General features: G+C 40.8%; 29 protein-coding genes, 1 tRNA gene and 3 pseudogenes (1 of these 33 running past the window's edge). 5 read left to right on the forward strand and 28 right to left on the reverse strand.

Annotation, left to right across the window (positions count from 1 at the left end; genetic code table 11):
* Positions 1-941, reverse strand: the 5' portion of a protein-coding gene (locus GGQ60_RS13690; RefSeq protein WP_183765255.1) for a LacI family DNA-binding transcriptional regulator. The gene continues 73 nt to the left of window position 1, outside the view; 941 of the gene's 1014 nt are visible here — the first part of the coding sequence; the start codon lies at positions 939-941; its stop codon lies off the left edge, out of view.
* 292 nt (positions 942-1233) lie between these two features.
* Here GGQ60_RS13690 and GGQ60_RS13695 point away from each other — a divergent pair, with 292 nt between their 5' ends.
* The gene (locus GGQ60_RS13695; protein WP_183765257.1) at positions 1234-1593 is read left to right on the forward strand and encodes a response regulator; all 360 of its coding nucleotides are present in this window, start codon (positions 1234-1236) and stop codon (positions 1591-1593) included.
* A 617-nt stretch (positions 1594-2210) separates the two neighbouring features.
* Here the strand turns inward: GGQ60_RS13695 and GGQ60_RS13700 are convergent.
* The gene (locus GGQ60_RS13700; RefSeq protein ID WP_183765259.1) at positions 2211-2570 is read right to left on the reverse strand and encodes a DUF6717 family protein; all 360 of its coding nucleotides are present in this window, start codon (positions 2568-2570) and stop codon (positions 2211-2213) included.
* A gap of 65 nt (positions 2571-2635) precedes the next feature.
* On the opposite strand from GGQ60_RS13700, the gene dinB reads away from it, so the two are divergent.
* Positions 2636-3736: a DNA polymerase IV gene (dinB, locus tag GGQ60_RS13705; RefSeq protein WP_183765272.1), complete on the forward strand. Its 1101-nt coding sequence runs from the start codon at positions 2636-2638 to the stop codon at positions 3734-3736.
* A 501-nt stretch (positions 3737-4237) separates the two neighbouring features.
* On the opposite strand, the gene GGQ60_RS13710 is transcribed toward dinB, so the two are convergent.
* From GGQ60_RS13710 to GGQ60_RS13770, 14 genes and pseudogenes are all read right to left on the reverse strand, one after another.
* On the reverse strand, positions 4238-6712 hold the full coding sequence (locus tag GGQ60_RS13710; RefSeq protein WP_183767186.1) for a glutaminase family protein: 2475 nt from the start codon (positions 6710-6712) through the stop codon (positions 4238-4240).
* Between the two features lie 287 nt (positions 6713-6999).
* Complete coding sequence (locus GGQ60_RS13715) at positions 7000-7833, reverse strand: PKD domain-containing protein (RefSeq protein ID WP_183765275.1); 834 nt, start codon at positions 7831-7833, stop codon at positions 7000-7002.
* A 13-nt stretch (positions 7834-7846) separates the two neighbouring features.
* Positions 7847-9283, reverse strand: a complete 1437-nt coding sequence (locus tag GGQ60_RS13720; RefSeq protein WP_183765278.1) for a PA14 domain-containing protein — start codon at positions 9281-9283, stop codon at positions 7847-7849.
* 30 nt (positions 9284-9313) lie between these two features.
* On the reverse strand, positions 9314-11011 hold the full coding sequence (locus GGQ60_RS13725; RefSeq protein ID WP_183765281.1) for a DUF4983 domain-containing protein: 1698 nt from the start codon (positions 11009-11011) through the stop codon (positions 9314-9316).
* Positions 11012-11046: 35 nt separating this feature from the next.
* Complete coding sequence (locus GGQ60_RS13730; RefSeq protein ID WP_183765284.1) at positions 11047-12666, reverse strand: DUF5008 domain-containing protein; 1620 nt, start codon at positions 12664-12666, stop codon at positions 11047-11049.
* Between the two features lie 34 nt (positions 12667-12700).
* On the reverse strand, positions 12701-13441 hold the full coding sequence (locus tag GGQ60_RS13735; RefSeq protein ID WP_183765287.1) for a fasciclin domain-containing protein: 741 nt from the start codon (positions 13439-13441) through the stop codon (positions 12701-12703).
* A 16-nt stretch (positions 13442-13457) separates the two neighbouring features.
* Positions 13458-14978: a RagB/SusD family nutrient uptake outer membrane protein gene (locus GGQ60_RS13740; RefSeq protein WP_183765290.1), complete on the reverse strand. Its 1521-nt coding sequence runs from the start codon at positions 14976-14978 to the stop codon at positions 13458-13460.
* A gap of 11 nt (positions 14979-14989) precedes the next feature.
* Positions 14990-18136 (reverse strand): SusC/RagA family TonB-linked outer membrane protein, encoded by a 3147-nt coding sequence (locus GGQ60_RS13745; protein WP_183765293.1) that lies wholly within the window; start codon positions 18134-18136, stop codon positions 14990-14992.
* Positions 18137-18158: 22 nt separating this feature from the next.
* Positions 18159-19250 carry a DUF5007 domain-containing protein gene (locus GGQ60_RS13750; RefSeq protein ID WP_183765296.1) on the reverse strand — a complete coding sequence of 364 codons (1092 nt, stop codon included), beginning with the start codon at positions 19248-19250 and terminating at the stop codon, positions 18159-18161.
* Between the two features lie 36 nt (positions 19251-19286).
* Positions 19287-20396, reverse strand: coding sequence for a discoidin domain-containing protein (locus tag GGQ60_RS13755; RefSeq protein WP_229685117.1), 1110 nt, complete (start codon positions 20394-20396; stop codon positions 19287-19289).
* Positions 20397-20407: 11 nt separating this feature from the next.
* Positions 20408-21325, reverse strand: coding sequence for a RagB/SusD family nutrient uptake outer membrane protein (locus GGQ60_RS23175; protein ID WP_373284817.1), 918 nt, complete (start codon positions 21323-21325; stop codon positions 20408-20410).
* Between the two features lie 141 nt (positions 21326-21466).
* Positions 21467-22018, reverse strand: a pseudogene (locus tag GGQ60_RS23180) (hypothetical protein); the annotation flags it as partial.
* Entirely contained in the window at positions 21948-24962 is a 3015-nt protein-coding gene (locus GGQ60_RS13765; protein ID WP_183765302.1) for a SusC/RagA family TonB-linked outer membrane protein, read from the reverse strand. The gene GGQ60_RS13765 and the pseudogene GGQ60_RS23180, both read right to left, overlap by 71 nt.
* A gap of 734 nt (positions 24963-25696) precedes the next feature.
* Complete coding sequence (locus tag GGQ60_RS13770) at positions 25697-26755, reverse strand: SDR family oxidoreductase (RefSeq protein WP_183765305.1); 1059 nt, start codon at positions 26753-26755, stop codon at positions 25697-25699.
* 94 nt (positions 26756-26849) lie between these two features.
* On the opposite strand from GGQ60_RS13770, the gene GGQ60_RS13775 reads away from it, so the two are divergent.
* Positions 26850-27638 carry an AraC family ligand binding domain-containing protein gene (locus GGQ60_RS13775; protein ID WP_183765308.1) on the forward strand — a complete coding sequence of 263 codons (789 nt, stop codon included), beginning with the start codon at positions 26850-26852 and terminating at the stop codon, positions 27636-27638.
* A 238-nt stretch (positions 27639-27876) separates the two neighbouring features.
* On the opposite strand, the gene GGQ60_RS13780 is transcribed toward GGQ60_RS13775, so the two are convergent.
* Genes GGQ60_RS13780 through GGQ60_RS13790 form a run of 3 tightly spaced genes read right to left on the reverse strand, consistent with a single transcriptional unit; the run spans position 27877 to position 31400 of the window.
* Positions 27877-29631 carry a CocE/NonD family hydrolase gene (locus GGQ60_RS13780; protein WP_183765311.1) on the reverse strand — a complete coding sequence of 585 codons (1755 nt, stop codon included), beginning with the start codon at positions 29629-29631 and terminating at the stop codon, positions 27877-27879.
* Positions 29632-29649: 18 nt separating this feature from the next.
* The gene (locus tag GGQ60_RS13785; RefSeq protein ID WP_183765314.1) at positions 29650-30342 is read right to left on the reverse strand and encodes a LytR/AlgR family response regulator transcription factor; all 693 of its coding nucleotides are present in this window, start codon (positions 30340-30342) and stop codon (positions 29650-29652) included.
* The gene (locus GGQ60_RS13790; RefSeq protein WP_183765317.1) at positions 30339-31400 is read right to left on the reverse strand and encodes a sensor histidine kinase; all 1062 of its coding nucleotides are present in this window, start codon (positions 31398-31400) and stop codon (positions 30339-30341) included. Before GGQ60_RS13790 ends, GGQ60_RS13785 begins: the two co-directional genes overlap by 4 nt.
* 235 nt (positions 31401-31635) lie before the next feature.
* Between GGQ60_RS13790 and GGQ60_RS13795 the strand changes: the two genes are divergently transcribed.
* Positions 31636-32250, forward strand: coding sequence for a hypothetical protein (locus GGQ60_RS13795; protein WP_183765321.1), 615 nt, complete (start codon positions 31636-31638; stop codon positions 32248-32250).
* A 28-nt stretch (positions 32251-32278) separates the two neighbouring features.
* Here GGQ60_RS13795 and GGQ60_RS13800 read toward each other — a convergent pair whose 3' ends face one another.
* Positions 32279-33433, reverse strand: a complete 1155-nt coding sequence (locus GGQ60_RS13800) for an aspartyl protease family protein (RefSeq protein ID WP_183765324.1) — start codon at positions 33431-33433, stop codon at positions 32279-32281.
* A gap of 254 nt (positions 33434-33687) precedes the next feature.
* Here GGQ60_RS13800 and GGQ60_RS13805 point away from each other — a divergent pair, with 254 nt between their 5' ends.
* The gene (locus GGQ60_RS13805; protein ID WP_183765327.1) at positions 33688-34101 is read left to right on the forward strand and encodes a VOC family protein; all 414 of its coding nucleotides are present in this window, start codon (positions 33688-33690) and stop codon (positions 34099-34101) included.
* Positions 34102-34312: 211 nt separating this feature from the next.
* On the opposite strand, the gene GGQ60_RS13810 is transcribed toward GGQ60_RS13805, so the two are convergent.
* From GGQ60_RS13810 to GGQ60_RS13845, 8 genes and pseudogenes are all read right to left on the reverse strand, one after another.
* The gene (locus GGQ60_RS13810) at positions 34313-35329 is read right to left on the reverse strand and encodes an ABC transporter permease (protein WP_221235971.1); all 1017 of its coding nucleotides are present in this window, start codon (positions 35327-35329) and stop codon (positions 34313-34315) included.
* Positions 35280-36287 (reverse strand): ABC transporter ATP-binding protein, encoded by a 1008-nt coding sequence (locus GGQ60_RS13815; RefSeq protein ID WP_183765330.1) that lies wholly within the window; start codon positions 36285-36287, stop codon positions 35280-35282. The genes GGQ60_RS13810 and GGQ60_RS13815 overlap by 50 nt, the downstream gene beginning before the upstream one ends.
* A 35-nt stretch (positions 36288-36322) precedes the next feature.
* Positions 36323-37180 carry a COG1470 family protein gene (locus tag GGQ60_RS13820; protein WP_183765334.1) on the reverse strand — a complete coding sequence of 286 codons (858 nt, stop codon included), beginning with the start codon at positions 37178-37180 and terminating at the stop codon, positions 36323-36325.
* A 365-nt stretch (positions 37181-37545) separates the two neighbouring features.
* Positions 37546-37788 (reverse strand): annotated as a pseudogene (locus GGQ60_RS13825) (GIY-YIG nuclease family protein); the annotation flags it as partial.
* A 154-nt stretch (positions 37789-37942) separates the two neighbouring features.
* Positions 37943-38185, reverse strand: a pseudogene (locus GGQ60_RS13830) (GIY-YIG nuclease family protein); the annotation flags it as partial.
* 119 nt (positions 38186-38304) lie between these two features.
* A tRNA-Asn gene (locus GGQ60_RS13835) sits at positions 38305-38378 on the reverse strand.
* Positions 38379-38630: 252 nt separating this feature from the next.
* Positions 38631-38792, reverse strand: coding sequence for a hypothetical protein (locus GGQ60_RS13840; protein ID WP_183765338.1), 162 nt, complete (start codon positions 38790-38792; stop codon positions 38631-38633).
* 311 nt (positions 38793-39103) lie between these two features.
* Positions 39104-42355, reverse strand: coding sequence for a TonB-dependent receptor (locus GGQ60_RS13845; protein ID WP_183765341.1), 3252 nt, complete (start codon positions 42353-42355; stop codon positions 39104-39106).
* Between the last annotated feature and the right edge of the window lie 407 nt (positions 42356-42762).

The following is a 42762-nucleotide window of genomic DNA, read 5'->3' on the forward strand; positions in this document are numbered from 1 at the left end:
GCACGATCATCCAAAATAGTAAACAGTAATTTAGCCGCTTCTTCTCCGATTTCGGTAGCGGGCTGAGTGATGGTGGTGAGCGAAGGGTTTAGCAAAGGAGCAATTTCCAAACTGGAGAAACTGATCACTTTTAACGCTTTTGGTATGCTGATATTGAGATCGTAACAGGCATAATAAGTAGCGAAAGCCAAACGCTCTACAGAGGTAAAAATACCATCTGGCTTTAATTGCGTTAAAGCCTCTTTGATGATCACGCTATTTTCTTCATAACTGTTGCTGCAATCTACAATCAGGTTTTCTTCAAAGGGAACCTGGTGTTTAGCCAGTGCATCAAGATAGCCTTGCATACGGGTTTTACCTATTGATAAACTTTTATTCACCACAAGGTAAGCAATTCTGGTACAGCCCTGCTCTATTAAATGTTCTGTTGCCAGAAAACTGCTGTTATAATCGTTTGTAATTACCCTTGGCGTATCGATGTCTTCATAAATCCGGTCGAAAAACACCAATGGTAATCTTTTACTGCCAAATTTATTAAGGTAATTATGATCGTCGGCCTCTCCCGAAACCGACATGATAATGCCATCGGCCCTACCATTGTGCAGGTGGCGGATGAAAGTTACTTCCTTTTGATACTCATCATCCGTTACATAAATTAGAATATGGTACCCATTTTCACGGGCTACGCGTTCAATACCATGAATGGCCTGGGAGAAATAATTATTTGCCAGTTCGGGCACAATAACGGCAATGGTTTTGCTTTTCTGCTCTCTTAAATTACTGGCATAGTGGTTGGGCTGATAGTTCAATTCTTTCGCCTTAGCCAATATACGCGCCTTGGTAGCACTATTTATATCACTGTTATCTCTAAAAGCCCTCGAAATTGTAGAAGTAGATAAATTTAATGCTTCCGCTAATTTCTTAATATTAATGCTGTCCATTTTTGGCTGTTAAACCCAATTAGTTTGAATAAACGCCGTAAATATAAACTATAAATGTCCAAAATATTTGATAAGCTTAAAAATTGTACATTTCGTGTTCCAATGACACATCCAGAACCCGGCGCTGTAATCCGGCAGCAAAATAGTTTAACCGGCGTACCGGAATTTATTTAAATAAATATTCATTTTTTTTAAAACAAAAAGCATCTTTGCCGCATTAATAATTTATACGCTACCGACCATCTTCTCATTTACCGGTTGAAAAACAAACGATATGAAATAAAATTACAAAATGGGAAATAAGAAAATACTCATTGCTGACGACGACGAAGGAATTGTTGATGCTGTAACAATGATTCTGGAAGTGATGGGTTATGATGTTGAATTTACGTATGATGGTGGGGCGGTTATAGATGCAGTAAAAAACAAGCCGGATCTGATTATGCTGGATATCTGGATGAGTGGACATGATGGCAGGGATATCTGCAGGCAGCTTAAAAATGATCCTCAATATAAAGAAATCCCCATTTTAATGATCTCGGCAAGTAGAGACATCCGGCAATCTGCGCTGGATGCAGGTGCAAATGATTTTATGGAAAAACCATTTGAAATGGACTCGTTACTGAACAGGGTAGAAATTTTATTGGATTAGCGCACTACCACTTAGAAACTTTACTTCCAATTCATTTCAAGGTTTTTTGCATGATAATCCGCTTAATCATTTCCTGATTTTAAACACTAATCGATATTTGGAGCGCAGCACTTGTACACTACAGAGCGTTTGCTCCCGTTTTCCGCTTTTACGCTTTCCCGAAAGTTCGGGATGCCTCGTTGCTGCAGGGTAATGCTCCAACCGGGTCCAGGTTGGCCAAAACAGCATTTCATTTGTGAGGTTGCAGCGTGCACCAACCCTTGTTCATAAACCTGATTGAGCGGAATAGCCCGAATCCCGATTTAAGCATTCATAATTTTGTTTATCGGTATGCTTGCTTGTTCCACAGGTTTCATCGGGAGAGGACTATAAGCGAAAGCAGGACTGCAAACCGCCAAGAACCACAAACTGCTCATTTCCTGATTTGAAACACTAATCTATTTGGAGCGCAATGCTCGTGAAAAACAATAGTTATCTCATTGTTTTGCTGCAGGATAACGCTCAATGCCCTTGGTTAATAGATCCGGGAACGAGTTCTTCATAACGAAAAGCGCTTAAAATAGATTTGTTTTAAGCCGAGACACTAACCTTGAACCATTAATAACAGCACACTCACTTTAGTATTTATTAATTTCTTTAAAATAAATCTTTTCGGGCAGTTGTTTAAAAACAAACTCCGTTACATGGCAAAGCCAAATTTTGTGATTTTTAAATTCTTTCCTAAATGTTTCCAACAGGTAATCGCCACCACCGCCCAGATTTTCTTCCCGAGCGTACACCAGATCTAAAATTTCAGCATTTTCAATCGGCTCATCAGCCATTAATAATGTACATTCATTTTCGGCTGCGGCTATCCAGTTCAACAGTTCGTCAGCCCCTTCTACCATTTGTAAATCTTCAATGGCACCGCCCCATTCGGGTATATCGGCATACCATTCGTGTTTGGCATTTTTATAAAAACGAATTGCTCTCTCCATATTATGTAAAGAAAAAAAATCCAGCCCAATAATTCTGATAAAAATCGCGAAATTTAGATCATTGCATGTCTGATACAATTCCACCGGTTTTAAGAAAAATAATCCACATCGATATGGATGCATTTTATGCATCTGTAGAGCAACGCGATTTCCCCGAGTACCGCGGAAAACCCTTAGTGGTTGGGGGCAAACCGGATAGCCGTGGAGTGGTTTCTACAGCCAGTTATGAAGCCCGTCAGTATGGGATCCGTTCGGCAATGCCATCGAGTAAAGCCTACCAGCTTTGCCCAACGGCCATTTTCGTATATCCACGTTTTGATGCCTATACCGCGGTTTCGAAAGCAATCAGAGAAATTTTTAGCCGTTATACTGATCTGATCGAACCCCTTTCATTGGATGAAGCTTACCTGGATGTAACGATCGACAAACTCGGAATCGGATCGGCTATTGATATTGCACAATCAATTAAAGATGCAATTAAAAATGAGTTAAACTTAACCGCTTCGGCGGGCGTATCGATCAATAAATTTGTGGCTAAAGTAGCATCAGACATGAACAAACCTGATGGTTTAACTTTTATTGGTCCATCGAAGATTGAAGCTTTTATGGAAAAACTGCCGGTAGAAAAGTTCTTCGGGGTAGGCAAAGTTACCGCGGCCAAAATGAAGGCCATGCAGATTAATACCGGTGCAGATTTAAAAAAACTGACGGAAGCACAACTTATTGCCCAATTCGGAAAATCGGGGAGCTTTTATTATAAAATTGTACGTGGGATAGACGACCGGCCTGTTCGTGCAAATCGCGAAGCAAAATCGGTAGGTGCTGAAGATACTTTTTCTGAAGATACCAACGAAGATGCCGTAATGCATGATCTGCTGAAACAGATCAGTGAAACCGTGGCCAAACGTTTAGAAAAATACCAGCTAAGTGGAAAAACGGTTACCTTAAAAATCAAGTTTGCTGATTTTAAACTGATTACGCGCAGCCGCTCTTTCGCTACACCGATTAACAAAGCTGCAGTAATCTATGCTGAAGCCATTAAACTTTTGGAAGAGGCGGCAATCGGCACCACCCAGGTCAGGCTGTTGGGCATCACCTTATCGCGGTTTTATGATGATGTGGAGATAGAAAAACCAGAAAGCAATCAACTGGAGTTTGAGTTTTGATAGTTAAACATCAACATTGTTAGTCTGAGCCTGTCGAAGACCCTTACCAGTCGAAAAAACAAAAAATATTTGTCCTTCGACGGGCTACCATTGACAGATCCCATAGAAGAATCGTCTTTACAATAAATTATCTCTCAGGATGACAAAACTTTTTTGTTTTCGACTTAACTTAATCACATTGGGGTAACGCTACAACCAGGACTAAATGGCCAAAACAGTATTTCATGTTCGGGGTTCCGGGATGCAGAAACCATTGTTAATAAACCCGACAACAGCGGCAGCCTCCGATTTTTCATCGGAGCTATAGCGCATGGCGGGACTGAAAACCGCCAAGAACCAGAAGCCATTCATTTCCTAATTCTAACAAGTACTAAATAGCGCTTTTCCGCTTGTATACATCAAGCTTTTCATTCGTCTTTAAGAACACAATTGGATGGAAATAAAAAAGGTCCTGCAAATTAATGCAGAACCTTAGATTGTTAATTTAATGGACGTGAGTTATTATTTACCATTTAATTTATCGGCAAGCATTTTCATATAAAAACCACCCACTACACTCCTGGCTTTAAAATTATCTCGGATACCGGTATTCGAATCATAAAAATCGTTCAAAGGCACTCTTGATTCTGTTTCGACAGCGTGTTTATAAACCGGGTGCACCAAAGCTTCGAATTCTTTTTGGGTTGGCGCAAAAGTGGCTGTCCATAAAATCCAGTCGTTTTTGGTATAGGCTTTTCTGCTATCCAATGGAATACCGTACTTGTTCTGTTTGGTAAGGTAATATTTGGTTTCGGTATCGTAGATTTTCTGTGGAAACAGGTTCAGGTTTAATACTTTATCCCAAACCAGGTTATATTTCTGGCTCCAGGTATTCTTATTGTCAAAAGTTAGCGCATAATGATCGCCCGCATCGGCCATTTCTATCCATTTTGGCACCATACTCTCTGCAATAGCCCGGTATTTCTTAGCTACATCATCATAACCTAACGTTTGGGCTATTTGGGCATAAGAGGCGATGCCAACTATTGCTTTTACCGATAAGTTAGCGTTACGAGCCAGGTGACCGGCAAAATCATCGGTGCATAACTGTGTTTTTGGGTCCAAGCCCTCTTTGGTCAGATAATCAACCCAGGTGGTTAAGGTTTTCCAATGTGCTTTTGCGTAATTTGCATTTCCCTGTGCTTTGGCGATCGCAGCGGTTAAAATAATCATGTTACCTGACTCTTCAACCGGCATCGGCTCTCCATAAGTTTGTCCGTTGGCCAATGGATAGGTTCCCAGATCGTGTGCTGCCCAAGGGTGTGGATATTTTCCGCTTTCGCTGAAATAGAAAATTCCATTCAGCATACCCTTTAATAAATCAGGATTATAAATCAGGTAAAGCGGCGCAGAAGGATAAGTTACATCAACCGTATTGATAAACCCACCGCTATTGTTTTCTTTAGATAACCATAAAATTTCACCCTCTGGGCTCTTAACCAAAGTATGTGCAGCAATGCTCTGGCGATAGCCTAAAACACATAAATCAGCATATTCTTTACCGCCTGATTTTAAGGCATCGGCATATAAAGCCTGGTTGAAAGCTTCGCACTTCGCAATCACTTTTTTGTACTCATCAGCCGCCGCCGTTAATTGTGCCTCGATGGTTTCTTTACCTGAGGTATTCCACCATGGCCTTAAATTTTTATTAAAATATTGAACACTATAAATCTCATCATAACCCAGTTCAACATATTTTTCTACCGCAGCTTTACCCACCTGCCCGAAAGGAATAACGGTATTTAGGGCAAGCATTTTACCATTTTTAGCTGTCGAGGCCGAATTGCCTTTTCTAAAAGCGTCAGCCGCATCTTTTTCGGCCGTTACAAATTGAACTACATTACTGGTTTTTGGCGCGGCTACATAAAAATAACCCCAGTCTATACGCATATCGTCGCTCGCCTTTTGAAGAACCGGCTGTTCTACGGTACCCGTTTTTAATACCGATAATTTGGAGGTGCTGTATTTTGTGGTGGTTACCTCTTGCGTAGGACGATATACCGCAATGTTTGATGATGCACTCAGGTATACTTTTACCTGGTGTGTTTTGCCATCATTCGCCTTCGCCTGGTAGGAAACGTACGAAACCGGACGTGCAAACAAACCCAGGTCGTTCATTAATAATGGCGATGTAAAAGTTAATTTCAGGTCTATTTTACCACAGGTAAAGTTATAGATTGTTTGCGTGGCATTAATATCGACACTTTTTTGCTTGGCAACCTGTACTTTTTCAGCATTATCTTTAAGTTTATCAACCAAGCCAAAATCAAGAAAACGGCCACCGGCAGTATTCTTCAGGTGGATGGCCATTACATTTGATCCGGCTTTTAATGCACTTTTATCGCTATTGCTTAAAGCAATATATTTGAAATCATTCGTCCAGCCTTCTTTCGTATAGATTTTCTTTCCATTTAGGTAAACCTCGATATTATCGTCGTGATTGATCTTTAAAAACAACTCGTTTATTGATAAAGGATTATCGACGTTAAAGGTCCTCCTTACCCATATATCATTCGATTTCCATAAGGTTTTCACATTTTTAGCATCGTCCCCTATCGGTGCATAACCTGTTTGCCAGTTACCAGCTGCATAGTTTGCAGCTTTCCAATCGCCCTGAGGTTCAGTTTCTGTATATTTTATGTCGTAAGCTTTTTCATCGGATGCAGGCACAACGGTTTTATAGCTGGTGCTTTCTTTACCTAAAAAGCGATAAATGTTGCCATCAACATTTATCATCCCTAGAAGAGAATGATCGGCACCCGTCCAATGCTGGGTTGCAGACTCATTTAATTTATCGGTGGTAGACCAGATACTGAAATAGGTATTGTGCGTAATTAAGGGGTAAGCCGGAGCCTTCCGTTCTTGTGCTTTTAGCAAACTGCCTATAAACATGCAGCCCAATATGCCTAAGAATTTTAAAGTGTTGGTTTTGTTCATCATGTATGTGTGTGTTGAAATCTGATTTTTATATGTTGGTTAGATTTAACGCTAGTTAAACGTTTTACTAAAGTATAAAATATAATCTACTTTTGGCAAGCGTTGGCAAATTTTAATTGTCTAAACGACATTTAAAACATCGTTTTCAGCTATTTTAAGCATTTAATTTTTAGCAGCGCCTCGGTTTTGTAACCTCATCGTTATCTAAACCCGGCTTTTTCCAAACTAAAAATACATGAAGTGGTTAAGCTTCATGTATTCTTAAACTAATCTGGAGCGCCAATTACTTAAGGCTGTTTTTTATTGATGGTCCATTCGGAGAGCTGAAATACACGGCTCCCACGGTTTGCTTTGATATAAAGACGATAGAATTTATAGGCTACAAAGTTGTCAAAATAATACCTTTTGGTCACACGTCTTTCACCCGAATTGGCCCATGGGCAGGTGGTTACCGTATGTAAGTCGGTATATTGAATACCATCTATTGATCCCTGTAAAATCCAGTACCGGGGGTCTCTGTCTTCAGCATCGTTTCCTGAAGTTAAGGTATAGGCGCCAACTACCTGTGGTGTTGTCAGTTCGAAAGTACATCGCTGCGTACCATCAAAACCGGCCTGCAAAAATTTGGTGGTAATGTCTCCATCCACCAGTTTTTTTGATCCCTCAGCAGAATTGGGGCCGGCACCGGCTTCCAAGTTTACTGAGAAAATACCGCCAACCGTCTGCATATAATTTTCGCCGATTTTTGTAGGGTCGAAATTGGGATCAACAATATTTAAAATCACTTCTTTTGCAGCAGAATAACCCTGGCCATTCCTGGTGGTTAAGGTTACCTTATATTTCCCGGGGAAGCGGTAGGTATGTTTTGGATTGACCAAAACCGAAGTACTGTCATCTCCAAACTGCCACAATAAAGTTTTATAATTGGTAGAGGTACCCGTAAACTGGTACTCTAAAAATTTTACCGTATCTGGCCTTACATATGTAAAACCTGCGGTTGGTTTAGGTTCGTCCACTACTGGTACAACCTCTTCTGCATCTTTTTTACACTTTACAGTAGTAATGATAATAAGTATTAAAAGAGATAGGATACTGAATAATCTTTTTACGTTATTTTTCATATCTGATTAATATTTAAGGCGTTGGAAATAATTGAGATTTTGGAATTACCCTTTTTGATAAAATATTCGGAACTTCGATTTCCAGATAAGCTTGCTGCCCGCCTACATTTTCGCGGTGATGCGCTTCAATGGTATAACGTTTTCCGCGTTCCAGAAAAATGGTACCCTTCCGGGTATCTTTATCCCATTGGGTATTATAATCATCTACCAGAGCCACCCCATTTACATATAATCTTGAGCCATCATCCCAGCGGGTCTGATAAAAAGTATAAGTACCACGTACGGGTGCCAGGAATTCACCTTTCCATCTACTGGCAAAGTTATCCCTGCTTAATTGCGTTCCGGCTGCATTTTTGACGTTGTCCGGCCATCCATCTCCGCTAAAGTTAATGGTCTCATCTATCCTGGTTACAAATGGTGCGCGCCCGTCATCCGGATCTAACTGGGTATTGGTATAATATTTAGCGGTTAAACCAGTGCCGTTTCCTGTAATGTAAGAGTTATTATCCAAATTTACATTGGGGTCTACCACCACAATTAATTTGCTCTTGATCGGGTGAATGACGTGGTTGCTTGCCTCACTAATACTAAAGGCGAATGCAAATTTCTTATTGGCAACAATGTTGGCATCGAAAACCGGCCATGGGATCTGAAGCCGCACAACGGCACTCGAAGCGCCGGTTGCAAACCGAACCAAAGTATCAACGCTATAATCTTTAGCCGCCAGGTGTATGGCATCTGCAGGCAAAGTCCCTCTGCCAACCAGTGTAGCAATGGTGTCAATATTTTCTTTGATTTTAATATTAAAGGCCGTTGATGGTTGGTTTTCTAAATTTACAATAAGTGGAATGGTTACTCCGGCAGGCCCCACAATGTAATCGCCTTTATACACCACGTTGTAGGTTCCACCATCTTTTAAAGTCAAATAGTGCAGATCAGCAGGTTTTAACAGGTCGGATGTGTTAATGATAACCATGATGGTAGACTTGCCTGCGGCTATTTTATTTCCTTTACCAGGCGCCGAAAGTTTGAGGGCAAAAACAACTTTTTTACCATAATTGCGCTCCAATACCGATCTGCGAACAGTGGCCACACCTTCGCTTTGATCGGTTCCATAAGCCACATTAATCACATTGGGATATTCTACCCCCGCAGATGGCATCAGAATGGCGTTCGTAATGGTTCCGTTATTAATTAACTGGGTAACGGTATCATTATTTAAAGTTAAACCTACCTGAAAAGCTTCTTCTGCAACGCCTGTTAAAGAAATTTTAAAAGGAACTTTAACATATTCATTATCTATGGAAACATTTCCCGCAACGATGCCTTCGCCTGTTATGCTCCTGGTATTGGGATCGGGTAATGTTAAATCTTCTATTTGTGATTTATTGCATGAATAAACACCGATAATGGTTAAACTTATCAATGCGATATATATAATTTTTTTCATTTTATGCTGTTTAAATGATCATCAAATCTGTTACTGATCTAACCAAACGCGGCCATCGAGCCCCCAGGTTTGTTTATTAGCTATCTTTAACCAGTTTATAACCTGTGCCGGAATATCTGATGTTTGCGGCACAAATATGGCCAGCGTTTCTGGTGCCGGCGGGCAGATTAAATCGTTAAAATTTTCCCACGTATAGGTGCCCTGAAATTTAAAATCATGTGCCTGAGAACTGATATCTGCCATGATATTACCATTGCCATCTGTTGCAGGCCAGTACCCTACCAGAAAATTAAAATACGGGTGACTTTGGTCGATTGACGTTTGACAGGCATAGTTGCCGATCATTCCATCCGGAACAGAAAACTTGAAAAAGCGGATGTCGCTCACATATACATCAGGCGTGCCGTGGCCATTTCCATTTAAAAATCCCAATTTTAAGGGATTAGAATTGGCCAGCGAGCCTGAAGGGGTAATCTCGAGTTCGTTATTAAAGGTACCATTGGTATAAGTACGCACAAACCGCTGCCCGTTACGCACTTCTATTTTCGCTGTTAAATTGGTCCACTTGCCTTTGGCAAAACTTCCACCCCTGCATTGGCGGTAATCTCCGTCTTTGGTACCACGCCACTCAAAATACCAATAGTCTTCTTCTAAATAAATTACCCAGCCTACGCTCGGGTGGCCGCTAGACCATTCGTTACGTTTACCCAGAATACTCGGCCAGAAAAACTTGTCTTCGTTCTTTTTAACCTTAAGTTCTATGGTCACTTTTGTGGTATCATCTATATTGTAAACATCAGCGTCAGCGGCGTCAATTTGTGCCCTGATGTCTTGCCCTTTAAAACGGATGGTTTTGCCTAAATACCTGTTACCCGTAAATGGCTTGGTTAAAATTCGTTTGTTGTAGGTTGGCGCATAATAAATGACGAAAGCGTTTACTTTAGGCTGGCTAAAAATAGTTTGGTCGTCGGCGTTTGCGGGTAGGGTATATTGCCCGCCTGCGCTTGATGCAATAACCACCAGCCATTGTTCATTGTTATAATTAGGCCTTTTCTTTAGTGCAGCCAGGATTTCACCTACACTGGTATCAAATTTTTCGATCGCTGCTTTATAGGCCGGAAAAGAAACATCATATCCGGATGCTGCCCCTGCGGCATTAACCCCGGTAAAATGACCGACAATAACGGATGCAGTATCTGTGTTGATGTTGTTGATCAATCCAGCTTTAACCGCATCATCATCTGCCACCAGGTTACTTGCATCGGCTCCTGTGTTTAACGATTTAAAAACTGCTGAAGGGGTATAGGTCACAATTTTCGATTTTGCACTGGCCTCTTTAATCCTGTTGAAGATAATCGGGTAATTCTGCAGATTGTTGTTGGTTAATGCATCGGTAGTAACCTTATGTTTTTCCTTTTTTACCCCGGTTAACATATTTGCCCAATTGGTTGCATTTGCCGTTGCTTCAGGATCACTTAAACCTACCCAGGTGTAGATCGAATGCGGTAAAATGGCATCTATATTTGGCGTGTTGGCATCTAAAACCGATTGCCCCCTTGCGCCATCAACCACCAAATAAAGTACTTTTCGGTTTCCGTATTTAACCGTTGTGGTATCACTTGCATCCCTATCTCCAATGGTTCGTTCGAATTCTTTATTGCAGGAAAATATAGTTGTGGTGGTTATTGCAGCGATTAAGCCAATCAATAATTTATATTTTTTCATCATACTCATCTTAATTTATATCTGGTTAGCTGAATCTATTATTCGATGGTTACCCTAATTATGTTGTATAATGGTAAATTATCAAAACGGCTAAAACCACCGATCAGCAAGAGTGCTTTTTTACCATCTGCCGATTTGGTTTCGATGACATCAGATAAGCTGCCACTAAACGGACCTGTAGAATTGTATCCTTTTGCCAATGTTCCCGTGGGGGTTAAAACCATAAAACCATTCCTTGTAACACCATTGTATTTAATAAAATATCCGCTTACTACAATCAACCCATTACTGAGTTGCTTTGCAAAATTAGCTTGCCCACCTTCAAAGGCCATCGATGTGAATGATTCATCTAAGGTTCCGTTATCATTCAAAACGGCAACACCTACTGCTGCTTTACCATTGTAACGGGTAAAACTTCCGGTGATCACATATTTTTTTGTGGTTACATTATAAGTACAAGAATATATGGCATTATCGGCCCCTGTACCGGGTGTAAAAGTAGGATCAATGCTTCCGTCAGAATTTAGTCTCACAATGCGGTTGGCTTGCTGACCATCGAAAGTGGTAAAATTACCAAACACCACCAGTTTTTCCAGCTTCTCTGCCTCGGTATGCATGTAAGTATCCACAGGTCCGTTTGCACTTTCTTTCCCCTTATTGGTAGCGGTACTGAAACGGAATGTTTTATCGAGACTACCATCTAGATTAAAGCGCAAAATCTGGCGGATCTCTGTACTATCCAAGATTACCGTATCCCTTGATAAATCGTAATTAAACTTATCGTAAGTTCTTTTTACATAATACCTAAAATCGCCTGTGGCCAAAATTTTCCCCTGATGTGCATACACACGGTTAATAAAACCGTTGGTGCCTCCATTAAACCTCGGAAACCATTTCTGCGTTACGGTATCGGTAAGCGTTGGTTTCTTTTTTGTTTGAATTTTTATCGTATCAATTGCCCCGCTGGTGAACAAACTGGTAATATTGCTGATGTTTTCGGTACGCTGGTTAAATCCGCTAAAACCACCTGCTATAATAAAACGCCCACCAATTTCCAAGATCCTGGCTAAACTACCGTTGGCTCCTCTTCCGGTGCGGAAAGTGCGGTCGTATTCTCCGTCAAGCGAAGTTCTCGCAATCCTGTTGATGGGAACTACACCGCCCTTGTTATCAAAATTGGTGAAATTACCCACTACGATATTCCTTCCATCAATCATTTCATATACCTGACTTACGAAACCGTTGGTGCCAGCTATGGCTTTAAAAGTAGGATCAATCTTAATAAGTCCCGTTACGGTAAAAGTTGGCCCAATAAATAACTGATCACCAATGGCGATTGAGGTTACACCAGTACTACCGCTTTCTGGTACTTTAACCGTAATTTCGGTAGCAGTTACACTAACTACCTCAGCCTTTTCGCCATTAAACATAAAGGTTAATTGATTTTTATATTGATCAAAACCAGAGGCTTTGATCACTACAGATGTACCTACGATGCCTGCTGCGGGTACAGGTACATCAGTTTGTGAAATGGACACTCCTAACGGCGATTTAGCATCAGCATATGGATCGGGGATCACATCATCTGCCTTTTTACACCCTTGAAAGCTAAAAGCCATCAAAGTGATTATTGCGAATATTAATTTAATTTTTTTCATCGTTTAATTTCTTAAGGTAACACCAGATGTGATTTTATTTCGAAGAATCAGAAGGCGTTAGCCCACTGTAATACACATCATTAAAAAAATCACTCCGGTTAAATCCAAAGTAAGCTCCGCCAATCAAATCGTTAAAGGCCAAAGCATGTACCACACCGTTGGTGGGTTTTATATCAGATGATGATACCTTATTGATATACCAATTATCATTCGGTTTGGAGGCATCAGGAATGTAGGTTAAAACCAATTGGCGGTAACCAATGTATTTGATGTTATTGGCGGTACCGTAGGTTACTCCAATGTTTGAAATATTACCGCCAAGGGAATAATACAGGCCTCCCGGATAAACACTTTTAACATCAAAGTCTATCTGCTGATAATCTTTTAACCTGTTCACACCTTTAAACATGTACCGCTGCAGATATCTCTTCCAGATAAGCGGACTAATCTGATCCAATGTTTTAACGGTATCTTTTCCCGAATAAAAAAGGAAATTATTTAAACCATTGGTTCTGATTGTTCCGATTGTTCTTTTGATTACATCATCATCAGGCGCGAAAAAAGTAAAGTCTTCGTTAGAGAAGGTGCTTTCCATACCCGCCAGCTTTACGATTTTGGCTATGGTATCAAAAGGCACTTTTTTAGCCTGCAAATATTGGAGCATGTTCCCATTAAAGTTGGGATTGGCCAGGCCTCCATCACGATAATATTCGTCACGTTTACAAGCATTTAACACAAGCAATAAAGCAGCACAAGCAAAAATCAGCTTTTTCATATCTCTTTTATTATAATTAATTACCACCATTAACCCAGTAATCATTCAATTTCATAAATGGGTTGTTGTTTAGTGCATTTTGGTTAATTGGCCAGGTCCAGGCACCACGACTAAATTTATCGGATGTAAGCACGTTGTACGAATACTGACTGTTTAAAATCCGCTTCGTTCTAACCAAATCGAAGTAGTGATGCCCTTCGCCGATCAGCTCCCTTGAACGTTCGTAAAAGATAAATTCCTTCAGATCTCCGTTTGAAGGAGTGTATGGAGATGCACCAGCCCGGTTTCTAACCATATTGACCAGTTTTATGGCTTCGGCATCTTCATCGATATTAGCCAGCGCTTCTGCCGCCAGCAGGAGTTCTCCCCCATACCTGAAAATCATAAAAGTATTGTCAGGATTGGCATCTTCCTCGCCCACGATAAAAGAATTCTTGGCATATTTTAACATCATGAACTTGCCATTGTCGGCAAAAATATCTTCATTAAACCAGGTCGTGATCCTTTTGTCGCCCCCGTCCTGAAAAAGTTTCTGCATGTATTCTCCCCGGTAGTAAGCAAAACTTACGCGGTGGGTATATTCGGGTCTTTTATATGGGTAATGCAAAAACATATCGGCTATAGGTGCCACATTCAATACGGCATCGCCATAATTTATACTCTGATAAAATTCGAATAAACTTTCATCCGAACGGCCTTTGATCACTGTTGACCAATCTGAAAGGGGTAATAAGCGATAGGCATTGCTCGCCACCAGTTCCTTTCCCAAATCTGCCGTAGCCTGATAATACTTTCTGGCATTGGCTCCATCGAAACCTGCATTCCACATGTTCATCTCCATCATCAAAGCAATGATACTGCCTCTGCTTGCGCGAACACCTTTTAAAGCAGGATCGCTATAGGTAAATGGAATCTGATTTTTATAACCGTTTAAATCGGCAATACACTTATTTAATACGGATACAAAGTTTTCGCGGGGTAGTGATGTAGAGTGAAATGCATCGGTATAATACACCACATCGCCGTATAACCGTACCATGGTAAAATAACAAAGCGAGCGGATAAATGCAGCTTCGGCCTTAAACTGCCCTTTTTCTGCTTCGGTAATGCCGGGAACCCCTTCTTCTAATTTAGCGATCAGGATATTGGCGCCTTGAATTGCACGGTAATAACCGGTCCAATCTGTTATTCTGTCAAAATTGTAGTAATCCCAGGGTTGCCCTCTTCTGATCAGGTTTAACAGGTCGTTTCTACCCAGATATTCTACATATTCGCGAGAGGGGGCATTATCAGATTGGCTTTCGTGCAATACTTCGCCTGATCTGTATTCTCCAACCGCACCAACATAGTGTGTTTCGTTTATTTTGCTAAAAACAATCCTCGACAAATCATAAATATTGGCAACCACATCTTCTTTAGACTGGAAGTAGTTGTTCCCTGTTAATTTATCCAGAGGCTGCACATTTAAAAACTTTTTACATGAAGGCAAGCAAAAACATGCTGCAATAACCAAAGTGTAAATGATAACTTTTTTCATAATAAATATTTTTAGTTGCCTGTATTAAGTTCTAAATTCAAACCAATGTTATAGGTACGCGGCACAGGATAACCGTTGGAAATATCGCGGCCTAAAGCGGTTACGTTCTCCGGATTGGGACCGCTATACTTAGAAAAGGTGATCAAGTTATTGGTTGAAGCAAATATCCTTAAATTGGCCAGTCCAAATCTTTGGATCATCTTCTTATCGAACATATAAGAAAGTGTGAGGTTATTAATTTTCAGATAGGTGCCACTCTCCTGCCACAAGGTTTGATCGGCCCTTAATGGCTGAATGTTTCCATAACGGCTAAAATCATAAGGATAAGGGTATTTAGCTACATCGCCGGGTTTTTGCCAGATATTTAAATCGCCTAAGGGCACTACAGCATTTAGCGCATAAGGATCTCTCATAATAGCAATACGATCAGCAAGGGCATTATTTAAGATTGTTCTATCGGCGGTATAACTGGCATACACGTTTAAACCCCATTTTTTATACCTCATGGTAAGTGATAAACCACCTGTTAACAAGGGCTGTGAGTTTCCGGTAATTTCATAATCCCGGCCATCCAGAATATAATCGCCGTTTACATCTTTTAAAATCGGGTCTCCACCATAAAAGAAGGTGTTGTTCGTTTGATACCTTTTTCCGGTAACCGGATCTACCGGTACATCAGCATCTGTTTTGTATACGCCCTGGTTAATCCGCAAATAGTTTGACAGGGTATTTCTGCCTACGCGGAAAACATTATGCTGCAGGTAGCCAGACCCATCGAAGCGGATGTATTGCCCGTTATACTCTTCAGGCAATTTTAGCAGCACGTCGCGGTTATAGGCACCGTTTATCGAAAAAGACAGATCAAAATCCTTACTGGTAATGGCTTTTACAATTAAGTTAACCTCGGTACCATAGTTAGCGATACCTAAATCGTTACTCGACAGTTTGTTAAAACCTGTAGTATTTGATAAAACGCGATCGAACAACAGATTATCTACCTTTTTGAAATAACTGTCTACAACGATCGAGAATCTGTTCAGGAAGCCAATATCGAAACCGATGTTGTACTGACTTGTGGTGGTTGGTTTTAACGCCGGATTTGGAATTAAATCGTAATTGATACCAATGGTTTGTGTATTGTTGTAATTGCCATTGAGGTTATAAATACCGTAAATACTTTGAAGATTACCAGTAGGCACAATGTTTTGGCCCCACGTTAACCTTAAACTACCATAGTCTAGCCATTTCTGATCAATTAACCAGTTTTCTTTGTTAAAATTCCATCTTAAACCAACTGAAGAGTTTTTAGAATACGGATTTTCTAAACCACTTAAGGAGGTTCCGTCTAAACGGTAAGAGAATTCAGCCACATATTTTTTGTCGTAATCGTAAGAAAGTGATCCTGCAAAAGAAGCAATTGTAGCATTTTTATAGCTACTTAAAACCCCACCTCCCCTGGAGTAATAACCATCAAATCCAACTGGTCCCTGAAGCTGATCATTGGGGATTCTTTCCTGCCTGCTTATAGACGATTGGGCCCCTTGTTTATAAATTTCGTTAAAGGTATTGATGAAGAAATTGTGCTTTTCGCCTAATGTTTTAGCATAGGTAATGGCATTTCTGTTATACAGCTGGAAATTTCTTCCGTTATAATCATAAAGTTTGGCAAACGATCCGTTGGCCGCCGCCGGCGTAAATGTAGTTTCAGTATCTGATGTATAATCGTAACTTAAGGTAGAAGAGGCTGCCAAACCAGGTATAAACTCATAACGGGCATCGATATTTGCCCTTAAATTTCTGGAATTATTATCGTTCAGCGTTTGCAAAGCAGACAGAACCCCACCCGAAGCCTGGTAAAAAGACGGAGGAGGCAAGAGTGTTGACGCCTGACCGTTTGAAGCCACCCCCGATTGAAGCAGGCCGGCACCGTTACCTTTATTCTGCTTACCTACCGAACCATTAATGAAACCGAAAAACCTAAATTTATCGTTCGGTTTAAACTCCATGTTCATGTTTAAATTGTAACGATTGTAACCGGTGTTTTTAATTACGCCTTTTTCGGCATAATAACCCATATTGGCTTTGTAATTAAATTTTTGGTCGCCACCATCTAAAGCCAGGTTATGACTTTGGTTAAAGGTGGTTTGATAAAATACATCCTGCCAATCGGTAGAGTTATTGTAATAGGCATTTAAACTATCGGCAAGAAAAGGCGTATTGCTAATTCCCCTGATCTGGTTAATGTTTTCCGCGTTTAAAATAATCTGCTGGATTTTTAACTGGCGTTCTGAATTACCGCCTAATGTTTCACGTAGTTTGGGAGGCGCATTCACAAAAAAATTCGATACGTACTTAATACGTGGCACTTTAGAGTTACCTCTTTTAGTGGTGATGATGATTACCCCGTAAGCCCCTCTGGATCCGTACATGGAGGTTGCCTGCGCATCTTTCAGGATCTGGATATTTTCGATATCTTCCTGGGGGATCAACGAGAGCGGACTCACCCCGGGACCCTGTGTCTGAAAACCAAACTCTGCTGCTTTATCTGCATCTAAAGGCACACCATCGATAATATACAGTGGCGATGTTGGCTGTAAAAACGAATCGTTACCACTACCCGAGATACTTAAACTGGATAAACCACGGAGCTGTACAGATCCCCTAAAACCTGGGGCACCTGTGTTGTTCTGGATATTTAACCCCGGAACCTTACCCTGTAAAAGCGTTTCGATGTTTGATACCGGCACATCAGATACATCTTTACCGCTAAGTACCGTTACCGATCCGGCGGTTGTTTCTTTTGGCCTGTTCTGGTAAGCGACAATAATTACATCATTCAGGTCTTTACGGTCTTCGCTAATGGTAACCGTAATATTGGTCTGACCAGTGATTTTGGCCGATGCAGTATTGTATCCTAAAAATTTAAATAGAAGTGTTGCGCCAATAGGTACGTTAACCGAAAACTTTCCATCGCCATTGGTTTGCGTTAAGCCTTTATTGGTGCTTTGTAAAATAACAGATACACCTGGTACGCCCTGTTTTGTATCTTTATCAAGTACCCTGCCATTTACAATAATGTTTTTTTCTTGCGAATAGGCATTCGTACAACAGATTATACATACCAGAAGTAATGCATATAAAAGTATATTTCTTTTCATCGTAATTAACTTTATTGATCAACTATTCGTTAGCAAATTTTGGGTTCTCAGTTTTGAAATGAAAGACGATTTCCCAGTCGCCAGCCTTGTAAATAGCGAAATCGACACCGAAATTGGCTACTGTACGTGTACCTCCAAAACCAATCCGGGAGTAACTCAGTTCTGCCTTTGCCCTCGATCCGCCCTTGGCGTAGGATGTAGGGATTTCTACCAATGGAATTGGATAAGCAACATCGTATTGAACATATTTGTCGGTTTTTTGGATATTGAACCCATGGATCATCTTATCCCAAACCGTTTCATTGAAAAACTTCGGATCAATCGGTAAAGAATCTTTGCCCAGAACCACAATACGTAACGAATGGCCATTACCGCCTGAGGCAAGCGGCCGGATGTACACAACCGCATCTTTTTTATCATTATTGCTCACCAGGTTTAAATTGGAAGTAGCGCCAATCACATTATTCAGATAAGGCCGGATGTAATCTCTCAGTTTTTTATCTAACGGAAATTTCGGATCAGGAGCAGGCAAACCGGTGTAAGCATTAAAATCATTCGATGGTTCGTAAGGGCGCTCCCTGAAAGGCCTGATCTGAAAATCCCTGATCAGGCGCTCGCCACCCGAATTTTTAACTTTTACATCAAAAAAGCGGGTATCCTGCGAAAAATTGGTACTGTCTGACGGACGAGGCTTAAGTATCTGATTGGTTGCCGATGGCCACAAAATGAACTCACCGGAGGAGCGTATTTCGAAAATCGGATGTGTTTCGATTTTCCTTTTGGCCTCAATCTCTGCCAGGCTTTTTTCTAAACCGGTATAAGGGGCCGTCCATACATAAGTGGGCGCCGTTGTAAAAAGATCGTTCACCGGCCTTCCATCTCCAAACCGCACGTTTACAATTTCAAACGTAATCGGATTGGTTGAGTTATCGCTGTTAAAGCCGCCGATCAGGTTGGTTCTTCCGATTATGGGTTCCAGAATTTTATTGCTAAAATTTACATTGTTGCTGATATAATCTTTTTCATCAGGCAAATTGAAAATCTTTTTACAGCTGCTGCAAAAGGTTGCTGCAAGTAAAAGGAGCACCAAATATTTATATATGATCGATTTCATCGGGCTATTTATTTTTAGATTTTTATTTCCCATCACTTATTTCGTTTTGTTTATGGTAAATTCAGCCAACTGGAATGTGCCGCTGTTTCTGAGCTCGGTAATTACAATGCGGTAAAATTTGTAGGCAACTGTATTTGTACACCTGAATACCTTTTGCTGATACCTTTCTTCAAAAAAGAAGTTCGATCTTCTATCCAGTTCTACCCAGTTCGAGCCGTCCATCGAGCCTTCGTAAGTCCATGCTTTTGGGTCTCTTTCGTTGGCATCATTTGCAGATGTTAGGGTATATACCGACGAAACAGCCGGTGTTTTAAGTTCAAACCGCATCCATAGTTCGCCCTGTAAATCGGCCAGGAATTTAGTATGGTCATCACCATCAATTACTTTTCTCGAATTTTCCCCGCTGGTTATCCCTCCTCCATTTTCGCGGTTGGATGAGAATATGCCACCAATTTCGAGGTAAAGGTTTGGTGGTGGCGGTACAAAAGTTAACCGGGTAACAAACTCATTAAAACCGAATACGTGATCGGCACTGATTACATGCACAATGCCATTTTTGGTTCTGATGTTATTTGACGATGTGGTACTGGTTGCCCAGTTACGAACAAATTTGCTTTTTTTGGTGTTGTCGAAATTAATAATCTCCGGCCCGGCACCAACCTGCCCGGAAGCCGATATTTTGGTTACACTGGCATGCATGGGATAACCAATACGTACACTTTTTAAGTCTAAACCATCCTGAAGTTTTAATGAGTCGGTTGTTTTCTTGCCTCTTATAATGTAGTACGAGGTCATTGTATCCAACTGAACCGCATCAATATTGGCTAAAAAAAGCGGATCTTTATCTGATAGTTTCCTTAATGTATTTAAATTCCGTAAAGCCAATTGAAAGCTTGGATTGCTTACAGCAAACAGCGTAACATTGCTATCAGTTAATGTTTTTTTCAAACCCATCCTGTCAATCGCCACAATAAGTGAATCGAAAACACCCGGTTTGCTTTTTAAATAATCGTATGTATTACCGGCATAGGTTACATTCTGATCTGGTGCATCATAAAATCCTCCATTCTTTTTGCAGGCTGAATTGATTAGCGTTAGCAATGACAGGATTGCCAATGCGCCTTTATATTTTATTGAATTTTTCATATCCGTGATCATTAGCGCCAGTAAGCATTTTGGGTTAATAAACTATTTTGAGAGAGGAGCTTTCTGGATATTGGCCAATAGATGCCACCAGAATTAATGAGGTTCATGAATTTGGCGTCGTTCTGTTTAATCTTGTTATAACGGATCAGATCATACCACCTGGAGCCTTCGCCCAACAATTCGCGGTGGCGCTCCTCAAAGATCAATTTGATGACATCGCTGGTATTGATGGCATAGCCTTCATCGTATCTTCTCGACATTACCAATTGCAGTTCATTTATCGCTCCCTGTTGATCGCCCAGTACAGAAAGCGCTTCAGCTCTTAATAAAATAATATCTTCTAAGCGGGTAAAAACCAAGGCGCTGGTAAAATACCTGAAGTTTGGATCAGTGCCTCCGCCCTGAATTACTTTGATTTTACTGAAAATAGGATACTTACCATTGAGGTTGGTAAAATATCTTCCATCGTATTTGGCCTGTCCTAAAGTATCAACTGCAAACCGCTGATCTTTTGCGACATTGAAATATTTCAGTATCGAATCTTTCGGAAGATAGATATCCGGTACTGATTTAGTCATTACCGGTTCAGCTAAAGTTAACTCTTCAATATGGCCGGTTGATGAACCATCTACATGGCCATAATCGGAATTGAAACCGAACATCTGCCTGGTATTTTTATTGTAGAAAAATCCATTGGAGTTCGATAAATCGGTACTTCCTGTAAAACCGCCGGCACTTCTGCCATAATTATCTTCAACAAATTTGGCATATTTAGAAACGTTCGTATAATCGCCATTCCATGCGGCCAGATGAGCTAAAACTGCATATGCGGTAACTTTTGTAGCCAAAGCGCCACCCCATCTTCCTGAATTTTCGTTGTAATAATCTGTTGGCTGCTGCACGTCACCACCGCTGTAAATAAATGGCATATCAGCTGCTGCTTTGAGCATTTCCTGTTCGGCCCATGCCAAAATCCTGGCCTGGCTTTCGCGGGGTTTATTGGTAAATTTACCTTCGTCTGATGAGGTAATGAATGGCACATCACCCCATATCCTGACCATATAGAAATAGGCAAAAGCCCTTAAAAACCTGGCCTGCGCAATATCCACGGTCATGTTATTGCCTGTATAACGTTTATCGGTTTCTCTTACATGGGCAATGTTTTCCAAGAAAACATTAGCGCCGTTTACAATGGCGTAAAACCTTGTCCAGTCTGATAAGGCCTCCATTACAGGATAAGCCGCATTTAAATTATTGCCAATCACAGCCTTTAAATCCTGTCTTTTCGGACTTAAAAACTCTCCCGTTCTCACATCTCCATAAATCCAGTGACCATTGTTATCTGATAATGCAGCACGCGTTAAAGCGTATACGCCCAAAATTCCAGAGCGGGCATCCTCTACCGTATTCCAGGCATTTTTTTCGCCTACAACCCTGGTCGAATCGGTTTCCAAAGCTTTATTACAGCTCGAAAAGGCTATCACAGCAACCAGTAGTACGTAAAATATATTTTTCATCTTACTTGATGTTTTGTTCGTTCTTGTTTTCATCTTATAGCTCCATTTTAACACCAAGGGTGTATGTTCTTGGAATAGGTTGACCATAACCGGTATCAATACCATCGTAGCTAACCAGCTCGGGATCCTGGCCGGTGTAAGGCGTGATCGTGAAAATATTGCTTACTGCACCGTACACAAAGAATTTGTTGATTTTGATATTCCGCTTATTGAGCAAATTACCCAGTTCGTAACCCAGTGAAACCTGCCTTAATTTTAAGAATGAAGCATTCTCTAAAAAGAGATCCTGATCTTCACGGTAGGGAATTACTGTACTCCAGGGATTGTAGAGTGGATATTTTGAGTAATCGCCACGTTTCTCCCAGAAAGTAATTTCTTTAACAGAACTGATATCGGTATTACCTTCGCGGTTAACAAAATCAAAACGGTTGGCCATTTCCTGGTTAATCAGCTTTCTGCCCAGGTTAAAGTAGAAGCTGGTACCCAAACTCCAGTTGCCATACCTGAAATTGTTATCAAAACCACCCGAAAGGGTTGGTAAAGAGTGGCCTTTTAATACTTTGTCGTTATCATCGATGGTGTTATCTCCGTTTTGATCTTTCCAGCGCGGATCACCAGCCTTTAAAACAATTCCCTTATATTTTAACTTTTGCCCGTTAACCGTTGGCACATCTGCATCCGAAGTATAAATGCCATTGTTCTCCAACAACCAATATTGATCTACCGGTTGGCCAACTTTTAAGAACCTGTTGCCCACTACCAACTGATCCAATCCTCTTGGCAACGCTTTTAATTTGTTGGCATTGTGGTTAAAGTTTAGTGCCGAATTCCATGAGAATTTGCTTTTTGCGATAACCTGGGCACTTACGGTAAAATCGATCCCCATATTGTTAACAGACATGCCACTTTCGATAGCTTGTTTGTAGCCGTATTCGGCATAAGCCGGGATACCAATTAATTGGTTCTTATCGGTTTTACTATAAAGATCAACAGAAACGTGCAGACGGTTTTTTAACATGGCTACATCAGCACCGATATTAAGCTGGTCTGAATACGACCAAGGCACCCCATAACCCACCCAACCAAACTGGTAAGGGCGGGTTAATACGCCAAATGCATTATATCCCGGCACCGTTAAGTTACCGGTATAACCAACTGAAGCGGTATACTGCGGCCCCTGTGTATAATTGTCGTAGCTGAAAGTACGCCCCATTCTGCCCACACTTGCCCGTAATACCAAATCATCCACTAAGCTGTGATCTTTCAAAAATTCGTTTTTAAGATTCCAGGCTGCAGAAATCGTTGGCGAATAAAACCAACGGCTTGTGGGTTGCGCGTTTGAAGAGCCATCTAAACGTAATATGGCTGATAGGAAGTATTTATCGCTAAACGAATAATCAGCTTTTCCATAGAAAGACAATAAATTATCTTCAGTTTTATCTAAAAACCGGTAAGTTAATTCCCTTGGAAAGGCCACTGGTGTTAAATAACCTCCATTATCAGAACCATCGTCATTTTTGGGTTTAGAATCAAGCAAGTTGATTTTGATATAATCGTTAACCCCCTTATAAGCATAAGCATTACTATACTTGTAAATATCCCATTGCATGGTTTGCCCTAAAGCAAAATGAAAATCATGAACTTTATTCAGGTTTAAATCATAGGTTACCTTGTTATCCATCATTAATCTCTGACTAAAGCCATAGTAGTTGGACGCATAACTGTTTCCCTGCAAAAGCGTCCGGGCATAAAAAACGTCTCTATAGCCCTCACTGTAATCGGCGTTAAATGAGGATACCACCTTAAACTTTCCGAAAATCCCTTCTAATTTGGCATAACCTTGAATAGAGTTTGTTTTATTATCATCAAAACCTTTCTTATACTGTTCCAGGTATGAACCATAAAAATCTTTATTTGGCGGGAGCGGTGCGCTTAAATCAGGAAAATAATTGAGTTGTGCAAAGCGGTCGCGCAGGGTTTTATTTCTATCGCGGTTTAAGCGGTTCGCATTAATCATAGTTGAAAACAGCAACCATTTGGTTGGCTTCATATTGATATTAAAAGTGGCGCTATAGCGATCTATACCGGTTTGATCGGCTACACCTTCGCTTTTGGTATTACCTAATGCAAACCTAAAGTTTGCCCTATCTGTCCCCCCGGCAAGGGAAAAATTGATACCGTATACCAGCGCATTTTTATAGTATAAATCGGTCCAGTCTGATTTTCCGCTGTATACATTGTTTAGCGAATCACTTAAATATACCGGATACTCCTCATCATCAGAATACCTGCCGTTTGTGGTGTATTTATCGTAAAAACGCTGCCTGAAATTATTCTCATATTTACCATTGATGGTATTTACAAATGGTTTTTGCACCATACCGATATATGAATTGAAAGATATAGCGCGGTATTTGCCAACTGCGGTTTTTGAGGTTAAAACAATTACCCCATTAACACCTCTTGGCCCATAAACCGAAGTGGAGCCTAAATCTTTAAGCACTTCTACCGATGCAATATTATTCATATCGATGCCGGCCAATAAATTAGTTGCCGGGCCTATTCTGTTGAAATCGAATTGTTGGATATCAAAAGCAAAAGGATGCTCCCTAACCAAGGGAATTCCGTCGAGCACTACCAAGGGCTGGGCATCGTATAAATCCTTTTTAGATAATAATGGCATTGCAGCGCCCCTGATAAACATGTTCTGCATAGAACCTGGCTCTCCTGAGGGTTCCTGAACATAAAGACCGGCAAAATTGCCCTTTAAATTCTGCTGTAAGGAGATCGCCGGAAAGAGCGCCAAATCCCTGGTATTTTTTTGTACACCTCCAGATAATTTGTTGTAAAGTGTTTTTTTCCTGATCTGCTCAAGACTATCTTTCCGCAAGGAATCTTTAGCGGACACGATCCTGATTATCGTCGTATCCTGAAAGATCAAATAATTGATTGTAAGTCCTTTATATTTTTTTTTGCATGCAGCATCGGCCGGTAAAACGTTTAACGTAAACGCTGCAAAAAAAGCAAGGCACGCCCATAAGTATCGCATAGTAAATGGATCTTTTAATTGGTAAAAAAATGATGGCTAAAACTTATTTTTTCGGAAACGGCAAGACATGTCTTCGGTTACAAGCACAAGTACTTCGGTCGTAATAGTTAGGGATTCTCATAAAATTTAGTATTTGGTTAATTCAAATATATAATTTGCTAAAACGTTTTAATAGCGAATTGTCATTTTTATGAAATTTTTATAAAACAGTGCAATAATATTTAATTATGATAAAATAATTGTCAAATAGACAGGTAAAAAAGTAAATATCATTCGATATTTTATAAAAGTAACACCTTAAAAAACAGCATATAACAAAATTTTAAACCTGTAAATACAATAAATGAGACTTTTTTTTGTTGCAGTTCCTTTGGAAAACTTAAACGTTTTAGTGAAAATAGGCAACATGGCGCGATCACCTCAAATCAGGTATGCTGGTTTAAAAACAAAGTGAGGTTAACTGGGGATTGAGCTGGGAAAATATTCCAGATGCAGGGGATTTGCACAATCAGAAGGGATACATATTTTACACTGGCGGGGCGGCAGGAGCGAGCCGAAGCAATCTGTCGGGTAATATTATGATCAAGATTGCTTCAGGCCTCCACAAGCGTACTTCGTTTATTTCGCGATGACGAAATTAATTTCCATTACTTACCATTACCCGGGCGTTTTGATGGAAGGTTTCCACCCACCGGATGGTAGCGCTCGTTTGGCAGCGCTAAAAGATAGCTGAACTAATCAGGTATAACCTTTTTACGTTTAAGTTCATCAAACAGGGCGAAAAACATTTGTTCAGTATCCACATAATCATGAAAGCCCATTCGCCTGGCTTTGGTACCGTCTGAGAAGAAATCGTAGTCCCACGAAAAAACAAAATCGCCAAAAGCCCAGGAAGACACGTCTTCATAACTGTGCCTAACAAGATTATATTTATCCTGCAACTGCGCCCATACAGCCGATTTATCTGCCATAATGGTTTGCAAAGGCATTTGAAGTGGAGGGGCAGTATCCATTTTAAAATAGGCTGCAATTTTAGGCCACAGATCGTTCCAGCGGATCAGATCTCCATTGGTAATATTAAAAGCTTGATTGGCGCTCTCCTGGTTGGTAGCTGCCCATACTGTTGCCTTCGCCAATAATCCGGCATCTGTAATATCTAAAAGTTTATCATATGCGCCCAATTTACCAGGGAAACGCAAAGGCAAACCGAGTTCTTTAGATATAGATGCATAAACCGCAATTACGGAAATCAAATTCATGGGATTGCCCAATGCTGTACCTGCTACTACAGATGGGCGGAGCGCAGACCAGTTCCACTTTTTACCCTTTTGCTGCGCCACCAGAAATTGTTGCTGATCTACATTAAATTCCGGAGGCATATGTCCGCCATCGGTTTCTTTTGCCGGTGTTTTAAAAGGACCATAATGTGCGCCATAAACTTTGTAACCCTGCATTAAACTGATGTGCTGTAAATCTTTTGCAACAATTTCAATGGCATTAACCACATTTACAAGCATGGTCAGATTCGGAGCAACCAGCTCTGCCCATGTTGGTTTATCCTGATAAGCAGCGTAAAAAACATGCGTAACCTCGGTTAAAGGGGCTAATTTTTTTGCACTTTCCTCTGCATTGAGCAGATCAACAGAAATATACCTGGTTTTATCCGTATCCCGCCCACCCCGCCGCGATAAACCGATAATATGCCAATCACCAAGACATTCCAGGTGGCTAATCAAATTACTGCCAATTACACCATTTGCACCCACCACCAGTGCTGTTTTATTGTTATTCATGTCCCTTTTATTTAAATGTAAGATTGTACAGTAAAGATCCTGACCAACCACCATTATGTTTTTGTAGAATAGTATGATAAATTTGTATTAATCTATGATAAAAAGATATGTTCAATTTCAACCTATTGTTATTTCAGCATTTGAAATAAGCAAATGGCACCATCCGGTACATCGGCATAACCATTATGAACTGATTTACATTAAAAGTGGATCTGGACAGCATATCGTTAACGAAATTCCAATTGATTATGAAGGCGGGCATCTTTTCCTAATTGGCCCGGAGGATGAGCATCATTTCAAAATTGACAAAAGAACACATTTCATTTATATCAAATTTACCGGCATATACATTCATCAAAAGGAAAATAATTCTGCTGGCTTACAGCACCTGGAATACCTGATCAAAAGCCGTGAAACACATTTTCCGGGCTTCAACTTTACTGCCGATGATCAGCTAATTGTAGAGCATATCATTGCACTCATCCTATCACTCAACAATAACATCCTGCAAAATGAAGCTTTGATCTGGTCGCAGATCTTAATGCTTTCCATTATCATGCAGCGCAACATGCCAGAAATTAAAGTCAGTACAAATCGCTCAAAAGACATTCAAGCCATATTCTGTTACCTGCACAAAAATATTTATCAGCCTAAAAATTTAAAGGCAAGTATAATGGCGTCACATTTCAGGCTTTCAGCAGATTATATTGGCCCTTACTTTAAAAGAAATACAGGCATCACCCTACGCCAATATATCCATGATTACCGTAACCATTTAATCAGACAAAGGATAGCCAGCGGAAGATTTGGACTAAAACAAGTTGCTGCAGAATTTGGCCTTGTGGATGAAAGCCATGTGAGTAAACTGATGCGAATAGGCTGAGATCCGGAATTAAAAGAATGGGGCATGTAAGATGGATTAGTCTGGAGCCGGAAATTTTGGGACCCATCCTACCAATAATTAAATACAGCTTTTCACACTTTAATGATTAAACGGTGGAAATTTAAGACAGGTGCCTGAATTAATTTTGCCTCTTTTCTTATGGCTGAAGGAGTACATTAAAAACTGATTACAAATCCATAGCCATCAGGCTGGATTACCCGTCCAGCCCCACTTTTATCTAAAACAAACTTTTTGCATCTGCCGAGCAACCAAGTTCAATAAAACTTAATCCAGACCATTTAATCTGGAGAGGAGTTCCTGCATCTTTAATGGTTTCTTTACTCACCTCCTTACCTGTTCCATAATTGATCTGTGCGAAAGGATTTTTATCAATATTGAGCACTAACATTAACCTGCTGCCTTTTTGCAGCTGCCTGCTGAACACTCTTGACCTATAAAAAGGAATGGTTTCCAATTTCCCGGGTTTAAGCAGTTTCCTTTTGCTCATATCATATGCATAACTGGCTCTTCCTAAATAATAAGAGAGTTGAAAATATTCGCCAGATGGTGTAATTTCATACAAAACCAAGCCCACATCCATATCTTTTTTGTTAATGATGGCTTTAAGCTGTCCCTCTAATGCGCCTGATACGGAAACAGCCTGATTAAATGGTTTCGTAACAAAAAACAAACCATTAGATCTTTCAATTTCCTTTTTAATGATCGGATCAGGGTAATAATCATTATAGTAACTGGTTCTGTCTGCCAGATTAACCTGCTGATGCATATACACTTCTTTGGATGGTTTTTGCTCAGACAGTATCGTTCCATTTGCAGTACTATCCAGGTAAAACCTGATATGATAATCTTCCATCTGAGCCAATGAAGGGGCGTGCTTCCACTTATTTGCACCCATTACCTCAAAATTGATCTTATCTTTTAACAGAACGGGTTTTTCCCCTCCTTTAAGGATATAATCGAGCCACTGAAAAGTGATTTCGCGGGTATTGATCAGTGCATTTGAATCTACTTCATAGCTCCTCAGCCGGGCCACACCTCCTACCTGCGATCCGAAATGATCGTATGGCCCTATAATTAAATAATGTTGGGCCGAGGGATTATACCGGTAATGTTCGCGCAGGTATTCTAATGCAGAAACCTGCCCATCATCGTAATAACCGGTAATGCTGAGTACCGGAATATTAATCTGCTTAAAATCTTTGCCATAAGGCACCATCGATTGCCAGTAAGTATCATAATCGGGATGACTAAGCCATTTCTGCAACCAGGGGTTTGGCGTACCATCAACGCTATCGATTTTGTTATAGGCAGCGCCACTATGCCACCAATTAAGCCTCATTTTGCGCCAACGTGCATTATCGTTATTTACAGCATTGTCAGTATATTTATTATTGGTAACGTAAAAGGCCCATTGATAATTAGCGCTTAAAAAAACATTATTTTCCATGGGTAAGCCAAGCCCTGGTATAGCTGCTACATAGGGTACAATGGTTTTTAGTGCCGGGTGCAGGTGTTTTGCTGCTGCCCATTGTGCAAAACCCGAATAACTTCCGCCATACATCCCTACCCTGCCATCGCTCCATGGCTGTTGGGTAATCCAATCGATAACGGCATTTACATCACGGGTTTCATGTTCGTAAGGTACGGGTGCATCGGGGCTAAGCCGTTTTCCCCTGGCATCTGCAACAACCCCCACATAACCATGGTCGGCCGCATATTTGGCTTCCATTAAACTTCTGTTGGTGTTCGAGTAGATGAAATAAAAGAGTGCTGCAGGCAATTTCTGTGGCCTGCCTTTTTTCCTCACCACCACGGCAGATAAAGTAATGCCGTATTTTGTTTTAATCATCACACTATCGTTGATGATATAATTACTGCTATCGGGCAAAGTTAGTTTTTGCTGAGCAAAAGTTTTCAGCCCGATTGCAAGGCATAGCACAGCCATACCCAGTTTTACCAAGTTCCTGTTCATTATTAAAATTTTTAATTTTTATTGTTTAATCAAGTTTCGGAATTTAATTGCCTGGCGTTCTGAAATCCTGATCAGCTCTCCTGTACTAAGTTCTACCAGGGTACCATCATCATCCTTTTTTATTAAACGGATATAATCGATGTTAAATAAAATGCTTCTGTTTGCCCTAAAAAACCTTTGGCAACCAGGGTTTTCTTCGAGTTTGTTTAATGAAGTTTTAAGCAATACCTGCTCCTGCCCAAAAAAGAGCCTTGCATAATTCTCTACCGATTCGATCAAATGCACATCTTTCCATTTGATGAGGTGGTGTTTGCCCCTGTCTTTTACAAAAATGGCTGCACCATCATTAGTACCAATTTTTTCCAGGGCTTTATCTATGGCACTTTTAAAGCGTTCTTCCCGTACGGGTTTCATCAGGTAGTCCATGGCGCTAACATCAAAAGCCTGCACCGCATAATTGTCGAAAGCGGTTACAAAAATCACCTGTGGTACATGTATCAAATTTTCCAACAGGTCGAAACCCGAACGGCCAGGCATCTGTATATCCAGAAAGATGAGGTCGGGTTTTAAAAACCCGATGAGCTTTTCCGCTTCATCAGCATTGGCAGCCTCGCCTAATACCGTAAACTGCGGATAACTTTTTAACATCCTGATCAGTTCCTGCCTGGCACCGCGTTCATCGTCGATTATCAGGGTCCTAATGTTATTCATCTGAGCGGAATTTTAATTTCAGCACAAACCTGTTGCCCCACTTCATACAGGTTGAAAGATGCCTGGCCCTGGTAACTGAGGTTAAGCCGCTCCTTTAGGTTTTTAAGCCCTATGCCTTCAACTGCTTTACCCTCTTCCAATTTACCGGGGCTTAAAACACGGATACTGACCAGGCGATCCCGTTCGTTGATGATCACATCAATCTTTCCGCCCTGTTTTTCTAAGGCAACACCATGTTTTACCGCATTTTCCACTAAGGTTTGGATGCAGAGGCGTGGCACCATCAGCCCTGATAGCGAAATATCGATATCTAATTCGTATTGCAATCTTTCTTCCATCCTCAGCCCTTCCAGCTCCAGGTAATCCCTCACCAGGTCTACTTCTTCGTTTAACCTAATAAGCATGGTATTGCCCTTATACAATCCACTGCGCAACAGTTCGCTCAACAGATCAACTGCCCTGCCCGCGGCATCGGGACGGGTATATACCAAAAACTTTATGTTATTAAGTGCATTGAATAGAAAGTGTGGATTTAGCTGGGCGGAAAGGTTATCGAGCTGCGATTGTTTAAAGCTAAGCTCCAGCCTCGCATTTTCTACCGATAAGCGCATTTCCCTTTTTGCATAGTGGTAAAGATGATAGGCTAAAAGCCATATGGCCATTAAGCGGATACCGGCAACAAAAATATTTACTGCATTTGCATTAAAAAAATCAGTGAACGATTGCAGGGGATGGCCTAGAAACAACAGCCTCACCAGATACAACTTACTAATGGTAACGACGGCATAAAAAATCCCCATCACCGGAATAACGATCAGCATCCGCCACATCAGTTTATTAAGCGCCAGATCTTTCCAATGCTTTTTATGTGCAAAATTACGGTACAGGTGGGTAATTAAAATGTACATCGCCACATCTAAAATAAACTGCACAACCGCCAGGTCGATTCTAAAATTACCGGAATCAATCCAACCTTGAAATGTCCAATACAAGGCCGCCACCGACCAACCGATTAGCTGGCATTTCCAATAAAGCGATATGTAGGGTTTCTTTTCCAAAATTTTCTGTTCTGAACAAAGCAACGAAAACAAATTCTAAGAAAAAAGATAAAGTACAGGAACGTAGCATTTTAGGGGATGAGTGTTTTTATCACCCTCAGGCTGTACAGGATTGGCACCTCCCCAAAAAACAGTAAAAAATCTGCAGAAGGCGATTCAAAATGATCAATGCCGTGTAGCGTATACCTCTATCTTTACGTTTTAAGAATAGATCAGTAAACTAAAACCACAAACGATGAAAAACCTATTCATTTTATTAATTGCTTTCGTATTTGTTTCCTGCAAAAAATCAGAAAGATATGGCCCGCTAAACTTAAAAAACGGACAGGAAGTGGAATTGCTGGTAAGCCCCCGCTATGCATCCGATAATGACCCCTTATTAAAGTTGCCCGACCAGGTAGATGCCGGCGCCTCACTTTGGGGTTTTGATCAGCGCGAACCCGGTTACACATATCGTATTAAAGCAAGGTTCAACCGCGATGAAGTACCTTTGCAAGACGGGCCTGAATACTACTTTGTTTTCGAAAAGATCATTAGTAAAGCGCAATATAAAGGAACTGAACCGTTCACTGTACAGCTCATCACAAACTATGCTGTTGGAGGTCCAGCTATCAGGCTAAATAAAACAGGAACCGATTATTATATGATCCCGGATAAACTACAGCTTACCTATGCAAACAGTACCGTTCAGGGCCAGCTCGAAGAAATCTGGTTAAATGTACAGGAAATCCGTGCAAACTGGCAAAAAGGACAAAGACCAAAATGGAAGGGTATTAAAGCTACTGTGGTACAAGATCCGCAGAAGTTTGGGAAGGCCTACCTGGTTCAACAGCTGCAATTTATTGATTAATGGAAAATATGGTTATAAAAAGACGATTTTAAGTCTTTTGTTCTGCATAGGCAACATCATAAAGATGATTGGGCTTTAGATAGATTACATTATTCTGAAAATCAAAAACCGTATTGAATCTTTTTAAAATATCGTTTCCAAGATAATGAACGTTAACGCCTGGCATGGGTTTATTCCGTTCCATCACCTGAGCCGGTACATTTTTCAGTTCGAAATTACCGATCTTTAAGCTTTGAAGTTTTACCGTGGTTACCGGCACTTCGTTACCATTTATGCCGCGCATAATTACCTTTTTGATCATTTCCATTTTTTCGGTCGGAAACTTCATTTCACGCAGCAGATCGTTATCAAGCATAACCGTTCGTTGGTAACCTAAATCGAAGAAAAACAGGCTTTTGTTTTTGGTTCCGCTTTGCGAAATTTCACTTTCTATAAAAGGTTTATTTTTGATGTAGGAGATCTTAAACCGGGTGTATTGCTTGTCCCGTAAAATCTCCTTTGGCATCGTAGAATGCACCGTCATTTTATTCTGGTCGTAATCTAAGGCCACAATCATGCCATCGAATATATCCCATCCTACCAGGCCATCAGTTTCATTCCCTGCCAGTTTAATATCATAAATTTTGCTTTTGTAGGTATGGTTTCCAATTTTTATCCCATAATCTGTATGATAAAGCTTTGGGTTCGATTTTACTTTTTTTTCCAGGGCAACGGTGGTAAGATCTACGTCATTAGCGCCCGAGTCAAAATTCATTAAAAGGGAATCTGTCCCGTTAAAAACAACCGGAAAGAAATTCGTATTGTATTTATTCACAAAAAAAGGTATCGAGTCGTGAATTTCGGGTGATATTTTACTGAAGTTTTTTAGCACAGGAGCGATAATTTGGGTAAAGCACGAATCTTTTCCATTTAATAAAACAATAAACTCTTTTTTCTGCCCGGGGCTGATGTTAAAAACAATCGAATCAATGTCGGTTTTGAATTTTATGCTTTTAGATTTTGTGAACTTCTCGATTGTATAAACATCTGGTTTTATTTTGGGATTGATGTACCAGCTCGATACGGCGTTATCCTGTTCGTAAATCCTTGCCTGAGCAGCACTTGCTTTTACAACCGGTAATTGATGTTGAGCTAAAACAAAAAAGGGAATCAAGACCATTAAAATGGGTAATATTTGTTTCATGAGCACTAAAAGGTTTAGGGTTTTCAAAGAATTAGCACTTAATAGCTGCCATCGGAAAACGCAACTAAAGATAAAAAGAATTGCAAAGCATTGTAACCCTCCCCGCATTTAATTTTTTAAGTAATTGTACTGGGTCTGATGGTTCAAAAAGGCTAGCTCTCAAAGTCGCGTTTTACCCCTTAACTTGTCGTTTTTGCACGTTAACAGCTATAAACAAGGGTTGTATCTTTGGATAAACTAAATAAGAAAAGAATATGGCAACTCAAATTTTTGTAAACCTGGCTGTTAGCGATCTTAACAGATCAGTAGAATTTTTCACAAAATTAGGTTATACTTTTAACCCGAAATTCACCGACGAAAAAGCAACCTGTATGATCATTAGCGATACCATTTATGTTATGCTGCTTACCAGGACTTTTTTCCAAACTTTTACTGAAAAAGAAATTATTGATGCGCATAAAGCCATAGAAACCTCCATTGCCATATCGGCCGAAAGTAAAGATGAGGTTAATGCCATGGTGGATAAGGCTGTAGCTGCCGGCGCCACAGTACCTAATCCTGCCAGCGATTACGGCTTTATGTACCAGCACAGTTTCGATGACCTTGATGGCCACCATTGGGAATATGTATGGATGGATCCGAACGGCGTACCTGAGCACCAGGGCTAATAAGAGCCTAATTCGACAAAGACAGGTAAACGCTTATTGCCAAAGCAATAGATGGTAAAATGGGCAAGCAACGGATTTTCGTACTTGCCCGTTTTCCTTAATACCTTCGTTATTTTTTGCAATACCAAATTCGGTTTTCGATAATCAATCTATGAATATCAGTAGGCTTTTAGATTGTGATGGTTAGATCCATCAATAAATATTGTTTATGCTAACTCCTGATCTCCCGCCTCATAAACAGGTAATAGGCCAGGGCAAAACAAGCAATGCTACAGGCAATCATTCCGCTGAGTTGAGGCCATACAATCATCAGGCTTTCTTTTAAGGGCAGTGGTGATGGTATTGCTCCGGATAATTGTTCCATGCTCATCGGTCCTAGGCTCCTTATCGAAGGCATGAGCAATGTGGTGGCGGCATCGCTATAAAGCTGGTTGGGTGCAATGCGAAGGATATCGAGAATGAGTTCATTGTAATTCATGATTTGCGCCTGTGTAAGGTAGGCCGGATCGGGCATAAATGCCCTGATGATGAGGTTCACTAAAATCGGGTAGAAAACCGTAAAGAAAAGCCATATACCAAGTGCGCTCAATGCCGAAGTGGCCGCCTGGCGAAACACGATAGACAATAGTATAGAAAGGCTCAGGTAAAAGGCCACATACAGTATAGTGGTAAAGGCAAAACCCAAAATCCGCATCAGTTCCTGAGGTTCTATCCTTACCCCGGTAATCAGCAGCCCACCACCAATCATAAGCAAAGTCAGCGAAAGAAACAGGGTGCCGATCATCAGCATCGCACTGTAGAATTTGGCTAAAAGAATATTATCACGGTAAATGGGCTGCGCCAGCAACCTGGTTAAGGTACCACTGTTATGTTCGGCATTTATAGCATCAAAACCCATGCTGATGCCGAGTAAGGGTGCCAGAAAACTGAGCAGGATATGGAAAGGCGGCATAGAACCATCCGTGTTACTGAGCAGTTTCAGGTATAGAAAGGAATGGTCGGGATCTGCCGTGTTATTAAATACATTTTTAATATTGCCCATCGATATATAAAGCGAGGCAGTAAAGGTTAAAACCACCAGCGCGAGCAGCAAAATAAAGCGCCAGCTCCGTACATGGTCGGCAATTTCCTTATGCACCATTACCTTAAAGGGACTCTTCTGTTTTTTTTCCTTCAGGCTATTTTCTTTTGCCACGGCCGAATAAGTGGTTGCGGATGCTTCTTTCATGGTCTGTAGTTTTGTTAGGACTGCTTTCAAAATATTTCTGATAGATCTCGTCGAGACCGTACTCCTTTTGGGTAACCCGCAGGATATCTTCCCCACGCTCAACAAGGGCACGGATAAGCCCTGGAGTAATGTTTTCCGAACTGTTAAAGGTCAGCAGGTCGCCTGATAGGTTCAGGGAGTTAATGTTTGGCCATTGAGAGAATTTCTCCCGCAGCGCGGCGGGTTCTGCCGGAGGCTGGGTCAGTTGAATCACCGTTTGTATGCCTGCATTTCCAAAAAGTTCTTCTGTAAGTGCTGCCTGGTTGCCTTGCGCCAACAGTTTTCCGCCCACAAATATGCCCACCCGGTCGCAAACCTGCTGTACATGATGGAGGTGGTGCGAAGACAACAGCACGGTTAAGCCCTGTTCTTCCCTTAAACTTTTAATCAGTTCCAGAAATTCCCTCACTCCTGTAGGGTCAATACCAAGGGTAGGCTCGTCTAAAATAATCACTTCCGGGTTTTTAATGAGTACTTCTGCAAGCCCCAAACGTTGTTTCATTCCTCTTGAATAACCGGAGGTACGTTTATCTGCAGCATCCTTCAATCCTACAATATCTAGCACGGTGAGTGCACGTTCTGCTATTCCCTGTTCTTCGAGTCCATTAAGCCTGGCGATATACAGCAGGTTTTCTAGCGCACTGAGTTGCGGGTAAAACCCCACATTATCGGGCATATACCCTACTTTCTGCTTTACTGCAATCGGATTTCGGGTAGCGTTATGGCCGCAAACCATGGCTGTACCGTTATCGGGTTCGGTAAGTCCAAGCATCATTAGTATAGTGGTGGTTTTCCCGGCACCATTCGGACCGAGCAGGCCGAATATTTCTCCCGGGTAAACGTCCAGGTTTAATCCATCAACGGCTTTATGCGTTCCATAGTTTTTCTCCAGGCCCTTCAATTTTATGATCGGTTCCATCTCTTTTCTTCAATAAGATTTTGCTGAACGATGGATTATCTTCTGCCGTATTTGCGAATGAGTACGTATACTGCAGCAACGGCCATAAGGATCACTAAAATACCAATCCATCCTGATAGTATGGAGGTTTTGACAAAAATGCGGAACGAGGCCTGGCCATTGGCATTATTGCCGCTTAAGCTAAAGGTTGCACCATAATCTCCTGCAATGGTTTTATCCGGAACTTTAAGTGAAGCCTTTACGATGGTCTTTTTGCCCCCCTCCAGCTTAGCGATCTTGCTTGGTTCGAAGCTTGCCTCCCAGCCACTGGGTAACTGAGCAGTAACTTCAAGATCATTCAATGGAAGTGTTCCGGTATTGCGCACCTCGAGTTCAATTTCCTTGTGTGCACCTGATGTTACCTCTTCGCTGAGTCTTCCACTTGGGGTGCTGATGGTGCTGCCATAACTTCCCTTAACAACCGCTTCGAGTTGCAGCGAAAGGGGCTGCGTTGCCGATACGGCTTTAAACGGAATGAGGTATTTCCTGGCAGAGGCAGCACTGCTGGCTGTAATCTCTACTGCAATTTCCTGGGTTTTTCCGGCCTCCAGGTTTACCGAAGTTACCTGGCTGCCCTCTACCCGGTAGCTGGCCTGCCATCCAACGGGCAGATCGGCTTTAAGTTCGTAAAGCTGCTGTGATGAAGTTCCATTATGAAGCGACACCGAAAACCGGAAAGGCTCATTTGTTGCAGATTCGATATTGATTAGTTTTGCGGTTAGCCCCGATGGGCCTTTCTGCACATTTGCTTGTTGTGCATGGGCAGGAAATGCTGCTGAAATGGTGGTTAATAATAAAAGAGCGCCAACTATTCTTTTGCGCCAGTTGTTGGGTAATAATTTTTTCGACATCATCTAAACCAAAAATTTTAATAATTGCTCTAAAAAATGTTTTCTGGATTGTTTATCTGATTAGACTTCAAAACAAAAAAACGAAAAGTTTTTTTCAAAATCCCTTAACATTTTTTAACATTTCAGGGTTTATTTTGTGAAAAAACGACGGTGGTCATCAGCATCCTTAATGCGAAATAATTTTAACGAGGGGTTAAACAAAAAACCGCAACTTTCGTTGTGGTTTTTGAAAGCTCCTTCTGCTGGGCTTCCTTCACCTACGCTCAGGATAAACTTCTCGCCCAGCATAAAATAAATGAGCCTCACAACAACGTTGCAAGGCTTTTAAATTTGCTCCTTCTGCTGGGCTCGAACCAGCGACCCTCTGATTAATCCCGATGTATCGGGACTCTAACCAGCTGAGCCAATTCACCTAAATCATTAATTTCTAAAACAATTTTTTCAATTATTAATCGGCTCTTTGTCTTTTTAACTGCTTTCTCAATCTTCATAGCGAAACCACGGTTCTCTCCTAAAGCAATAGATTTCTTCAAAATCCATGGACGGTGTTTTGAAGTATAGGTTGTTCTTTTACCATTGTTATGCTCACTTAGTCGTTTCTCAGCATCTTCGGTATAGCCAACTTAGTATTTATCAGAAGAACTGGAATATAAAATATATAAGTAAAACATAAAAATATTTAAAACAAGAAAGCCTTACCAGATATGGTAAGGCTTATTCTTTTAAATTGCTCCTTCTGCTGGGCTCGAACCAGCGACCCTCTGATTAATCCCGATGTATCGGGACTCTAACCAGCTGAGCCAATTCATCTAAATCATTAATTTCTAAAACAATTTTTTCAATTATTAATCGGCTCTTTGTCTTTTTAACTGCTTTCTCAATCTTCATAGCGAAACCGCGGTTCTCTCCTAAAGCAATAGATTTCTTCAAAATCCATGGACGGTGTTTTGAAGTATAGGTTGTTCTTTTACCATTGTTATGCTCACTTAGTCGTTTCTCAGCATCTTCTGTATAGCCAACTTAGTATTTATCAGAAGAACTGGAATATAAAATATATAAGTAAAACATAAAAATATTAAAAACAAGAAAGCCTTACCATATCTGGTAAGGCTTATTCTTTGAAATTGCTCCTTCTGCTGGGCTCGAACCAGCGACCCTCTGATTAACAGTCAGATGCTCTAACCGGCTGAGCTAAGAAGGAATCCGGCTATCCAAAAAAACAAATTATTTAAGCTTTTCAGCAAAATATCCACTTGTTTGTTTTGGGAGTGCAATATTAGGGCTTTTAAATTATTTATGCAAATAAAACAGCAAAGAATTATTAAACCGGCTAATAATTAACCAAATAGAAAAAACAGGCCGTTCAGGAATAATTGCCGGGTATAATTAACCGTTAATACGAACTGTACCTATGGGAATTGATATATGGTCTTGACCGTAAGCCATAACCGGCTTAACGATAATGGCCAGGTACCCAGTGGCGGTGGCCATAAGGGTCAATTACGTAATATCCCCGTACCCAGTAGTGCGCACGTGGTGCACGTGCACTGACTACGCATGCACTAAAATTTAAGGCCAAAACCAATAAGAGCAACGCATTTACCATCTTTTTCATAACCTAACCTTTTTAAGTGAAAAATAAATCAAGCTTTACGCTGTATGTATAATTTGGACACAGGGAGAATAGAAAAGGTTTAATTGGATATGTCATAAAGATTTTCTATATTTTAAGTACTTCCAGATAGGCAAATATCCTTTGAATCTGCATTCCAATAGAAAGGGACGTCATTGCAATGACAATTCCCAACGTGAACCTATCAAGTTAGATTTCTCCACTGCGGTCGAAATGACGATTTATCGTAAGCCAAACAAAAAACGGTCTGACCTTTTTGAGATCAGACCGTTTTTATATGAGTTTAAAAAAGATTAGAAACTATATCTTAATCCCAGCTGCATCTGGTAACGTGATGCAAAGAAATCTCTTGAATAAGATGTTACATCACTTTGTTTAAAGGTATACACCGGATAGCTAGTTGGCGTACCTGCTGTTGCCACTTTGATACCCATACTTGCCATAGAGTTATAAGTATTAGGAGAAAAATATTGAATTCCCCAATCTTTATTCACCAAATTGGTTAGGTTGATGATATCGTAAGTAAAAGTTAAAACGTGTGGATGTTTTCCTTTTGCTACCTGGATATCCTGAGCGAAACGGAAATCAGCCTGAACATTCCAAGGGGTGCGGGCGCCGTTACGCTCGGTAAAGTTGCCACGGCGGCTGCTCAGGTATTTATCGCCATTGATATAACTATCAAACGCTGCTGCCTGCGCAATTCCGTCAGGAGTATTGGCGAAGAATTTCGGTGTTTCGCCTGCTGCAGGCACATACATTAAACTTACCGTTTGTCCGGTTCCGTTGATCCTGGTATTTACTAAACCTAATGAATATGGGGAACCCGACTGACCACTGAAGAACAACGAGAAGTTAGATACATATTTACCGTTTTTAGCCCAATCTAACCTGTAATTGATGGTTGAGATGATCCTGTTGCGGATATCGAAGTTAGAATAAGCCAAACCTGCATTGTTCGGGCTGAGCGACTGGTTTAACTGCCAGTTAGATTCCATTGAGTTACGGATACCGTTGGCAATATCCTTCGATCTGCCATAGGTATAAGCAACCATCATATCCAAACCGAAAGGAAGTGACTTACTAACCTGAGCAGTTACACTGTATTTATATCCTTTATCAGTGTTCGATAACAAATATGCGTTAGTGTATAATGGATTGATTTTAGCACCAGAATAAATAGGCTGTTGTTTCTGCGTATCGTAAACCATGTAGGTAGGATTATCTACATAGTTAATTTGCTGGAACTGCACATCTTTAATTACCTGGCTAAAAATTCCCTCAACTGTAAATTTCCACTGGTCGTCGGTTTTATAATCGAATGCCAGGTTACTTCTCCATGCTTTTGGCATTTTAAAGTTATTATCAACCAAATCTACCTGCGTAGCACCGTTTGCATCTTTAACATTAACACCTTGTTTGGTTACATAACCTGCTTCGCCATTACCGGTTAAAGCATCTTTAATCGGATCTGAACCGGCAGCAGGTGTTACAATCTTGGTAGGATCAGCATTTGCATAAACGTACGATTTATCGAAAGCACCGTAGTTTACACCATTGTTATAATAAGCGTAACCGATCCAGGCGAAAGGCACACGGCTGGTAAACAAACCAGTACCACCACGCATAACCAAACTTTGGTTACCCAGCACATCGAAGTTAAAACCGATACGCGGAGAAACCTGGATTTTGTTCAGGAATTTTCCGGTAATTGACGATGGCTTTGTATAAGTATAAGTTGTACCATAATTCGGATCAACCGGAGAGTTGGTTGTTTTTGGACTTAATGACGGCATATCAGGTAAGTTCGCCATATCAAAACGTAAACCCGGTGTTAATTTAAAACGGTCGCCAATGCGGATTTCATCCTGACCATAAACACTGTACATGTTCACGTTAAATTTAGCCGTAGGGTTAGCAATAATATTATCGCGCGTATTATCGTCATAGTTATAACTTGTACGCACCCTGTTCGGCCTGTTGGCCAGAAAATCTGTAATACTGCTATAAGCCACACGACCGTTCCAAGAGTTTACAAAACCATAGTTGATGTTATAAAACTCGTTGTGTGTACCAACAGTAAAGGTATGGATACCCTTGCTATAGGTATAGTTATCGGTAAATTCGAAAGTATTCTGTTTCATGTTGAAGATACTTGCCTCACGGTCGGTACCTAAAAACAATGTTCCCCCGTTTGAAGCAATTTCTATCTGTGGCAAAGCCGGATTAGAAAGCGGATCACGGTAATCGTGAATAGTGGAATAACCTACAATCAGGTTGTTGGTGGCCGAATTCCCAAAGCGGGTTTTCAAATCAGCAACCGTTGAGGTTTGGTTATTGTTTTGTCTGAAATCGATACTGCCAAACCTAAAGTTAAGCTGATCCCTTTCTAAGTTTGTTGCTTTAGAAATGATGGTATTGTTTCTGATGGTTAATTGGGTATTCTCACTGATATTCCAATCTAAACGATTAAAGAATTTGTTAGATTGTGAATAGATATTATAATTACCGAACGAACCTGCATCTACACCATAGGTGTTTTTCATGTAATCAGAAATCTGTTGCGCATCGGTTGCAGTAAGCAACTTCATATCAGATGAACCCGCAGCCAAAATTACCGGATCCTGACGGCGGGTAATCTCCTCGTTCGTAAAGAAGAATAATTTATCTTTAATAATAGGGAAACCCACACGGAAACCGGTCTGGTAATCGTGAAAAGCTGAAGGCTCTTTACTGTTATCGCCTATTTTGTTTCTGCCGATCAACGAAGCGTTACGGCCATAACCATAAACCGATCCTACGACCTCATTGGTACCCCCACGTGTTACCGCATTGATGCTACCCCCTAAAAAGTTACCCACTTTAACATCGTAAGGAGAAAGTAGAACGGTAACATCCTGGATGGCATCAAGCGAAACCGGGTTGGTACGTGTACTGCTTCCAGGCATGCCTGAGCTTCCGCTCTGACCGCCCAATGAAGGACTGAAACCAATGGCATCATTATTAATAGCACCATCAATGGTTACGTTATTATACCTAAAGTTGGTACCGCCAAAAGTATTGTCTTTACTGCCCTGGGGAGTTACACGGGTAACGTCCTGTAAGCTACGGTTCATGGTAGGAAGGGTTTTAATCTGCCCCTCGCCAATGCTGGTACCTGCACCAGATTTTGTTCCGCCTTTTTGACCTTTAACACTTACTTCGGCCAATTGATTACCCTGCTCCTGAAGGTCAAGATCAAGTTTCACATCAGAACCTAAGGTTAAATAAATATTTTCTTTTACCACTGGGCTGTAACCAACAAAGGTTACGGTGATTTTGTACGGTCCGCCTGGGTTTAAATTACCGATCCGGTAAATTCCTGCCTCGTTTGATGAACCTTTAGATACCGTACCTGTTGGAACATGAACCAAAACAATGGTTGCCCCAGGGATGATACCTTTGTTATCCTTAATCTTTCCATTAATACTAGATGTTGTAACCTGTGCCTGAGCGAATGCGACAAGGAGCACCAGGATACTTACTAGGGATAGTAAACGTGATTTCATTTTCTGTTGTTTTATTTTGGTACAAAACAACAGCCTTAATGTTAATTAAATATTAACACCAGATTAACTTTAACCATAAATTAACATTATGAAAATACGAACTAAATAATTGCAAAACAATTCCTTAACAGCCTTTTGAGAAGACGGAATAAAAGACGAGCGATATGCCCAAATATCAAATTCAAAGATGAAGATTTCATGAAGATCGGGTTAGTCTTTAGTTTACGTCATTAATCGGAAGGGCTGGGGTTGTTAACCGGTTTAACAGTTAAGCAATTCTCCAAAACCCGCATCCGCTTAAAAATGAACCAATGACCAATAACCAATTAACCGATGACCAATTAACTAATGATCAATGAACAAATGACCAATGACTAATGAACCAATGACCAATGAACTAATGACCA

Origin of the sequence: Pedobacter zeae (assembly GCF_014196715.1) — a bacterium.
Taxonomy (GTDB): Bacteria; Bacteroidota; Bacteroidia; order Sphingobacteriales; family Sphingobacteriaceae; genus Pedobacter; species Pedobacter zeae.

Excerpts from the sequence above, each read along its gene's own strand:
- GGQ60_RS13695 (WP_183765257.1), top strand. The coding sequence starts at position 1,234 with ATGGGAAATAAGAAAATACTCATTGCTGACGACGACGAAGGAATTGTT.
- GGQ60_RS13700 (WP_183765259.1), bottom strand. The coding sequence starts at position 2,570 with ATGGAGAGAGCAATTCGTTTTTATAAAAATGCCAAACACGAATGGTAT.
- dinB (WP_183765272.1), top strand. The coding sequence starts at position 2,636 with ATGTCTGATACAATTCCACCGGTTTTAAGAAAAATAATCCACATCGAT.
- GGQ60_RS13710 (WP_183767186.1), bottom strand. The coding sequence starts at position 6,712 with ATGAACAAAACCAACACTTTAAAATTCTTAGGCATATTGGGCTGCATG.
- GGQ60_RS13715 (WP_183765275.1), bottom strand. The coding sequence starts at position 7,833 with ATGAAAAATAACGTAAAAAGATTATTCAGTATCCTATCTCTTTTAATA.
- GGQ60_RS13720 (WP_183765278.1), bottom strand. The coding sequence starts at position 9,283 with ATGAAAAAAATTATATATATCGCATTGATAAGTTTAACCATTATCGGT.
- GGQ60_RS13725 (WP_183765281.1), bottom strand. The coding sequence starts at position 11,011 with ATGATGAAAAAATATAAATTATTGATTGGCTTAATCGCTGCAATAACC.
- GGQ60_RS13730 (WP_183765284.1), bottom strand. The coding sequence starts at position 12,666 with ATGAAAAAAATTAAATTAATATTCGCAATAATCACTTTGATGGCTTTT.
- GGQ60_RS13735 (WP_183765287.1), bottom strand. The coding sequence starts at position 13,441 with ATGAAAAAGCTGATTTTTGCTTGTGCTGCTTTATTGCTTGTGTTAAAT.
- GGQ60_RS13740 (WP_183765290.1), bottom strand. The coding sequence starts at position 14,978 with ATGAAAAAAGTTATCATTTACACTTTGGTTATTGCAGCATGTTTTTGC.
- GGQ60_RS13745 (WP_183765293.1), bottom strand. The coding sequence starts at position 18,136 with ATGAAAAGAAATATACTTTTATATGCATTACTTCTGGTATGTATAATC.
- GGQ60_RS13750 (WP_183765296.1), bottom strand. The coding sequence starts at position 19,250 with ATGAAATCGATCATATATAAATATTTGGTGCTCCTTTTACTTGCAGCA.
- GGQ60_RS13755 (WP_229685117.1), bottom strand. The coding sequence starts at position 20,396 with ATGAAAAATTCAATAAAATATAAAGGCGCATTGGCAATCCTGTCATTG.
- GGQ60_RS23175 (WP_373284817.1), bottom strand. The coding sequence starts at position 21,325 with ATGCCATTTATTTACAGCGGTGGTGACGTGCAGCAGCCAACAGATTAT.
- GGQ60_RS13765 (WP_183765302.1), bottom strand. The coding sequence starts at position 24,962 with ATGCGATACTTATGGGCGTGCCTTGCTTTTTTTGCAGCGTTTACGTTA.
- GGQ60_RS13770 (WP_183765305.1), bottom strand. The coding sequence starts at position 26,755 with ATGAATAACAATAAAACAGCACTGGTGGTGGGTGCAAATGGTGTAATT.
- GGQ60_RS13775 (WP_183765308.1), top strand. The coding sequence starts at position 26,850 with ATGATAAAAAGATATGTTCAATTTCAACCTATTGTTATTTCAGCATTT.
- GGQ60_RS13780 (WP_183765311.1), bottom strand. The coding sequence starts at position 29,631 with ATGAACAGGAACTTGGTAAAACTGGGTATGGCTGTGCTATGCCTTGCA.
- GGQ60_RS13785 (WP_183765314.1), bottom strand. The coding sequence starts at position 30,342 with ATGAATAACATTAGGACCCTGATAATCGACGATGAACGCGGTGCCAGG.
- GGQ60_RS13795 (WP_183765321.1), top strand. The coding sequence starts at position 31,636 with ATGAAAAACCTATTCATTTTATTAATTGCTTTCGTATTTGTTTCCTGC.
- GGQ60_RS13800 (WP_183765324.1), bottom strand. The coding sequence starts at position 33,433 with ATGAAACAAATATTACCCATTTTAATGGTCTTGATTCCCTTTTTTGTT.
- GGQ60_RS13805 (WP_183765327.1), top strand. The coding sequence starts at position 33,688 with ATGGCAACTCAAATTTTTGTAAACCTGGCTGTTAGCGATCTTAACAGA.
- GGQ60_RS13810 (WP_221235971.1), bottom strand. The coding sequence starts at position 35,329 with ATGAAAGAAGCATCCGCAACCACTTATTCGGCCGTGGCAAAAGAAAAT.
- GGQ60_RS13815 (WP_183765330.1), bottom strand. The coding sequence starts at position 36,287 with ATGGAACCGATCATAAAATTGAAGGGCCTGGAGAAAAACTATGGAACG.
- GGQ60_RS13820 (WP_183765334.1), bottom strand. The coding sequence starts at position 37,180 with ATGATGTCGAAAAAATTATTACCCAACAACTGGCGCAAAAGAATAGTT.
- GGQ60_RS13840 (WP_183765338.1), bottom strand. The coding sequence starts at position 38,792 with ATGAAAAAGATGGTAAATGCGTTGCTCTTATTGGTTTTGGCCTTAAAT.
- GGQ60_RS13845 (WP_183765341.1), bottom strand. The coding sequence starts at position 42,355 with ATGAAATCACGTTTACTATCCCTAGTAAGTATCCTGGTGCTCCTTGTC.